This window comes from Pseudomonas sp. AL 58 (assembly GCF_036348395.1).
In the GTDB taxonomy this organism is placed as follows: domain Bacteria; phylum Pseudomonadota; class Gammaproteobacteria; order Pseudomonadales; family Pseudomonadaceae; genus Aquipseudomonas; species Aquipseudomonas defluvii.
In genome coordinates, this window is the sequence record NZ_JAZBQR010000014.1 from 57672 (window position 1) to 113064 (window position 55393).

At 61.0% G+C, this 55393-nt stretch carries 55 protein-coding genes (2 of these 55 only partly in view); 30 read left to right on the top strand and 25 right to left on the bottom strand.

All coding sequences use genetic code 11. The annotated features are described in order from the left end of the window. Nucleotides 1-46: the final stretch of a hypothetical protein gene (locus UIA24_RS16265; RefSeq protein ID WP_099775065.1), read on the top strand. It extends 257 nt beyond the left edge of the window; only the last 46 of its 303 coding nucleotides appear in the window; its start codon lies off the left edge, out of view; the stop codon is at nt 44-46. Here the strand turns inward: UIA24_RS16265 and UIA24_RS16270 are convergent. Together UIA24_RS16270 and UIA24_RS16275 are read right to left on the bottom strand one after the other, a co-directional pair. Then, a complete protein-coding gene (locus UIA24_RS16270) occupies nt 43-465 on the bottom strand; it encodes a group II truncated hemoglobin (RefSeq protein WP_330523310.1) in 423 nt (140 codons plus the stop codon). The genes UIA24_RS16265 and UIA24_RS16270 overlap by 4 nt on opposite strands. 107 nt (nt 466-572) lie before the next feature. Then, nucleotides 573-902 (bottom strand): hypothetical protein, encoded by a 330-nt coding sequence (locus tag UIA24_RS16275; RefSeq protein ID WP_065757698.1) that lies wholly within the window; start codon nt 900-902, stop codon nt 573-575. 370 nt (nt 903-1272) lie between these two features. Between UIA24_RS16275 and UIA24_RS16280 the strand changes: the two genes are divergently transcribed. After that, nucleotides 1273-2763 (top strand): DASS family sodium-coupled anion symporter, encoded by a 1491-nt coding sequence (locus UIA24_RS16280; protein ID WP_099775063.1) that lies wholly within the window; start codon nt 1273-1275, stop codon nt 2761-2763. A gap of 132 nt (nt 2764-2895) precedes the next feature. Here the strand turns inward: UIA24_RS16280 and UIA24_RS16285 are convergent, their stop codons facing one another. The 3 genes from UIA24_RS16285 to UIA24_RS16295 form a co-directional block, all read right to left on the bottom strand. Next, on the bottom strand, nt 2896-3444 hold the full coding sequence (locus UIA24_RS16285) for a cupin domain-containing protein (RefSeq protein ID WP_065757648.1): 549 nt from the start codon (nt 3442-3444) through the stop codon (nt 2896-2898). A gap of 67 nt (nt 3445-3511) precedes the next feature. Beyond that, nucleotides 3512-4033 carry a cytochrome b gene (locus UIA24_RS16290; protein ID WP_330523311.1) on the bottom strand — a complete coding sequence of 174 codons (522 nt, stop codon included), beginning with the start codon at nt 4031-4033 and terminating at the stop codon, nt 3512-3514. Further along, a complete protein-coding gene (locus UIA24_RS16295) occupies nt 4030-5076 on the bottom strand; it encodes a catalase family peroxidase (protein WP_330523312.1) in 1047 nt (348 codons plus the stop codon). Before UIA24_RS16295 ends, UIA24_RS16290 begins: the two co-directional genes overlap by 4 nt. Before the next feature lie 130 nt (nt 5077-5206). Here UIA24_RS16295 and UIA24_RS16300 point away from each other — a divergent pair, with 130 nt between their 5' ends. The 5 genes from UIA24_RS16300 to UIA24_RS16320 all read left to right on the top strand — a co-directional run bounded on the left by UIA24_RS16300 (nt 5207) and on the right by UIA24_RS16320 (nt 8807). After that, nucleotides 5207-5716, top strand: a complete 510-nt coding sequence (locus UIA24_RS16300; protein ID WP_102051570.1) for a sigma-70 family RNA polymerase sigma factor — start codon at nt 5207-5209, stop codon at nt 5714-5716. Continuing rightward, nucleotides 5713-6465 (top strand): anti-sigma factor family protein, encoded by a 753-nt coding sequence (locus UIA24_RS16305; protein WP_330523313.1) that lies wholly within the window; start codon nt 5713-5715, stop codon nt 6463-6465. The genes UIA24_RS16300 and UIA24_RS16305 overlap by 4 nt, the downstream gene beginning before the upstream one ends. A 132-nt stretch (nt 6466-6597) precedes the next feature. Beyond that, nucleotides 6598-7272, top strand: coding sequence for a type 1 glutamine amidotransferase domain-containing protein (locus tag UIA24_RS16310; protein ID WP_065757643.1), 675 nt, complete (start codon nt 6598-6600; stop codon nt 7270-7272). Nucleotides 7273-7352: 80 nt separating this feature from the next. Next, nucleotides 7353-8453: an NADH:flavin oxidoreductase/NADH oxidase gene (locus UIA24_RS16315; RefSeq protein ID WP_330523314.1), complete on the top strand. Its 1101-nt coding sequence runs from the start codon at nt 7353-7355 to the stop codon at nt 8451-8453. 45 nt (nt 8454-8498) lie between these two features. Next, a complete protein-coding gene (locus tag UIA24_RS16320; RefSeq protein ID WP_102051572.1) occupies nt 8499-8807 on the top strand; it encodes a putative quinol monooxygenase in 309 nt (102 codons plus the stop codon). 66 nt (nt 8808-8873) lie between these two features. On the opposite strand, the gene dmeF is transcribed toward UIA24_RS16320, so the two are convergent. Continuing rightward, entirely contained in the window at nt 8874-9827 is a 954-nt protein-coding gene (dmeF, locus tag UIA24_RS16325; RefSeq protein ID WP_330523318.1) for a CDF family Co(II)/Ni(II) efflux transporter DmeF, read from the bottom strand. 68 nt (nt 9828-9895) lie between these two features. Between dmeF and UIA24_RS16330 the strand changes: the two genes are divergently transcribed. Beyond that, nucleotides 9896-10171, top strand: a complete 276-nt coding sequence (locus UIA24_RS16330) for a metal/formaldehyde-sensitive transcriptional repressor (RefSeq protein ID WP_065757639.1) — start codon at nt 9896-9898, stop codon at nt 10169-10171. A gap of 15 nt (nt 10172-10186) precedes the next feature. Here the strand turns inward: UIA24_RS16330 and mnmH are convergent, their stop codons facing one another. Together mnmH and selD are read right to left on the bottom strand one after the other, a co-directional pair. After that, complete coding sequence (mnmH, locus tag UIA24_RS16335; protein ID WP_330523319.1) at nt 10187-11290, bottom strand: tRNA 2-selenouridine(34) synthase MnmH; 1104 nt, start codon at nt 11288-11290, stop codon at nt 10187-10189. Further along, nucleotides 11290-12324 carry a selenide, water dikinase SelD gene (gene selD / locus UIA24_RS16340; RefSeq protein ID WP_099775056.1) on the bottom strand — a complete coding sequence of 345 codons (1035 nt, stop codon included), beginning with the start codon at nt 12322-12324 and terminating at the stop codon, nt 11290-11292. The genes mnmH and selD overlap by 1 nt, the downstream gene beginning before the upstream one ends. A 118-nt stretch (nt 12325-12442) precedes the next feature. Between selD and UIA24_RS16345 the strand changes: the two genes are divergently transcribed. The 5 genes from UIA24_RS16345 to UIA24_RS16365 all read left to right on the top strand — a co-directional run bounded on the left by UIA24_RS16345 (nt 12443) and on the right by UIA24_RS16365 (nt 16098). After that, nucleotides 12443-13294, top strand: coding sequence for a putative selenate ABC transporter substrate-binding protein (locus tag UIA24_RS16345; RefSeq protein ID WP_065757636.1), 852 nt, complete (start codon nt 12443-12445; stop codon nt 13292-13294). Next, the gene (locus UIA24_RS16350; RefSeq protein WP_330523321.1) at nt 13291-14085 is read left to right on the top strand and encodes a phosphonate ABC transporter ATP-binding protein; all 795 of its coding nucleotides are present in this window, start codon (nt 13291-13293) and stop codon (nt 14083-14085) included. The genes UIA24_RS16345 and UIA24_RS16350 overlap by 4 nt, the downstream gene beginning before the upstream one ends. After that, nucleotides 14079-14906, top strand: coding sequence for a PhnE/PtxC family ABC transporter permease (locus tag UIA24_RS16355; protein WP_330523322.1), 828 nt, complete (start codon nt 14079-14081; stop codon nt 14904-14906). Before UIA24_RS16350 ends, UIA24_RS16355 begins: the two co-directional genes overlap by 7 nt. Beyond that, nucleotides 14903-15670, top strand: a complete 768-nt coding sequence (phnE, locus tag UIA24_RS16360) for a phosphonate ABC transporter, permease protein PhnE (protein ID WP_099775052.1) — start codon at nt 14903-14905, stop codon at nt 15668-15670. Before UIA24_RS16355 ends, phnE begins: the two co-directional genes overlap by 4 nt. A gap of 140 nt (nt 15671-15810) precedes the next feature. Further along, a complete protein-coding gene (locus tag UIA24_RS16365; protein WP_065757632.1) occupies nt 15811-16098 on the top strand; it encodes a hypothetical protein in 288 nt (95 codons plus the stop codon). A gap of 52 nt (nt 16099-16150) precedes the next feature. On the opposite strand, the gene UIA24_RS16370 is transcribed toward UIA24_RS16365, so the two are convergent. Next, entirely contained in the window at nt 16151-17323 is a 1173-nt protein-coding gene (locus UIA24_RS16370) for a DUF1624 domain-containing protein (protein WP_330523323.1), read from the bottom strand. Nucleotides 17324-17581: 258 nt separating this feature from the next. Here UIA24_RS16370 and UIA24_RS16375 point away from each other — a divergent pair, with 258 nt between their 5' ends. Together UIA24_RS16375 and UIA24_RS16380 are read left to right on the top strand one after the other, a co-directional pair. Next, the gene (locus UIA24_RS16375; RefSeq protein ID WP_102051578.1) at nt 17582-19759 is read left to right on the top strand and encodes a putative bifunctional diguanylate cyclase/phosphodiesterase; all 2178 of its coding nucleotides are present in this window, start codon (nt 17582-17584) and stop codon (nt 19757-19759) included. Between the two features lie 138 nt (nt 19760-19897). Continuing rightward, on the top strand, nt 19898-20584 hold the full coding sequence (locus tag UIA24_RS16380) for a GNAT family N-acetyltransferase (protein ID WP_065757629.1): 687 nt from the start codon (nt 19898-19900) through the stop codon (nt 20582-20584). Between the two features lie 10 nt (nt 20585-20594). Here the strand turns inward: UIA24_RS16380 and UIA24_RS16385 are convergent, their stop codons facing one another. Further along, nucleotides 20595-23495 (bottom strand): HD domain-containing phosphohydrolase, encoded by a 2901-nt coding sequence (locus UIA24_RS16385; RefSeq protein ID WP_102051580.1) that lies wholly within the window; start codon nt 23493-23495, stop codon nt 20595-20597. A 188-nt stretch (nt 23496-23683) separates the two neighbouring features. On the opposite strand from UIA24_RS16385, the gene UIA24_RS16390 reads away from it, so the two are divergent. Then, nucleotides 23684-24871, top strand: a complete 1188-nt coding sequence (locus UIA24_RS16390; protein ID WP_330523324.1) for an NnrS family protein — start codon at nt 23684-23686, stop codon at nt 24869-24871. Between the two features lie 10 nt (nt 24872-24881). Next, nucleotides 24882-25322, top strand: coding sequence for a CopD family copper resistance protein (locus UIA24_RS16395; RefSeq protein WP_102051582.1), 441 nt, complete (start codon nt 24882-24884; stop codon nt 25320-25322). Nucleotides 25323-25354: 32 nt separating this feature from the next. Here the strand turns inward: UIA24_RS16395 and UIA24_RS16400 are convergent, their stop codons facing one another. The 5 genes from UIA24_RS16400 to UIA24_RS16420 form a co-directional block, all read right to left on the bottom strand. Next, on the bottom strand, nt 25355-26491 hold the full coding sequence (locus UIA24_RS16400) for a cytochrome-c peroxidase (protein ID WP_330523326.1): 1137 nt from the start codon (nt 26489-26491) through the stop codon (nt 25355-25357). Between the two features lie 29 nt (nt 26492-26520). Next, a complete protein-coding gene (locus UIA24_RS16405) occupies nt 26521-29280 on the bottom strand; it encodes a TonB-dependent receptor plug domain-containing protein (RefSeq protein ID WP_330523327.1) in 2760 nt (919 codons plus the stop codon). A gap of 230 nt (nt 29281-29510) precedes the next feature. Beyond that, nucleotides 29511-30512 (bottom strand): FecR family protein, encoded by a 1002-nt coding sequence (locus tag UIA24_RS16410; protein ID WP_330523328.1) that lies wholly within the window; start codon nt 30510-30512, stop codon nt 29511-29513. Between the two features lie 65 nt (nt 30513-30577). Continuing rightward, the gene (locus tag UIA24_RS16415; protein ID WP_330523329.1) at nt 30578-31084 is read right to left on the bottom strand and encodes a sigma-70 family RNA polymerase sigma factor; all 507 of its coding nucleotides are present in this window, start codon (nt 31082-31084) and stop codon (nt 30578-30580) included. Between the two features lie 250 nt (nt 31085-31334). After that, the gene (locus UIA24_RS16420) at nt 31335-31619 is read right to left on the bottom strand and encodes a hypothetical protein (RefSeq protein ID WP_099775041.1); all 285 of its coding nucleotides are present in this window, start codon (nt 31617-31619) and stop codon (nt 31335-31337) included. Between the two features lie 249 nt (nt 31620-31868). Here UIA24_RS16420 and UIA24_RS16425 point away from each other — a divergent pair, with 249 nt between their 5' ends. The 3 genes from UIA24_RS16425 (at nt 31869) to UIA24_RS16435 (ending at nt 33164) form a co-directional block, all read left to right on the top strand. After that, nucleotides 31869-32081, top strand: coding sequence for a glycine zipper 2TM domain-containing protein (locus UIA24_RS16425; protein WP_102051584.1), 213 nt, complete (start codon nt 31869-31871; stop codon nt 32079-32081). Nucleotides 32082-32124: 43 nt separating this feature from the next. After that, nucleotides 32125-32574: a hypothetical protein gene (locus UIA24_RS16430; RefSeq protein ID WP_099775038.1), complete on the top strand. Its 450-nt coding sequence runs from the start codon at nt 32125-32127 to the stop codon at nt 32572-32574. Between the two features lie 128 nt (nt 32575-32702). Further along, nucleotides 32703-33164 (top strand): hypothetical protein, encoded by a 462-nt coding sequence (locus UIA24_RS16435; RefSeq protein WP_102051585.1) that lies wholly within the window; start codon nt 32703-32705, stop codon nt 33162-33164. 72 nt (nt 33165-33236) lie between these two features. On the opposite strand, the gene UIA24_RS16440 is transcribed toward UIA24_RS16435, so the two are convergent. From UIA24_RS16440 to UIA24_RS16455, 3 genes are all read right to left on the bottom strand, one after another. Then, nucleotides 33237-34214: a DMT family transporter gene (locus UIA24_RS16440; protein WP_065757619.1), complete on the bottom strand. Its 978-nt coding sequence runs from the start codon at nt 34212-34214 to the stop codon at nt 33237-33239. Next, nucleotides 34211-34786, bottom strand: a complete 576-nt coding sequence (locus UIA24_RS16445; protein ID WP_083199713.1) for a TetR/AcrR family transcriptional regulator — start codon at nt 34784-34786, stop codon at nt 34211-34213. The genes UIA24_RS16440 and UIA24_RS16445 overlap by 4 nt, the downstream gene beginning before the upstream one ends. 419 nt (nt 34787-35205) lie before the next feature. Continuing rightward, nucleotides 35206-36558, bottom strand: coding sequence for a hypothetical protein (locus tag UIA24_RS16455; RefSeq protein ID WP_330523331.1), 1353 nt, complete (start codon nt 36556-36558; stop codon nt 35206-35208). A gap of 359 nt (nt 36559-36917) precedes the next feature. Here UIA24_RS16455 and UIA24_RS16460 point away from each other — a divergent pair, with 359 nt between their 5' ends. Next, the gene (locus UIA24_RS16460; protein WP_330523332.1) at nt 36918-37199 is read left to right on the top strand and encodes a DUF3303 domain-containing protein; all 282 of its coding nucleotides are present in this window, start codon (nt 36918-36920) and stop codon (nt 37197-37199) included. Between the two features lie 107 nt (nt 37200-37306). Here the strand turns inward: UIA24_RS16460 and UIA24_RS16465 are convergent, their stop codons facing one another. The 3 genes from UIA24_RS16465 to galB are packed head-to-tail and all read right to left on the bottom strand — an operon-like array spanning nt 37307 to nt 39833. After that, on the bottom strand, nt 37307-38383 hold the full coding sequence (locus tag UIA24_RS16465; protein WP_330523333.1) for a 4-oxalomesaconate tautomerase: 1077 nt from the start codon (nt 38381-38383) through the stop codon (nt 37307-37309). A 2-nt stretch (nt 38384-38385) separates the two neighbouring features. Continuing rightward, nucleotides 38386-39102, bottom strand: coding sequence for a 4-carboxy-4-hydroxy-2-oxoadipate aldolase/oxaloacetate decarboxylase (locus UIA24_RS16470; RefSeq protein WP_102051587.1), 717 nt, complete (start codon nt 39100-39102; stop codon nt 38386-38388). Further along, nucleotides 39099-39833, bottom strand: a complete 735-nt coding sequence (gene galB / locus UIA24_RS16475) for a 4-oxalmesaconate hydratase (protein WP_330523334.1) — start codon at nt 39831-39833, stop codon at nt 39099-39101. The genes UIA24_RS16470 and galB overlap by 4 nt, the downstream gene beginning before the upstream one ends. Before the next feature lie 157 nt (nt 39834-39990). On the opposite strand from galB, the gene UIA24_RS16480 reads away from it, so the two are divergent. Further along, nucleotides 39991-41199: a LysR family transcriptional regulator gene (locus tag UIA24_RS16480; RefSeq protein ID WP_099775025.1), complete on the top strand. Its 1209-nt coding sequence runs from the start codon at nt 39991-39993 to the stop codon at nt 41197-41199. 39 nt (nt 41200-41238) lie between these two features. Here the strand turns inward: UIA24_RS16480 and UIA24_RS16485 are convergent, their stop codons facing one another. From UIA24_RS16485 to UIA24_RS16495, 3 genes are all read right to left on the bottom strand, one after another. Further along, nucleotides 41239-42486, bottom strand: coding sequence for an OprD family porin (locus tag UIA24_RS16485; protein ID WP_330523336.1), 1248 nt, complete (start codon nt 42484-42486; stop codon nt 41239-41241). 152 nt (nt 42487-42638) lie between these two features. Further along, on the bottom strand, nt 42639-43901 hold the full coding sequence (locus UIA24_RS16490) for a gallate dioxygenase (RefSeq protein ID WP_099775021.1): 1263 nt from the start codon (nt 43899-43901) through the stop codon (nt 42639-42641). Nucleotides 43902-43926: 25 nt separating this feature from the next. Further along, a complete protein-coding gene (locus tag UIA24_RS16495) occupies nt 43927-45264 on the bottom strand; it encodes an MFS transporter (RefSeq protein ID WP_099776685.1) in 1338 nt (445 codons plus the stop codon). A gap of 383 nt (nt 45265-45647) precedes the next feature. On the opposite strand from UIA24_RS16495, the gene UIA24_RS16500 reads away from it, so the two are divergent. The 4 genes from UIA24_RS16500 to UIA24_RS16515 all read left to right on the top strand — a co-directional run bounded on the left by UIA24_RS16500 (nt 45648) and on the right by UIA24_RS16515 (nt 49598). Further along, the gene (locus UIA24_RS16500) at nt 45648-46871 is read left to right on the top strand and encodes an SfnB family sulfur acquisition oxidoreductase (protein WP_330523338.1); all 1224 of its coding nucleotides are present in this window, start codon (nt 45648-45650) and stop codon (nt 46869-46871) included. Nucleotides 46872-46897: 26 nt separating this feature from the next. Beyond that, the gene (locus UIA24_RS16505; protein ID WP_099775017.1) at nt 46898-47563 is read left to right on the top strand and encodes a methionine ABC transporter permease; all 666 of its coding nucleotides are present in this window, start codon (nt 46898-46900) and stop codon (nt 47561-47563) included. Nucleotides 47564-47661: 98 nt separating this feature from the next. Continuing rightward, on the top strand, nt 47662-48432 hold the full coding sequence (locus tag UIA24_RS16510) for a MetQ/NlpA family ABC transporter substrate-binding protein (protein ID WP_330523340.1): 771 nt from the start codon (nt 47662-47664) through the stop codon (nt 48430-48432). Between the two features lie 38 nt (nt 48433-48470). Next, entirely contained in the window at nt 48471-49598 is a 1128-nt protein-coding gene (locus UIA24_RS16515) for a methionine ABC transporter ATP-binding protein (protein WP_330523342.1), read from the top strand. An 81-nt stretch (nt 49599-49679) separates the two neighbouring features. Here UIA24_RS16515 and UIA24_RS16520 read toward each other — a convergent pair whose 3' ends face one another. Beyond that, complete coding sequence (locus UIA24_RS16520; protein ID WP_330523343.1) at nt 49680-50777, bottom strand: sigma-54 interaction domain-containing protein; 1098 nt, start codon at nt 50775-50777, stop codon at nt 49680-49682. A 550-nt stretch (nt 50778-51327) separates the two neighbouring features. Between UIA24_RS16520 and ssuD the strand changes: the two genes are divergently transcribed. The 4 genes from ssuD to UIA24_RS16540 form a co-directional block, all read left to right on the top strand. Then, entirely contained in the window at nt 51328-52482 is a 1155-nt protein-coding gene (gene ssuD, locus UIA24_RS16525) for an FMNH2-dependent alkanesulfonate monooxygenase (RefSeq protein ID WP_330523344.1), read from the top strand. A 117-nt stretch (nt 52483-52599) separates the two neighbouring features. Then, a complete protein-coding gene (locus UIA24_RS16530) occupies nt 52600-53790 on the top strand; it encodes an MFS transporter (RefSeq protein WP_330523346.1) in 1191 nt (396 codons plus the stop codon). A gap of 134 nt (nt 53791-53924) precedes the next feature. Continuing rightward, complete coding sequence (locus UIA24_RS16535; protein ID WP_065757613.1) at nt 53925-54395, top strand: DUF2271 domain-containing protein; 471 nt, start codon at nt 53925-53927, stop codon at nt 54393-54395. A gap of 20 nt (nt 54396-54415) precedes the next feature. Next, nucleotides 54416-55393, top strand: partial view of a PepSY-associated TM helix domain-containing protein gene (locus UIA24_RS16540; RefSeq protein ID WP_330523348.1) — the beginning only. Its footprint extends 1242 nt past the window's final position; the window shows 978 of its 2220 coding nt (coding positions 1-978); it begins with the start codon at nt 54416-54418; the stop codon falls past the right edge of the window.

The following is a 55393-nucleotide window of genomic DNA, read 5'->3' on the forward strand; positions in this document are numbered from 1 at the left end:
GGGCGCAATAGCGATTGAAACCCAAACGTTACGGCGCCAGGCCTAGGGCGTGCCGTGGCGATTGCGGCTGGCCTGGACAATGCGTTGGGCTGGCACGCGTAACTGCGTTAGCAGGTATTCGGCAAAGTCTGCGTCGTAGGGTTGCAAGGCAATGGCCTGTGCCATGCACTCAAGCCACTGGGCGCTATGGGTTTCATCGATCGGCCACTGGGCATGGAATGCCGGGATCGAGATGGGCCCATAACGCTCACTGAACAGCCGTGGGCCACCCAGCCAACCGCTGAGAAAACAGGCCAGTTTGTCCCGGGCCATGCTCAAATCTTGCGGGTGCATGCGTCTAATGAGTGCAGCTTCCGGGCGTTCGTCCATCAACCGATAGAAATCGTCGACCAGTCGGCGCAGGCCATCAATGCCGCCAGCGGCTTGGTAGGATGCATCGCCAGTACCGAATGCAGGTTTGTTCATCCGCAGGACTCATGAGCTCAAAGGGTCATTGTAGCCAGAGCTGGCGCCGCCTTGAACGAAAAAAGCCCGACCTTTTCAGGCCGGGCTTTCTCGTTGCAATGGCGTGATCAGCTGTAACGGTCGATCAAGCGTACGCCAGGCTGGTTTTGTACGGCGGCCCATTCATGTTGCAGGGTCTGCAGTACGTTACCGATGAAGTGGGTATCGGCAGCGGCCTTCTTGCCGACGTAGCCATGGCCACGGCGGTACATCTTGAAGCGGGCACGCATGTTCGGGTTGCGTTGCTCGAACTCTTCTTCACCAGCCAGCGGCGAGACCTTGTCGATGCGAACTTCGCCCGAGTCGCAGACCCAGAGAATGTGGCTGTCGAGACTGTCCTTGCGTGCTGCGAACAGCCGGGCCAATTCGTCGATAGTAGGTTGATTGTTCAAGTTCATCATTAAAGCCCCCTTAACCACCATTAATTGTTGAGTTATTGCTTGGCGCCAATCATGTAGCGTTGACAGAAAGCTGCTACAGCAGCGTCACAACAGGGGGCTTCTACTTTCTGCCTTTTGGGCAGTACCCATCCAGCGACAGCTCTTGGATCCGTTGAGCCGTCTGGAACACCCTTGCCAGCGCTCCCGATCGGGGAGACGTCTGCATCATGCAAGCGGCGATGAACGGCGTCAATAGGGTTTGTAGTGTTTTTTTATCTTCACTACATATTGTCCGACAATACCGGGCCTGGGCTTATTGATCCGCATCAGCGCAGGTGTCATCGGGATGGCGGATCATGGCTGGCACATGCCTTTCAGGGAGATCCTCATGCATTCACCGGCCTCCACGCCTTCCTCAGAAACCGCCAAGGCTTCGCTGCCGTTGGGCCTTATGGTCGGTATTGCGGCCTTGATTGCGGTGCTGTTGCTGCCATTGCCGGCTGACTTGCCTGTGGCGGGGCAGCGGGTCTTGGCGATCCTCGCATTTGCCGTGGTCATCTGGATCACTGAAGCGGTGTCGTACGAAGCCAGCGCCATCATGATCACTTCGCTTATGGCGTTCTTGCTTGGCACGGCACCGACCCTGGCCGATCCCTCGGTGACGTACGGTTCGTCCGCCGGGATCACCATGGCCTTGACCGGGTTCTCCAACGCAGCGCTGGCGCTGGTGGTTGGCGCCTTGTTCATTGCGGCGGCGATGACTCACACCGGGCTGGACCGGCGTATCGCTCTGGTGACCTTGTCCAGTGTTGGTGTCAGCACCCGGCGCATCCTCTTGGGCGCCGTCGCGGTCACGGTATTGCTTAGCCTGGTAGTGCCCAGCGCGACGGCGCGCAGTGCCTGTGTGGTGCCGATCATGATGGGGGTGATTGCGGCCTTTGGCGTCGACAAGCGCTCAAACATCGCCGCCGGGATCATGATTATCGTTGCGCAGGGCACCAGTATCTGGAACATCGGTATCCAGACCGCAGCGGCACAGAACCTGCTGACAGTGGGCTTCATGGACAAAATGCTCGGCGGGCGGGTGTCTTGGATTGACTGGCTGATCGCCGGTGCGCCCTGGGCGGTGCTCATGTCGTTGGTGCTGATCGTCGTGGTACTGAAAATGCTTCCGCCAGAGAGCGACAGCATTCCCGGTGGCAAGGCGGCGGTGGCGGATCAGTTGGCCGCATTGGGGCCGATGACGTCTGCGCAGAAACGCTTGTTAGGCGTTTCGGTCCTGTTGCTGCTGGCCTGGGCCACCGAAGGCAAGTTGCATCGCTTTGACACGACCTCGACCACCTACGCCGGGCTGGTCTTGCTGTTGCTGCCGCGCTTTGGCGTGATGACCTGGAAAGATGTGCAGTCGCGCATTCCGTGGGGCACGGTGATTGTCTTCGGTGTCGGGATCAGCCTGGGCACTACCTTGCTCACGACGCAGGCCGGGCAGTGGCTGGGGCAGCAGGTCGTGGCCCATACCGGCCTGGACCAACTCGGTACATTGGGGGTGTTCTCGATTCTTGCGGCGTTCCTGATCCTTATCCACCTCGGTTTCGCCAGTGCCACCGCACTGACCTCGGCGCTGCTGCCCATTTTGATTGCCGTGCTGCAGACGTTGCCGGGCGACTTCAGTCGCCTGGGGATGACCATGGCGTTGGGGTTTGTCGTCAGTTATGGCTTCATCTTGCCGATCAACGCGCCGCAGAACATGGTCTGCCTGGGTACCGAAACCTTCAATGCCAGGCAGTTTGCGCGGGTCGGTGTGGTGATTACCCTGATCGGCTACCTGCTGATGCTGGTATTCGCGGCGACTTGGTGGCACTGGCTGGGCTGGATGTGAAAACAGGGTGAGACTTCGCGGTGGCGTCGCCACCGTGTGGGAACTGGCGTGCCAGTGATGCACACACCGCGAACTCACTGACACCCAGTCAACACCTTTGCAGGCAGGCTCACGCTCGCAGGCGCTTGCCCGTCAGAAGTTCGCCGGGGTGTTGGCGCTGATGATTTCGGCTTCATCCGGGCCGATGTTCTTGAAGCTGTGGGGCAGGGTGGTGGGGAAGTAGTAACCGTCACCGGAATTGAGCACGCTGACCTGGCCATCGACGCGCAATTCGATGGTGCCACGGGTAACCAGGCCGCATTCCTCGCCCTCGGTATGCACGATCGGCTCTTCACCGGAGTCTGCGCCGGGTGCATACAGTTCGCGCAGCATACGCATTTGCCGACCTTCCACGCTGGCGCCGACCAGCAACAGGCGCAGGCCGCTATTGCCCAGGTCGGGTTGTTCGTTGGAGCGGAACACGAAGCGTTCCTGGCGCGGCGGTTCATCGAAGCTGAAAAACTCTGCCAGAGACATCGGGATGCCTTCGAGCAGTTTCTTCAGGGAACTGACCGACGGGCTGACGCGGTTTTGCTCGATCTGCGAGATCGTCGAGTTGGTCAATCCGCTGCGTCTGGCCAGTTCCCGTTGCGAGAGCTTGTTGCGTTCACGCACCAGTCTGAGTCGTGTCCCCGTATCCATAGCTGCCTTAGTGTCAAAAATAAATGGCGACGCATTAAAGCACACTCGGGCCCTCAGTAGCGCACGCTCAATTGACACGTCCCGACCACATGCTGCGTAACACGCCGTCGCGGCGGATCAAGCCGTGAACCAACGCCGCCGCCAAGTGCAACAACACGGTCGCGAAGAGCAGGTAGGCGAGCCAGCCATGCGCCTGGCGAAGGACGGCGTAGACGCGGATATCCTGAGGCAGCAGTGCGGGTAACTGCAGGGGTAATGGATAACCTCCCGCCGAAAGCATGCCCCAGCCGAGCAGCGGCATGGCCAGCATCATCCCGTAGAGCACCAGGTGCGATGCCTTGGCTGCCCAGCGTTGCGCCGGTGGCAGGTCGCTCGGCAACGCGGGGCTGCCAACGCACATGCGTACGCCGATACGGATCAATACCAAGACCAGAAGGGCCAGCCCCACCAGCTTGTGTACGCTGACCAACAGGGTGTGCCGGGGTGACAGGTCACTGATCATGCCTACACCGATGAACAGCATGCTCAGGATCAGCAGAGCCATCAGCCAGTGCAGCCCGCGCAGCAGGGGATGGAAGGAGGGGTTCATGGTTGTACTCCTGAATGGGCCGCTTCGCGGCTGCGGCGGTTGAAGGATTCCGAGTAGGCGGCCGAGCGGGCGGCGAGAATCGGATCAGCAGACGGTTCAATGCCGGTTGGCAGAATCAGTGGGTCGAAGTTCAGGTCACGGCAGGCGCCTTGCTCGGCCGCATCGACCTGCTCAATGACCACGGTGCCCGCGTTGACTTGCCGCCGTTGCTCAGGCCAGGGTTGAGCGGGATCGTCGACTGCATCGCCCGGCTCGGCCAGGGTCAACAGCAGGTTCCAGCGTAAGGGGCCTTCGGTCAGGCGTTTGCGCAGGTCATTCTGCAGGTAATTCGGGTCTTCCACCTGGGCCGGTAATGCACTGAACGGGGTCAGTGGCTGTAGTTTCCAGCGTACGTAATGCGGGGTGCCCTTGGCGTCGATCAGGCGAAAGGCGTTGATGCTGTGGTAAGCCGAACTGGCAAAGCTGTCGGAGGGCTTATAGTCCTTGACCCACTGGCGAAAGGCCGCGCTTTCCGGGTGTGCGGCAAAGAAGGCCTGCAACCTTGCCGGGTCGGGTTTACCGGTGGCGGGTACCGGCGTCATTGCTAGCACCTGTTCGTAGAAACCCTCGATGGTGTTCACTGCCAGTACCGGCGGGGTATTCATGCCACTGCGCCAGCGTTGTCCATCATCGCTGGTGAATTCCACGGCCAGGCTGCGAGTGGCGACGCTGGCATCGGCGCTATGCGGGTTGGCGCCGCCGATGGCGAAGCGGCCAATAACCGGTACCCTTGGCTGGGCAAACACCCGAGCGCTTGAGAGTTCGGCGGCCTGGCCGCTGCTTTCAAAGTAGCCGCTGACGCACAGGCCTTTGGCGTGGTTTTTCCGGTAGCCAGGGTAGTGCCCGGCCTGAGCTTCGAAGGTGTCGACGATACGTTTCGGTGTCAACCGGTCCGGGCCGATCCAGCCGGCGGTGAAGGCAAAGCCTGCGCCCAGTGCAGCGACGCCTAGGCCGATGGCAGCCAGGCGCAGTGTACGGGCGCGACCGTTTAGCGGAGTGCTCATGGTGCTATCCAGGTCAGTAAATGAGCGGGTAGGACGCACCCGCTGAAGTTTTATTCCATTGGCCTGGAATAAAATTCGCGGTCGGCCGTCTGCCTCGTACACTGACTGCACGACGATCACGGATCACTCGATGAACGAACTGGATGACGACCAACTACGCGAGATGCTTCAGCGGCTGCGCCGTTTCGCCTTGTGGTTGACCCGCGAGGGCACGAGCGCCGACGACCTGGTGCAGGCAACGGTGGAGCGAGCATTGAGCCGGGGCGCGCAGCAGCGTGATCCTGCGAGCTTGCGTGCCTGGCTGTTCTCGATCCTTTACCGGCAGTTTCTCGACAGCAAGCGTCGAGAGCGCCGCCATATGCGCTGGCTGAGCTGGTTCGGGCGGGCCGAAGAGGCCGGGAACAATACCGAGGACATTGTCGAGGCTCAGTCTGGCCTGGCTGCCTTTGCCAGGCTTTCGGCGGAGCAGCGCGCCTTGTTGATGATGGTGAGTGTTGAAGGCATGAGCTACAAGGAGGCCGCGCAGGCCCTGGATGTACCGATTGGCACGGTGATGTCGCGTTTGTCGCGGGCCCGTGCAGCACTGCGAGAACTGACCGAGGGCACGCCGTTGCCCCCTGGGTTGCGGAGGTTGAAATGAGTCGGTTGATCCCATCCGAAGAGGAATTACAGGCTTACGTCGATGATCGGTTGCTGCCCGAACGCCGACGTGAGGTAGACAGGTACCTGGCGGCACATCCGCAGCGGGCCGCCGAGCTTGATGCCTGGCGTGCCGATGCCCGGCGTTTGCGTGCTGCCCTGGCGGGGCAAATCGAACAAGCGCCTAACCCGCGTCTCGACCCGGCCTGGGTTCGCCGCGACCTGCGTCAGCGTCGCCAGCGCCGCTGGGCCAGTGCTGCGATGCTGCTGGTCGCGTTGGGCGTAGGGGGGCTGGGTGGCTGGCAGGCGCGGGAGGTCAACCTGATGGCTGGCAACCCGCCGATGGCCGACGCCGTGCAGGCGCACCGGTTGTTCGCCTATGCATCCTCCCTGGACTTGTCCGTAAACACCCCAGAGCAACTGCAGGCCTGGTTGGGCCAGCACTTCAGGCATGCCGGTAATCTGCCGGACCTCTCGGCCTATGGGTTTACCCCGGTAGGGGCACGGTTGCTCAGCAATGAGCAGGGCCCGGCCGCGCTGCTGCTGTTCCAGGACCGAAACGGTGAGCGTGTCAGCCTGTTCCTGCGTTCTCCCAGTGAGCGTTATGTGCGGATGCCCAGTGGTGAGCGCACCGAGGGCGAACTGCAGGCGCGCTACTGGTCTCGCGGCGACTATAACTATGCGTTGATCAGTGACGTTGCCGATGTGCGTGGCGCGCAGTTGCGCCAGGTACTGGGCACCGCCCTGTAGCCCGGGTGCTGCCTGCTATTCATTAATCGAATACCGTAAATCACTGCGTTCGATTTATCGAATCCCGAGTCCCGCTCTAAGATCCTCGGCACTGACTCATCACTGGCCCCGCGGCCATAGCAGGAGAACCCGATGAACATTTTGATGGTGCTCACGTCCCACGACACCCTGGGTAATACAGGCCACAAGACCGGCTTCTGGCTGGAAGAGTTCGCAGCCCCTTACTACGCATTTCTCGATGCAGGGGCGCAGGTCACCCTGGCCTCGCCCAAGGGCGGCCAGCCGCCGATCGACCCCAAGAGCGACGATCCCGGCGCGCAGACTGCCGCCACTGAACGCTTCCAGGCCGATGAGGCTGCACGCAAGGCCCTGGCCAGCACCCTGACTTTGGCTCAGGTCAACGCTGATGATTTCGATGCACTGTTCTACCCCGGTGGTCATGGTCCGCTCTGGGACCTTGCTGAAGACCCGCGCTCGATCGCTTTGATTGAGCGTTTCCAGGCACTGGGCAAGCCCGTTGGTGCGGTCTGCCACGCTCCGGCGGTGCTGCGCCACACTGTGGACGCCAACGGCGCGCCTTTGGTCAAGGGCAAGCAGGTGACGGGTTTCAGTAACACCGAAGAAGCGGCTGTCAACTTGACGGACGTGGTGCCTTTTCTGGTTGAAGACATGCTCAAAGGCCATGGTGGGGTGTACAGCCGTGCCGAGGACTGGCACAGCCATGTGGTCGTCGATGGCTTGCTTGTAACCGGGCAGAACCCGGCGTCCTCCGATGCCACCGCCCACGCCTTGCTCAAGCTGCTCTAAGGCTTGAGAGCTGGCTGCCGCTGAGGCAGGCGCTGTTCAGCCTGCCTTCTCTTCGTTTCAGCATCAGACGAGTTGATTACATGTCCGCACTCTTTACCCCGTTCCAGCTCAAGGGCGTGACCTTGCGCAACCGCATTGCCGTCCCACCGATGTGCCAATACACCGCCACTGACGGCTTGATCAATGACTGGCACCTGGCGCACTACACCAGCCTTGCGCGTGGTGGTGCCGGCCTGGTCATTGTCGAGGCCACCGCTGTTTCACCGGAAGGGCGCATTACCCCGGGTTGTGCCGGCATCTGGAACGATGCCCAGGCCGACGCGTTGGCTGAAGTCGCCTCTTCGATCAAGCGCGCCGGTGCCGTACCGGGTATTCAGATCGCTCATGCCGGTCGCAAGGCCAGTGCCAACCGTCCGTGGGAAGGCGACGATCACATTGGCGCAGAGGATGCCCGTGGTTGGGACACCCTCGCACCCTCGGCGATTCCTTTCGGTACTCATCTGCCGAAAACCCCAAAGGCCATGACCCTCGAAGACATCGCCCGTGTTCGCGCTGACTTCGTGGCGGCGGCACGCCGTGCCCTGGCGGCCGGTTTTGAGTGGCTGGAGCTGCATTTTGCTCATGGTTACCTGGGCCAGAGCTTCTTTTCCAGCCATAGCAACCAGCGCGATGATGCCTACGGTGGCAGCTTTGAAAACCGTAGCCGCTTCCTGCTTGAAACCCTGGCGCAGGTGCGTGAGGTCTGGCCGGAGCACCTGCCGCTGACCGCGCGTTTCGGTGTCATTGAATATGACGGTCGCGACGAGGCGACGCTGGAAGAGTCCATCGAGCTGGCCAAGGCATTTCGCCGGGGTGGGCTGGACCTGCTCAGTGTCAGCGTGGGTTTCACTGTGCCGGACGTCTCTATTCCATGGGGGCCAGCGTTCCTTGCGCCGATTGCCGAGCGCGTGCGTCGTGAAGCGGAACTGCCGGTGGCTGCTGCGTGGGGCATCGACAATCCGGCAATCGCGCAAGCTACCCTGGCCGAGGGGCAGATGGATCTGGTGATGGTGGGTCGCGCTCACCTGGCCAACCCCAATTGGCCTTACCAGGCGGCACTGCAACTGCAGGTAGAACGCCCTTCCTGGGTGCTGCCCACGCCCTACGCCCACTGGCTGGAACGCTATCAGGTCAGCCAGTAGACTGGCCGACCTTCAGCACTGAATATCGCAGAGAGGACTGTATTGATGATTCACGTCATTGCCCGTGTAGTCGCGTTGCCGGAGCACCAGGCACAGGTTGAGGCGGAGCTGCGCACGATGGTCGCGGCTACCCGCCAAGAGCCGGGCAACCTGTGCTATGACCTGTTTGCGGACCTTGACGGTGGCGCCGGGTTCTCGTTGTTCGAGACCTACGCCGACCAGGCAGCACTGGAGGCTCACCGTGACAGCGCGCATTTTCAGGCCTACCGCAGTCGCATCAGCGGCTGGCTGGCGACACCTCCGGAAGTGCAGGTGCTACGCGCCCTGGATCAGGCGCAGAAGCCCCGCGCCTGAAGCTCGCCTTGATACCCGACACCGCTAGCGGGTAATACGCAGGGCAGTCGTTGTCGTAGAGGTGGATCACGCCGCGCGGGGCTGATTCACCTCTACCGTAATGTGTACCAGTTCTTCGTGAATACTCAACCGCTGGCGCACGGCATCGGCGTTGAATGAGCCGTGGCTGACGAGGGAGAGGATACAGGCGTACTTTCCTTTACCAACACGCCAGACATGCAGGTCGGCGATTTCCGCCTGGATCGGGAACTGCTCGATCACCTCGCGGATTTCCTCGACGACTGGCGCGTCCATCTCGGCATCCAGCAGCACGCGCCCGGTTTCACGTAGCAGGCCTACGGCCCAGATCGCAACCATTGCCGCGCCGACAATCCCGATCAATGGGTCCAGCCATGCCGCGCCCCAGAGTTTGCCGCCGATCAGGGCGATGATTGCCAGCACCGAAGTCGCCGCATCGGCAATGACGTGCAGGTAGGCTGAGCGCAGGTTCAGGTCGTGATGGTGGTGGTCATGCCCATGTCCATGCCCTTCATGAGCGTGCCCGTGGTGGTGATCGTGATGATGCGAGTGATCGTCCTTGAGCAGCCAGGCGCAGGCAAGGTTCACCGCCAACCCGACAATGGCAATCGCGATGGCTTCGTCATAATGGATCGGGCTGGGGCTGAACAGTCGCTCGACGGACTGGAACAGCATCAAGCCCGCGATACCCAGCAGCACGATAGCGCTCGAGTAGCCACCCAGTATCTCGATTTTCCAGGTGCCAAAGGCGAAGCGCCCGTCATTGGCCAATTGCCGGGCCGCGCGATAGGCAAACACCGACAAGCCCAGCGCCAGAGCGTGTGAGCTCATGTGCCAGCCGTCGGCAAGCAGTGCCATCGAGTTGGACAACCAGCCGCCGCAGATCTCTGCGACCATCATCACCAGGGTCAAACCCAGGGCCCAGCGGGTCTTTTTTTCCGCCAGCGGATTCCCTTCGTCGAAGACATGGGAATGCCGGTACTCGGAGGCCAGTGAATTCATGGGTATCATGCTCGGGATAACAGGGGGTTCGCATACTATACCCCAGTATACTAATTGGCGAGAATGCAATGGCACACACAACCAAAGGCAAGAAGCAACTGCTGACCCGGGTTCGCCGGATCAAAGGGCAGGCAACGGCACTGGAAACGGCACTGGAGCAGGACACTGACTGCATCGCGATCCTGCAGCAGATCGCGGCCATTCGCGGCGCCGTCAATGGCTTGATGACCGAGGTGATGGAGGGTCACATTCGTGAGCACCTCGGAGCAGAGGATTTGACTGCGCAGCAGCGGCAAGCCGAAGTCGACCAGATTGCCGCTCTGCTCAGGTCTTATCTGAAGTAGGGCGATTGATAGCGCTTAGTGGCGTGCCGTGCGCTGTTGCAGGTACTCGATGACGGCCTGTTGTTCGCCAACGAACTCAACCCGTTCGCCCTTGCTGGCGCGCTGGAAGGCGTACATCGGGTCGTAATACTCGTTCAGCAGGCCAGCGATCCAACCGCGGTGCAAGTCGACCTGAGCACTGCGTTGCTGCTCATCGAGCGCGTCCTGCAGCAGGGTCGAGAAACGCTTGTAGCGCTCGCCACCCAGGCGTTTCTGGATGTTCGCCATGCTGTTTTGCAAGCGCTGGGCATACTGTGCGAACCCCGTTTCCTCGCCGTGGACAGCGATGAACTCGGCACACAGGCCCGTGACGTAGTCCTGAAGAATGCGTTCGATACGGTGTTCCAGGCTGTCTTCGAGCCAGACCATGGGGTACTGCTGCATGCCCTGGTAGAGCTCCAGGGGCAGGTTGCAGCTGCCGACCAGGCGGCTCTCGTCCTCGAGTACGAACTGTTCGATACCGGCATCACGCTTTTTCAGCAGGTCGATGGCCAGGCGGTTTTCAAAGTCAATCTGTGCCGGCTGGCCGGTAGCGCGCTTGCCGAAGCTGGAACCACGGTGGTTGGCCAGCCCCTCCAGGTCGATGGCGTTGCGCAAGGCATGGATCACATCGGTCTTGCCGGTGCCGGTGAGGCCGCCGACCAGCACGAAATCGCACTGCGCCACGGCCTGCTGGGTGGTCTCAAGGAGGAAGGTGCGCATTGCCTTGTAGCCACCGACTACACGCGGGTAGTCGATACCGGCCTCGTCCTTGAGCCACTTCTGGGTGATCTGTGAGCGCAGCCCGCCGCGAAAGCAGTACAGGTATCCGTTTGGATTGGCCCGGGCAAAGGCAGCCCAGGCGGCAATGCGCTCGTCCTTGGTAGCACCGCAGACGAGTTGGTGGCCCAGTTCAATGGCCGCCTGCTGGCCGCGTTGCTTGTAGCAGGTGCCGACTCGCTGACGTTCCTGATCATTCATCAACGGCAGGTTGACTACACCGGGAAAGGCACCTTTGTTGAATTCAACGGGGGCGCGAACGTCCATCAGTGGCACATCATCGATAAACAGTGAGCGGTAGTCGTGGGTGTTGTCAGCCATTACACCACCTCTACCGCGTGCCGCTGTCGCTCGACCAGTTCACCGATCGGAGCCAGTGTCAGGCCCAGTTCGGTGGCTACAGACAGAAATTCGGCTTCACCCTCGGGGCTTACCGCAACCAACAGGCCGCCGCTGGTCTGCGGATCGCAGAGCAGGTTTTTCTGTTCATCACTCAGGGCTGCGATCTTCTCGCCGTAACTGTCGAAGTTGCGTTGCGTGCCGCCAGGCACACAGCCTTCGGCCAGGTAGTAATCGACGCCGGGCAGGCGCGGTACGGCGCTGTAGGTGATGCGTGCGGTCAGGTTGCTGCCGTCGGCCATTTCCACAAGGTGGCCGAGCAGGCCGAAACCGGTAACGTCGGTCATTGCCTGAACACCTGACAACTTGCCGAAACGGCTGCCGGGTGTATTCAGTGTGCACATCCAGTCGCGGGCCAGGTGTTTGTCCTCCTCGCGCAACCGGGCTTTCTTTTCCGCCGTGGTGAGGATGCCAATCCCCAGTGGCTTGCTCAGGTAGAGGCGGCAGCCCTGTGTGGCGGTGTCGTTGCGTTTCATGTGGCGTTTTTCGACCACGCCGGTGACGGCCAGGCCGAAAATCGGCTCGGGTGCATCAATGGAGTGGCCACCGGCCAAGGGAATGCCTGCGGCATCGCATACGGCGCGGCCACCACGAATCACTTCGCGGGCCACTTCTGCGGGCAGCAGGTTCACTGGCCAGCCGAGAATCGCGATGGCCATCAGTGGGTCGCCACCCATCGCGTAGATATCGCTGATGGCGTTGGTGGCGGCAATGCGGCCGAAATCATAGGGGTCATCGACAATCGGCATAAAGAAATCGGTGGTCGAGACTACGCCGCGCTCGTCATCGAGTGCGTAGACGGCGGCGTCATCGCGTGAGGCATTGCCGACCCAGAGTTTCGGGTCCAGATGCTGGGCGCCGCTACCGGCCAGGATCACGTCCAGCACCTTGGGGGAAATCTTGCAACCGCAGCCGGCACCGTGGCTGTACTGGGTCAGGCGAATGGGTTCGCTCATGTCACACCTCAAGGAGTTATAGCGCCGGATTCTAGCAAAGCTGGTCTTTGTGCTGCTAACTCCTATAATTCGGCACCTGTAAGCCCTACCTATTGCGCTGTCGAACCGGAGAACTCCCATGCTCAAAAACACCCTGGCACTGCTTGCCGGCCTGGTACTGAGTGGTTCCGCTTTTCTGGCTCAGGCCACTGAAACCTTGCGCGTCAGCGCGATTCCCGATGAAGCCCCAACCGAGCTGCTGCGCAAGTTCAAGCCGCTGGGCGCTTATCTTGAGCAGCAATTGGGCATGAAGGTGGAGTTTGTGCCGGTGGCCGACTACCCGGCGGTCGTCGAGGCTTTGGCCAGTGACCGTCTGGACCTCGCCTGGCTTGGCGGTTTCACCTTCGTCCAGGTTCACCTGAAAAGCCCTGGTGCCACGCCGCTGGTACAGCGCGAGCAGGATGCCCGGTTCACCAGCAAATTCATCACGGCCGACCCTCAGGTCAAACAGTTGTCTGACCTCAAGGGCAAGACCTTTGCCTTTGGCTCGGTATCGTCCACCTCCGGTAGCCTGATGCCGCGTTACTTCATGCTCAAGGACGGCATCAAGCCAGAAACCTTCTTCAGTCGCGTAGCGTATTCCGGTGCCCATGACGCCACGGCTGCCTGGGTGCAGGCGGGCAAGGTCGACGGCGGTGTGCTCAACGCCAGTGTGTGGGACAAACTGGTGGCCGCTGGCAAGGTCGATACCAGCAAGGTACACGTGTTCGCCACGACGCCTACGTACTTCGACTACAACTGGACCGTGCGTGGCAGCCTTGACCCGGCGCTGGCGCAGAAGATCAAGGCGGCGTTCCTGGCCCTTGATCCGGCCAACCCCGAGCACAAGGCCATTCTTGATTTGCAGGCGGCTACCCGTTTCATCGAAACGCGCCCGGAGAACTATGCGGGTATTGAAGAGGCCGCTCGGGCTGCTGAACTGCTGAAATGACGATCCGACTGACCGGGGCCTGCCTCAACCATGGTGCGCTGCAAGCACTGCGTGACCTGAACCTGACCATCGAGGCCGGCGAGCAGGTGGCGATTATTGGCCCCTCGGGTGCTGGCAAGTCGAGCTTGCTGCACCTGATCGCCACCGCCACCAAACCAGGCAGCGGCGAGCTGGAGGTGCTCGGCCAGCGGCCCTGGCACCTCTCGGCGCGGCTGAGGCAAAAGCTGCGTACACGCCTGGGGCTGATTCATCAGGTGCCACCCTTGCCGCCGCGTCAGCGGGTGGTCACCACCGTACTGGCCGGCCGGCTGGGGCAGTGGGGGACCCTGCGTGGGCTGCTCAGCCTGTTGCGGCCCGTCGATGTGGCCGGCGCGCGCGCCGTGCTGTCGAGCCTGGACCTGGCGGACAAACTGTTCGTGCAGTGCCAACAACTCTCCGGCGGGCAATTGCAGCGAGTTGGCATCGCCCGGGTGCTGTACCAGCAGCCGGACCTGCTGCTGGCCGATGAGCCGGTCTCGGCGATGGACCCGGTGCTCGCTGCGCATAGCCTGGCGACCCTGTGCAGCTACGCCAGCGTACGGGGTATTACCCTGGTCGCCAGCCTGCATGCGGTAGACCTGGCATTGGCCCACTTCGCGCGAGTGATCGGCATTCGTGAAGGCCGTCTGGTGTTTGACAAGCCGGCGACTGAAGTGACCGAGGACTTGCTTGATGCTTTGTACGCCAATGAGCAACTGACCTCGCCGGTTCAGCCCGTTGCGCCGCTGACCCTGCAGATTCCCCGATGCTGAGTCGTGACCTGCGCGACCCGGCAACCGCGCCACGGCTGTTGCTGACCCTGCTGGCGCTGGCACTGCTCTGGCCGGGGCTGCACCTGAGCGAACTCGACCTCGGTGTGTTGTTTCAGGCCGACAGCCGTCGTCAGATCGGCAGCTTCGTCAGCGCTTTCTGGCCGCCGGCTCATGACCAGGCGTTCCTTGAGTTGCTATGGGACGCCACGCTGCAAACCCTCGCCGTTGCCACGGCGGGCATGACCCTGGCCTTGCTCCTGGCGGTCCCGGCCAGCCTGCTGGCCAGCCGCGCGTTGTCGTTGTCCGCAGCCTCCCGGGGCGGGCGCCCCAGTGCACTGGCTGTGGCACTGCGCTGGCCGGTGCGTGCGCTCATGGTGTTTCTGCGCAGTGTGCCGGAAATTGTCTGGGCGTTGCTGTTCGTAAGGGCCGTGGGCCTGGGGCCGACTGCGGGCGTGCTGGCTATCGCCATTACTTACAGCGGCATGTTGGGCAAAGTCTATGCGGAGATTTTCGAGTCGGTCGATCAGCGGCCTGCCCATGCGTTGCTGCAAGCTGGCAGCACGCGTCTTGGGGCCTTTTTCTACGGTATTTTGCCCTGTGCGGGTACAGAGCTGGTGTCGTACACCATCTACCGCTGGGAGTGCGCGATTCGGGCTTCGGTGGTGATGGGGTTTGTCGGTGCTGGCGGGCTGGGCCAGCAGATCGATTTGTCGATGCGCATGTTTGCTGGCGCGGAAGTGGCCAGTATGTTGCTGACGTTCCTGGTGCTGGTCTGGCTGGCCGATCAACTCAGTGGCTTGCTGCGCAGGAGGCTGGCATGAGGCGCCTGATCAACCTGCTGGTGCTGTTTGCGGTATTGGCCGCGATCGTGTCGTCGTTTGCTTACTTGAGCCTGGATCTGTGGGCGCTGGTGGGTGAGGGCGGGGCGGGCAAGATGGGGGAGTACGCGGCGCGTTTCCTCGCTCCTGATACCAGTCGCGAGCACCTGCAGGCCGTTGCGCGAGGTGCGCTGGAAACACTGGCCATTTCGGGTGTAGGCACGTTGTTGGCGGCGGCACTGGGCCTGCTTCTGGCACTGCCTGCGGCCGGATTGTTCGGCGGGGCCCTGCGTGGGCTCGCACGGCTGCTGCTCAATGCCTTGCGGGCGATACCCGAACTGGTCTGGGCAGTGTTGATGGTATTGGCCGCAGGGCTTGGGCCAAATGCCGGTACCCTGGCGCTGGCCTTGCACACGGCGGGTGTGCTGGGCCGGCTGTATGCTGAAGCCTTCGAGAACACACCCACTGCAGCGGCCCAGGCCATTCGCTTGCAGGGCGGCAGCCAGGTTTCGGCGTTCTGCTACGGCATGCTGCCCAACCTTTGGCCGCAACTGTTGGCCTACACCCTGTACCGCTGGGAAAACAACATCCGCATGGCTGCGGTACTGGGTTTCGTTGGTGCCGGAGGGCTGGGCCAGATGCTGTACATGACGCTCAGCCTGTTCCAGGAGTCGCGGGCCAGCACCGTGATCATCGCCATGCTGGCGCTGGTGTTGATCGTCGACGCGGTGAGTGACCGCATTCGCCAGCGTTGGGTGCTCAACTGATGTAGGGTGTTCTCCGTCGCCTTGGCCGTGTCGCGGCTAAATGTTTTCGCGTAGGCGCTTCAGCTAATGCCGTCACTGGCTTACCCTAGTGTCTTTTTGGCGCGGCACTGTGCCGAATGCCCTGCCGATGGAGTTCAAGCATGTACCAAGACACAGCCACCGTGACCGTCAGCGCTGAGCAAAGCGCGGGAGAGGTCGAGGCGGTCGACAATGAAAACGTAGCCATTGGCCTGGAAGCAGTGACGGACAACCTGAAGAAGGTGCATTTCACCGGCCAGTTGGCGGCGCCGGATGCACCGACGCATGTGTGCATTACCCTTAAGAACGGGCTGTCCTACTACGGCCCGATTGTTAACGGCCATGCCGAACCGAATGGCGGCTGGCTGGCCTTTGAGTGCGACATGATCGATCCGCAATTGCTGGTTTAATACCGCCTCGGCATCGCCGTGGGCCGACCATGGCGATGCTGTGCAATGGCCGCTAGAAATACTTGAGCCAGGCAATATCGCGGCGTTGAGCCTTCAAGGTCGCAAACCAGCGTACGGCAGGGTATAGCACCACCGCCAGCACCCCGGCGGTCAACCAGATGGCCCAGATGCCATCGAACCCGAAATAGTCCCCCTGGTTCAGCCCAAACAGCGCCACGGCGAGCACATACAGCCCTTTCAGCGCGTACAGATGCAGCAGGTAGAAGAACATTGGCGCCGACCCGAGCACGCTCAAAGGGCCGATGGCCTTGTGTTTCTGGAGGCGCTCGAACGTTAGCAGCAGCAACAGGCCAAGGCTCAGGGTCAGGGCAAGGAAGAGCAGGGATGGCGGGTACTTGGTGATGTTGAAGAAGCTCATCAACGTATGCAACGGAGCCTCGCCGGCCGTCCAGGGGCGTTCGCCGTAGCCATTGAGCAGGCGCAAGACAACAAAGCCAATTAAACCGAGGCTTGCCCAGCCTAGCAGTTTGCGTTGGCGTGCAGCCGGCGTTGCACTGCGTGCGAACCAGGGGCCGATGGCATAGCCCAGGCCGATGACGCCAATCCACGGCAGCACGGGATAAGAGGTGCGCAACCGCAGGGTATCCGACAGCTCGATCCAGCCGCGATCATGCAAAATCGCCCACGGCACGTGCAGCGCCGTCCCATCCGGGAAGTGCAGCGGGTCGAGCAGGTTGTGGCCGACAATGATCAGCAGGCTCAAACCCAGCAGTATCTGCCGCGGCAGCCAGACCAGGGCTGACAAGGCGATCATGCTCAGGCCAATCGCCCAGATGACCTGCAGGTAGATAACCGTGGGTGGCAACTGGAACGTCCAGGCGAAGTTGACCAGGGTGAACTCCAGTACCAGCAGAAACAGCCCACGCTTGAACAGAAAACCGCTCACATCGCCTTTACCGGCGTACTTTTCACCGAACAGGTAAGCCGACAGCCCGGTCAGCAAGACAAACACAGGCGCACACAGGTGGGCCAGGGTCCGGCTGACGAACAGCGCAGGCTCTGTCACCGTTATGTCCATCGGGTCGGACACTTGTCGATGGAGCAGGAAGGTCTCCCGGACGTGGTCCAGCAACATGAAGAGCATGACCAGCCCCCTCAAGGCATCAATCGAGAGCAACCGGTTGGCAGTGGCAGTGGTCGTGGTGTGAGCAGGAGCAGGGGTCATGGGTCGTTCGCAATGCGGGGTTGTTAGGCATTTATCTGGTTACTCTATAACATTGCCTATGAGAATAAAAATCTTTACCTCGCCGGGTTTTCGCACTATTGGGACGTACGTGCCTTGATTTACGCGGCTTCAGGGCCTTGAAGGGCGCCAGTAAACCCATTTTAAATATGGTTTTAGCTCAGGCCGCCTTATACAATGTCGACCGCCCGCAGCTGACGGTATCCATGCTGCTATCGGAAACACAGCCTGATTGTGCCTATGACCTATCCGAGCAGTTCTTCTCCGACACTCCCTGCTACAGACCGTCAGCCTCGTGACAGCAACCACCTGACCATGGTCGTTGTCCTCGGCGTTGCGCTGCTCGCCATATGGTTTGCGCCGCCGGCCGTGCATGGCAGTGCCGACTGGTTCCCGGTGGCGGTGCACGCGATTTGTGAGATCTTTGCGATCACGGTCGCGGTACTGGTGTTCGCGGTTACCTGGCATAGCTACCGGGCAGGGCAGCCCAGTAACCTGTTGCTGCTCGGTTGTGCGTTTCTCTCTATTGCGCTGCTTGATCTCGCCCATGTGCTGTCCTACAAGGGCATGCCCATGTTCGTTACCCCGGCGTCCCCTGAAAAAGCGATTGATTTCTGGTTGGTGTCGCGTCTACTGATCGCAGCGACATTATTGCTGATCTCGATTCGCCCATGGCGTCCGTTGACCAGCCGTACTCCGCGCTTGCCAATGCTGCTTGCGGCATTGACGATGGTGGCGATGGTTTATGTCCTCGGTCTGTTTTTTCCCGAAGTCTGGCCGAGTACCTTCATTGAGGGCAGCGGTCTCACACCGTTCAAGATCGCCATGGAGTGGGCCATCATCGGCTTGCTGGCCATTGCAGCAGCGCGCTTTTGGCAGGCGCGGTATAACCATTCCTTCGACGCTAATGGCCTGCTGGCCGCCGCGCTGATCTCCATTCTTGCGGAGCTGTGCTTCACCGCCTATCACAACGTCAACGGGCTCTACAGCCTGACCGGGCACCTGTACAAGGTCCTCTCGTACTGCCTGATCTACCGCATTGTGTTTGTTTCAAGCGTGCGCGAACCCTACGAGCGTCTTGCTGTAGAAATCGCCGACCGCCAGGCTGCCGAGAAGCGCATCGAGGTCATGTCGTTCTACGATACGCTGACCGGCCTGCCTAATCTGGCATTGCTGCAAGACCGGACGCTGCAGGCGCTGGTCAGTATGCGGGGTGACGACCACCCGGTCGTCTTGCTCTTTCTGGATGTCGATGCGTTCAAGCTGGTCAACGATTCCCTGGGCCACGCCCACGGCGATGATTTGCTGCGGGCAATAGGTGAGCGCTTGCGTGAAGGGTTGCCAGCGACGGCTACCGTGTGTCGCTATGGTGGTGATGAGTTTGCTGTACTGCTGACTGGCCCGGTGAATGCCGATGACATTGCCAAGGTACCGCAAACCATTCTCGACCTGCTGGCTGCGCCCTTCCGGATTGCCGGGCAGGCAATCTCAACCTCAGTGTCTATCGGCGTCGCCCTGGCCCCTCACGATGGCGAAGCACCGGCTGAATTGCTGCGTAATGCTGAAACAGCCATGTACAAGGCCAAGCAGGCCGGCCGCAAGACCTGGCGCTTCTACAGCGCTGCCATGAACCTGGAGGTCAGTGAGCGCCTGCAACTGCTCAACAGCCTGCGCCAGGCCATCGACCAGCATGAGTTGACGCTGCATTACCAGTTGCAGTTCGAACTCGGCAGCGGTCGTATTGTCGGTGCCGAAGCGCTGGTACGCTGGGAGCATCCAACCCAAGGGCTGATTTCGCCAGACCGTTTCATTACCGCGGCTGAAGAAAGCGGGTTGATCGTGCCAATGGGCGACTGGATTATCCAGCAGGCCTGTCGGCAGGCCGCACAATGGCGGGCCAGTGGGCTGGATATTCCAAGGGTCGCGGTCAACCTGTCGCCCGTGCAACTGCACCACCATTCGCTGGAAGCGGTAATCAAGCAGGCGCTGAGCGATGCCGGCTTGCCAGCGTCGGCACTGGAACTGGAGCTGACGGAGTCGAGCCTGATCGAAGACACCGAGCAGGTACTGGCGACGCTGATCAGCCTTAAATCCTATGGCATCAAGCTGTCTATCGACGATTTCGGCACCGGCTATTCCTCGCTGGCGTACTTGCGTCGGCTGCCGGTAGACACGCTCAAGATCGACCAGTCCTTTGTGCGCGGTATGACCAGCGCCGCCGATGGCCACGCCATCGTCGAAGCGATCATCCAGATGGCGCGCTCGCTGGGGCTGGAAACCCTGGCCGAAGGTATCGAAGATCAATGCACCGCCGACGAACTGCTACGGCTGGGCTGCGAGCTGGGCCAGGGGTACCTGTTGGCACGCCCGGTGCCAGCGATAGTGATACCGGCACTGGCAGGGCGCCTGCGCGGTTGAGCGTGGGTTTGCTCTGGTTCCCCTCATCATCGGTGAGCCGTGCAGCAGGTCAGCGGCGTAAAGACGGGTTATCATGTCGGCGCCCAGCGCCAACGTCTCAGGCCATGGGCATGCCTTAGTCCCGGAGTTCGAAACGCAATGTTCACTGTCACCCGCCTTGAAAGCCCACCCCCCGAGGCGATCAGAAGCCAGATCATGCAGATGGTCGTCGATTACGTCACGGACATCAGCGCGGTGGCCATTGCGCCGAGCAACCCGCTCTACCGGCTTTACCAATACGGCGTTGGCTACGAGGTTCATCTTTATCTAGAGGCGATGGACGGTTCCAGGGGAATGCCTGTCGAGCTGATCGTGGCCCTGGATGCCGACGACCCGGCAACGGTTGTCGGCTTTCTGCTGTACCTGCCCGCGACGGGTGATCCCGAGGCGTGCTCGGTCGCCTATATGGCCGTGCCGCTCAGCCACCGGCGTCAGGGGATTGCCCGGGCGATGGTGCAGGCCATGCTGAGTCGCTACCCACATGCCGAGTTGGCGTGCTTTACCGCTAAAGTGCCGTGCTTTGAGTCGATGGGGTTTCAGGTCATCGGCGTGCGTGGCCCGCAAGTACTGATGAACACCCGTGACCACAGCACCCACGGGCATGTGGCGGTGCTGGATGTAGCGCCGATTTACCGTTCCGTGGAGGTACGCCAGATACACACCTATCTGCTTCAGCAACAGGGCAAGAAAGCGATGGTGGAAGCGGAAAAGCAGCGTGACCGGCACCTCGATCAACTGACCCGCCAGGCGCGTGCCTTTGTGCAGCAGGCCGGGATATCCGTATAAACGCAAGCGGCTACAGGTAGGCGGCAATATCCACCTCGTCGATCAGCGCCGGGGGCATGTAGCGTTCGGCGTATTGACGATAGATACCCGAGCGCAGGAACAGCGCGAACAGCTCCGCGTCGATGTGCTGATCCTTGCGCATGAAGCCCATGATCCTGATCGCCTCGGACAGGGTCTTGCCCTGTTTGTAGGGGCGGTCGACGGCGGTGAGCGCCTCAAAGATATCGGCAATCGCCATCATCCTGGCAGGCACACTCATCTGCTCGCGTGTCAGGCCCTTGGGGTAGCCGGTACCGTCCATTTTCTCGTGATGGCCACCGGCGATCTCCGGCACGCGCCGCAGGTGCCGTGGGAACGGCAGCTTCTCCAGCATGATCAGGGTCTGGATGATGTGTTCGTTGATCTTGTAGCGTTCTTCCTCGACAAGGGTGCCTCGGCCAATGCTGAGGTTGTAGAGCTCGCCGCGGTTGTACAGATGTTCGGGCACCTTGACCTTGAAGCCCCAAGGGTTGTCGGCAGGCATCTGTTCGCGCGGCCCGCGAGGGAAAATGTGTTCGGGTTTGTCGGCCAGTAGCGGCTCGTCGACGGGCAGTGCCGGCTCCGGGTTGAGGTTCTTGCGCGCTTTCTCCTCATGGGAAATCCCAAGGCGATCGGACAGGGTACGCCGCCAGGTGCGCGCGGCGATGCGCTGTAGCCGCTCGACCCGCTCCGGGGCCATGAACTCGCCGCCTTCATTGCACTGGGCAACGAAGGCGAATTCCTCGTCCAGCTCATGCAACTGCTCAGCCAGTGCGGCCTGCAGCAAATCGCTATCGCCACCCGCCGCGATTGCCTGCCAGCAGGCCAGTTCTGCGTCGCGCTTGAGCACTTCAAAGCGCATGCGTATTTCATGGATACGATCGTGCAGGGTTTCCAGTTTGGTTGCCTTGTCCACCACGTACTCCGGCGTCGTGACTTTGCCGCAGTCGTGCAGCCAGGCGGCAATGTGCAGTTCCTCCCACTGTTCTTCAGTCAGGTTGAAGGTAGCGAAAGGCCCGCTGCGTTCGGCACAGGCGGCGCGTGCGAGCATCTTGGTCAGCTCAGGCACACGTTGGCAGTGCCCGCCGGTGTAGGGGCTCTTGGCATCAATGGCCCCGGCGATCAACTGAATGAAGGCTTCCAGCAGAACCTTCTGCTCATCGATCAGGCGCTGGGTGTTCAGCGCCACCGCCGAGGTTGTGGACAGTGCCTCGACAAAGGCCATCAATTCCGGGCTCAGCGGGTGATGCTGCTCGTTGACCAGCAGCGCCAGTGCGCCAAGCAGATCGCCTGCCCGGCTCTTCAGCGGTAGTACCCACAATGACAAGGGCTGATCGATGTTGCTGAACGGCGGAAAGTTGCGCTGCAACTCATCAGCCGACACTGCGCAGGGTGTGGCCGTGCGCATGGCCCGTACCACGGGATGATCATGGGCCACGGCAAGCTCGATATCACTGCCAGGCGCTGCGTCGAACGGGCCGTTTCGGCAGTGAACACGGGCCAGTTGCAGACGAGTGGCATCAGCATCTGCCAGGTAGATCAGGCTGACCTCGGCGCTGGTGATCTCCTGCATTTCACGTACCAGATGGGCCAGCAGCCGCTGGAAGTTGGTCTCGCTGGAGAGGGCAATCGATAACTCAAGGAAGCGGTGAATGGTGTTTTTCATGCTGCCCATGGCGCGAGACAGGTCGACCACCTCGGCAATCTGCGACTCTACCTCGATGGGCTCGTCGAAGTTGAAGTGCTCGATTTTTTCTGCTTCGGCGGTCAAGGCTTGCAGGGGTTTGGACGCCAGGCGCGCCATGGCCAGGGCCATCAGTACACCAAGGACCAGCAAGGCCAAGGCAATCAGCATGCCGCGGTTGCGCAGTGCGATGGCGTCTGCCAGCAGCTCACGGTAGGGCGCCGCCATCAACAGTGTCAGGGTCTGTCCGCCGACCGTGGGCAGGGCAATGCGGATACCTTGCCAGTCGTCGCCAGCAGCCTGAAAGCTCAGGCCGTCTTCTGTGCGCTCGTTCAGTGTGCTGACCAAGCGTTGCAGTATCGGCGCCTGCAACTCATCCAGGCGGGGTAAACGCAGTTTGCCAGCGCCGTCATCAAGCATCTGCGGTGCACCTTTTTGCCAGCTGAGCACTTCGCCCATGGCGTTGAGCAGGGCGATGCGGCTGTCCGGGGTGGCTTTAAGCTCCAGCATCAGTGCGTTCAGCGAGCTTAGGGTGATGTCTGCCCCCGCAACGCCGCTGCCATTCTCGGTGGGATGGGCAAAGGACACGCCGGGCTGTCCAGTGGAGAAAAACACGTACGGATCGGTGACGTAGAGATCACCGTGCTGTTTAGCGGCGATAAACCACTGACGGCCGCGCGGGTCGTAGCGGTAGTCCGGCCGTGCTCGTCGCTCTATCACCTGAAAGTCCTGACCGATGAACAGATGCTCACCCAATGGCTGACCGTCGATCACCTGAATACTCTGCACGATCCAGCGTGTCCCGGCGGGAGGGTTGAACAGCGGAACCAATGCGGCTTCATTGCGCCACGGACGAATCATGAAAAAATCACCGGTGTCGTAGCCCATGTACAAGGAAGTCAATGCGGGCTGACTATCCAGGGCGGCGGCCAGAAACTGCAGGCTATCCAAGCGTGCCTCGAGCGTCTGCGCACGCATCAGGCGCTGATGGGCCAGTAATGACACCGTACTCACCGTGGGCCGGTAGAGGGCGTCCAGTTCGGAAATGGCGAGCTGACGGACCAGTTCAAAGTGTTTTTTCGCGCCACTGACCATCTGTTCGCGGTTCTGCAGAAACTGATAGCCGTTGCTGAGAATGGCGAAGGTCAGCAGCAGGCCAACGAACAGGTAGGCAATGTGGACATAAAGTGGAATTCGACGCGATGGCATCGCACGCTTCCCTGTCAGCGATAGGAGATTGGACTATAGGCGCTGATGATCAAGGTTGCCGCCATGTCGCATAGAACAAGGTGAGCAGGTGGCGAAATCTGTGGCCCAATGCTTGATGTCTGTCATGGCGACATGGGCATAGAGCTGCGAGACTGAGGTGGATGAACGGCCTGCCTCCCGGAGAAACCATGCAGATTCTCGATAAACGCCAGGCCATGAGCACGTGGCCATTATTGCACCTGGGTTTTCGGCCCTTTTTTCTGCTTGGCAGTACCTTGGCCGCCCTGGCCGTGCCCCTCTGGGTTTTCGCCTTGCTGGGGGATGGCATTACAGCGCAGCCCCTGGGCGGTTGGCTGGCCTGGCATCGACATGAACTGGTCTTCGGTTTTGCCGGAGCGATCATTGCCGGTTTTCTGCTGACTGCGGTACAGACCTGGACGGGGCGCCCCGGCCTGTCTGGCAAGTCCTTGGGCGTGCTGGTGGTGATCTGGTTGGCGGCTCGGCTGGCATGGTGGACGGGGTCGCCACCGTTGCTGATGACGGCCAACCTGATGTTCTTTGCCTGTGTGGCCCTGGTCATGGCGTATCAGTTGTGGGCGGTACGGCAAACCCGTAACTATCCGATTGTTGCGGTCCTGGTGTTGCTGTTGGGGGCCGACCTGTTGACGCAGCTCGGGCTGCAGCAGGCAAACGACGGTTGGCAGCGCCAAGGCGTCTGGGCGGCAGTGTGGCTGGTCGCCGCCATGATGGGGTTGATCGGCGGGCGGGTGATTCCATTCTTCACCCAACGGGGGCTCGGGCGTGCGGCTGCCGTTCAGCCTTGGGCCTGGCTGGACTGGGCGTTGCTGATTGTCACGGTTTCGCTGGCGATCCTGTATGCGTCGGGGCTTGCGCTGCAGGTGCACGCCTGGCTGGGGTTGGTCTTTATTGCCTTGGCCGCGGGGCATGGTATTCGTCTGTTGCGCTGGTTTGATCGTGGCCTGCTGAAGGAGCCGTTGTTGTGGTCACTGCATGTGGCGTATGCCTGGTTGGCAATGGCCTGCTTTGGCATGGCGCTCTGGCATTTCGGCCTGCTCGGCAGTGTAAGCCTGGCGTTGCATGCGTTCACGGTCGGCGCCTTGGGCGGGTTGATCCTGGCCATGTTGGCGCGTGTCTCGCTGGGGCATACCGGGCGTCCTCTGGTGCTGCCACAGGGGTTTGCCTGGGCATTCGTATTGCTCAACCTGGGCAGCCTGTTTCGCGTATTGGCGGTCAGTTTCTGGCACCAGCCGGCACTTTGGCTGGCGGCTGCCTGCTGGGCGGGGGCGTTTGCCCAGTACCTTTTCTGCTATGCGCCCATGCTCTGGCGCACGCGTGCTGATGGTCACCCAGGCTGATGGAGACGCTATGAGTTACCTGTTGTTGAAGTTTATCCACCTGACGGCGGCAGCCTTTTTCATTGGCGGTGTTTTTTTTGAGGTGATGATCCTCAGTCGGGTGACCCGACAACTTGAGCAGGCCCCGCGCGAGCAGTTGTCCAAAGCCTTGGGCCTGCGTGCGCGCAGTGTCATGCGCTGGGTGATACCGGTGCTTTACGGTGCAGGCCTGGGGTTGGCCTGGCAGTATCGCGCGGTGCTGCACAATCCCTTGGGCAGCAGCCTCGGGACCATGATGGCGCTGAAAATCGGCCTGGCCCTGAGTATCCTCGTGCAGTTCATCGGCGTGGTGTACCTGATGCGCACCGGCCGCATGACCGCATCACGATCACGGCGGCTCCATCTTAGTGTGCTGTTGCACATGCTCGGCATCCTGTTTCTGGCCAAGGCCATGTTCCTGCTGAACGTGTGATGCCTGGCCTCAGATCTGCTCAAACGCTGGTTTTACAGCGTTTCGAGAAAACGTATCAGTGCCCGGCGTTCATCCATGTCCAGCCCCAGCGGCTTCAGGCGATCACTGGTCTTGGGAAACAGCGGATCGTTTTTCTGTTGCTCGGCCGGTCGTGGTCGAGGCATGCCGCTGTTGTACAGGGCGATGGTGCCCTCCAGGTTGACGAACAGACCATTGTGCATCCACGGTGCGGTCTTGCTGAGCAGGCGCAGTGACGGTGTGCGGAAGGCACCGACATCGTCCACGTTGCCAGTCACTTCGTAGCGTCCGAGGTCTTGATACTTGCGGCCGTAATAGGTCAGCCCCAGGTTGTGGAACTGATCGTCGCTCAGGCTCGGGCCGAAGTGGCAGTTCATGCAGCGAGCCTGGGTACGGAACAGGTGCAGGCCATGCAGTTGCTCGTCGCTCATGCGTTGTGGTCGACCGCGCAGGAGTTGCTCGAACGCGGTGTTGCGGGTAGCGGTCACCAGTGTGCGCTGGTAGGTGGCGAGTGCCTGCGCAATGCGTTCAGCCGTGACCGTGCCTTTACTGGCGAAGGCCTGATCAAAGAGGCCGGGGTACTCGGCGTCAGCGTTCAGGCGTGAGAGCAGTTCGTCGGTGGTGAACGCCATCTCGACGTGGTCGTTGATGGGGCGTAGTGCCTGGGCCTCAAGGCTGCTGCTGCGACCGTCCCAGAACAAGTGCCGGGTAAAGCCGCTCATCACCACGCTGGGGGCGTTGCGCCGACCGCTTTGACGGTCGTGGCCGAAGGAAACCCGGCGTCCGTCTGCAAACGCCTCGTCGGGTTCGTGGCAGGAGGCGCAGGCGATCTGGCCGGAGCGGGACAGTTTCGGGTCGTTGAACAGACGCTCACCCAAGGCCGCTTTGGCTTGGGTGAAGGGGTTCTCGGGCGGGGAGGAGGCCCGTTCAGGCAAGGGGCCCATTTCTTCCCAGGACACGTCCGGGTCAATCTGCGGTGCGGGCCATTGCGCGACAGGTTGACGGTACAGCTGGCCGATACAGGCTTGATAGGCGCGCAGTGTTCCTGCTACGGCTTCGCAGGGTTCGGCGGCATCGGCTGGGTCGGCAGCCAGCGGCAAGGCCATGAGCCAGGCCGCAGTCAGGAAGGTGCGCCTGAGCGGTCGCTTCATGTCAAACGGGCGTCCATCTGCAGGTGCGTTCAAAACCGGTACCCCACTTCAACCATGAACTGGCGGCCCACCTCGTAAGTGGCAATGTCGTCACTGTCTGTGTTGCTGACAATGGCTTTATCCAGCAGGTTGCTCACGTCCAGATTGACGAACAGTGCCTGATCCTTGGCAGTAGGCAGTTCCCAGGCCAGTCGGGTGTCCCAGGTCAGTGCGGCGGCATAATCGGTTTCTTCCCAGACGCGTACCTGCTGGCCGTTGTAAGCGACCGTTTCACCGGTGCCGGCAATGCGCCGGTAGCCATCGCGGTAACGCAGGAAGTTGCCCCATTTCAGGTTAAGTTGGGGGATCTCAGTGAGGGTAGTCAGGCGTACGGTCCAGGGCCGGTTGTAGTTCTCGGCAGGGCGGTCCGAATAGTTCATGAAGGTGCCCTGGTACTGAATGATGGGATCGTCGACATACAGCAGGCCAATGCTGGTGGTGTAATCGGACAACCCTGAGCTTTGCACTTCGGTCCAGTCGAGCGCCAGCTGGCCACTGCTGCGTGTGCCCCACAAGGCGAAGTTGCGCAGCGGGGTGATGGTCAGAGTGTAGATATCGGACTCGCTCTCACCGCCGTTGTAATAGGTGAAGTAGTTGCTGGCCAGTACCTGGGTATCGGTACTGGGTTGACCAATCTGGGCGCCCCAGGCCCGTGAAATCTGATCATGGCCTTTGCGGTTGACGTACTTCAGCGCGAACTCGGTGTTCCACTGGATGTGTGTCAGGCCCAGGGTCAGCTCATCGTCGTAGGGTACATCCAGTTCGTTGAATTTGGCGCCGTTGGCCACGCGGGACGTGTAGACCCAGTCCGACGTCTGGCTGGCACGTGTGTAGTTGCTCTGCAGGGCCGCAACGCCGTCGCGCAGTCTATAGGCGGAGAGGTTGCGCCCGTAATAACGGTTGGCACCACCGGTGAGTCGGGTCTGGCCGTCGCCAAATACGTCCAGCTCCACCGCCAGGCGAGGGGCAACCGTGGTCGCATTCATGTAGTCATCGGCGTCGACACGTACGCCAGGCCTGACTTTCAAGCGCCCCCAGCGCATGTCGTCCTGAAGGAAGACTGCCCAGGCGCGGGTATCGAAGTCAATTTTGCCTTGGGTGACGGTTTTGGTTTTTGCGTACTGCCCATCCCAGCCGTTGACGGTCTTGCCGATCGAGCACAGCGGGTCGTCGCCAACACAGGTCGAGGTCTTGGTCATCCCTGAAACGGCGTAGCTGGTATAGGGCGAAGAGCGGTCATAGGCTGTTGAACTGTGTGACAGCTCCAGGCCGGTTTGCAGCGTGTGCTCAAGGCTAAAGGTGCGGAAGCTGTTCCAGTCGGCCTTGAGCTTGTAGCTCAGGTTTTTCTGTTCCTGCTCGATGTCACCCAGGCCACCTTCACTGGCTGTGGTCGAGTTGCTCCAGTTCTTGGTGGTCGAAGAGCGCCAGGCGATGAGGTAGTCAGACTCGGACGAGCGGGAGTTTTCCAGTTGGCTCCAGCTCAGGTTCTGCTCGACCCTGGCCAGAGGGGCGTTCCATACCAAGCGTGCTGCGATGCTTTCGCCGCCTGCCGTGGTGTCCCTGGCCGAATACAAGGCATTGTTGCCATAGGTATGCGCTGTTTCCGGCGCGTGGGTCAGGCTGACGTCCAGGCCCCAGTCATCGTTGATCTGCCAGACCGACTTCAAGAAGTAGTTGTCGATGCGGCGCGTCTGCTCTTGCTCCTCACTGGCTTGAGCCGAGTCGTGGCTCAAGGCAAAGGTGCGGGTCGGGATGGTGGAGTCCTTGCGCGAAAAACTGCCCATCAAGCCAAACGTGTCGGTCAGGTGACCTTCCAGGGTGGCGCGGGTGATGACTTTGTCGAACTCCGGCTGATTGCCTGTGCCATATCCTGCCTCGAACTCATCCAGGTCCGGGTCGTCCTTGTCCAGGTGATAACGGGTCCAGGACGAGCGGGTCATTTGAGTCGACACTTTGCCGTGCAGTTCCTTGCTGGGGTTACGGGTATTGGCCTCAATCACCCCGCCATTGAAACCGCCATAGGCGGCCGGCACGTTGCTGTCATAAACCTTGATCTCATCCAGCAGATCAGTGTCCAGTGCCAGCCCCTGGCTGCGGCCTTCAACCTGGTCATAACTGTTGGTTGTCGAACCAGGGTCGATATCGTTGTTTATGCTCATGCCATCGACCACAAACAGGTTCTGCCAGTAACGGGCGCCGTTGATACTGACGTTGGCCGGGCTGATCTCTCCGGGGCTTTTGCCCGAGAGCTGGCCGTCGTCGAACTGCACGCTGGGATTGGTTCGTAGCAGGCTGGTGATGTCGCCGTTACCGCTGGGCAGTGATTCGATGGTTCGTCGGTCGATGGTCCTGTCCGCCTGATACTCAGCGGCCTGGCCATTGACGCGGGTGCTGTCCAACTGCAGCACATCGACCGCATCGCGCCTATGGATCGAGACGGCGTTGTCTGCGCTGTGTTGCCAGGCAAGGTTACTGTCGGTGAGCAGTTGCGCCAGTGCCTGTTCGAGGCTGATTTGGCCCTTGACTCTCCCTGAGGATAGCCCTTGCAGCAGTGCGCTTTCGACGCTGACCTGCACGCCCGATTGTTGGGCAAACAGCATCAGCGCGTTGCCCAGTGAGCCGGCAGGTATGTCGAACGAATAGGTGCGGTATGCCGAGGGTGCCAGCAGCTCCGTGGTGGCCGCTGTGGGCGCGCTGTGCGCCAGGTATGGCAGCGCCATCAGCAGGGCGAGCACACTGGATTTGGGCAAGAAAGACTGCGGCGTAGAGGAGACAGAGCGCTTCGAGCGGGACATTCGTGTACCTGTGACGTGAAATTCAGGTTCGCTAATGCGAATAGTTTTCAGTAGCCTTCAGGTTAATGACGCTCGACCTTTCGTAATTTCCAGAAATAAATAAAAAAATCGCCGATTCGATGAAACGGCGATTGTCAGGCTCAGGCTCAGGCTCAGGCTTGGCGCAGCGAGGGGAGTGCACCGACTCAGTCGGCGCCGGACACCATCAGTACGTAGGGGCTCAACGTTGTCACATGGCCGCCCAAGGGGGCGATGGCTGCCTGCAACGCTTGCCGTGGCGAGCGCAGGTCGAGCGCGGCGGTGATCCGGCGTTTGCCCAGCGCCTCGTCGTTGAGGACGATCAGCCCAGGTTGGTAAGGACGCAAGCGTGCAACGACGTCGCTCACTGGCTGATCGATCACCAACATCTGCCAGTGGCGCCAGGCCGCAATCTGCTCCACGGGGATGGAGGCGCGTTGAATACTCTGGTCCTGACGCAAGAAGCTGATGCGCTGGCCTGGCTTGAGCGGTTCCAGTGTGGCGCCATGACCACGTTGGTCTTCGACATTGACCGAGCCGTTTGCCACGCTCACATCAATGGTGTCGGGCGACACCTCGACGGCAAAGGCGGTGCCAGTGACAGTGACGGTTATCGCCTCGGCGGATACCTGGAACACGCGCTGAGGCTGGGACTTGACGGAAAAGAACGCTTGCCCGCGCAGTAAGGTTACCTGGCGTTTATCGGCGCTGAACTGGACATCGATAGCGCTGCCGCTGTCCAGTTCCACCACGCTGCCATCGCTCAGGATGACCTGGCGGTGCTCGCCGACAGGACTGCTGTAGTCGGCAGTGTTGCCTTGCCAGTCGGGGAGCACCAACAACATCGCACAGGCGGCCACGGCGCCACTGACGACCATGCGGCGCAGCCAGCGACGTCGTGCGCCTGGTGGGGTGATCGGCGCAGGCAAAGGGCAATCGAGCAGGGGGCTGCTCATCAATTGCCCGCTTATCCGCCAGACTTTCTCGGCTTTGCGATAGGCTCGCAAATGCGCAGGGGACGCCTCAAGCCAGGCCTGCAGCTCATCGTGCAAGGCTTGGTCTGCAGGGTTTTCCTGCACGCGCAGGAACCAGTCCAGCGCCGTTTCCCAGACTGGATCCCCAGGACGACTGTTCACCGCCGCGGGTGTTTCGGCGCGAGGCTCAAGCACGGGCGTTGCAGGTCGTGAGGGCAACAGCTGCTGCTATGGCATGCAGGCGTACCGCTGGCGTGTTGTCAGTCATCGCTCAATTGCTCCGCGCAGTAGGTGAGGGCGTCCCGAACGAGTTGATGGGCCAGGCTCAAGGAAATCCCCAGGCGTTGTGCGATGTCCTTGAAGGTCATGCCATGCAACCGGTGCATGACAAACGCCTGGCGAGATCGCTCGGGTAATTGGGCCAAGGCATTTTGAAGCCGCTGCAACTCATCGCTGTAGAGGGCTTCGCATTCTGGCGAAGGATTTTCAGAAGGCAACCCTTCGAGCTCGTCCTCGCTGGCCGGGTGACGGTTTTCCCGGGAGAGGCGCCGATTCAGGTCAAGGGCGAGGTTACGCACAATACGGTAGAGGTAACCCACGGGCTGAGCCAAGGGTGTTCGATCGGCGTTGATGTCATTGAAGCGCAGCCAGGCCTCTTGAACCACGTCTTCAGCCTTGGACCGACAGCCCACGATTGGCGACGCATACTCCACCAGCGCCTTGCGGTGTGAGAGGTAAAGTTCAAGTTTTTGACGGTGTTCTGACACAACGACCACGCTCGTTAAACACAATGACTGCCCGATCAGGCGTGGCGATAGTAGTCGTGTTGATAATCATTATCAAATATGATTTTGACGGATGATGTCTACAGGCTTCGCGGTCGAGCGTACGGGGCAGCGAGTGCCTGAGCCTTGCTGCCACCGTTGTTGCAGGAACGTCACAGTCTGGCTCGACACCCGTGTGAGCCGGATACCCTGACGAAACGAGGCATCCGGCCAACGGTTGCCGCCTGCACTGCTAGGCGAACGATTGACCGTGGAAACCTCTTGGAAGTCGCTGACGACCGGGCATCGCGGCGAGTTTTGCCCGCCAGTCCGCGCGCCAGTCATTGATGGCGTGAGCCCCCTTTGCGTGCCGTGCGGAACGGCGCGTGGCGTTACGCAGGTCTCTGCGGGCTGCCTTGAAGGCATCGGTGTTGCGGCAACTGCGGCATTTCACCTTTGAAAGCTCAAGTGTGGTGCTGAGGTTGTCGCCGTGATGGCCGCAGGCGAGATGCCCGGCGACCTTGAAATGAATGACCATGGTGTACGTCCTTTGTCGTGAGTGCAGGGCAGCGCAGGGCGTTTGCTCGCGCTACGCCTCGGAGCCAATCGGAACGCGGTGTCGAACCGGCACCGTGTCGTTCCGTTTCCTGAGTCTGAGGGATTGGCGACACAGGGTCTGTTCGCTGAAACACATAGGCCTACGTGTACTAGCGCACAGACGCTGGCGGACGGGCACGCGCATGCTGGGTCATAGGTAGATCCCTGCCAGTACTCCTCGGAGAACAGTATGAGCACCTTGCACAGATTCACGTATAGCGCCTTGATGGTGGCTTTGCTCGCCAGCCTGAGTGGCTGTCCGAGCATGTCGACACAGGGGCGTAACACGGCCATTGGCGCGGGCGTTGGCGCTGTCGGTGGTGCCGTTTTGACCGGGGGCAGCACCATGGGCACTGTCGGCGGCGCCGCGATTGGCGGAATCATCGGCCACGAAGCCAAGTAGTTGTCACCCCTATGCGCGCTAGCGCATCAAGGAGCACGTCATCATGATATTCACTCATAAACTGACACGTTCAAGGCTTGCCTTGGCGTTGCTGCTCGGGCTGTCTTCAGCGATGCTGTACGCGACGACTGAAGAAACAGTCGATAGCTCGGCGGTACAACTGGAACCTCAGGAGCAGAACGGAATCCGCTACCTCAGCGGAGGCATTGGCCTGGACGAGTCGACGGCCCTTCAGCAGACGAAGGGCTATAACCTGCACCTGACCTTTTCAACGGGGCCCGCTAACCAGTACGTCAGCAATGTCGATCTGGTGATTCAGACTGAAAGTGGCAAGCCTGTACTGTCGCTGAGTCAGGTAGGGCCGCTGGTGTATGTACAGTTGCCGGCAGACAAATACCTTGTGATTGCCCGCACTGATGGCCGTGAACAGCGGCGCAGCATTGCGCTCGCCGGCACGTCAACCGGCACGGTTAACTTCCACTGGAGTGAGTAGCGCAGGGGCAGCTATCGCGAAGCGTCCGCGCGGTGCCCTTGAGACCGTAGGTCCAGCCGTAGGGGTATGGTCGAGCTGTCGCGCTAGACTTCAATCCTCAGACCACGCTAAATGACAGTGGAGCCCTTATGAGAACCGCCCTTGTTCCCTGCGTAGCAACGCTCCTCTCGCTATTTTGCCTTGGCGCCACGGCCGAGACCGTTACACCGCTCAAGGGCCAGTCCCCGGAGACTGTCCAGCAGGACATCAGCGCCTGCCAGGCACAGGCTGGCAGCGTCAGCAGCACCAACACTACGCAATCGGGTGGTCGTGCCCGTGGTGCCGCTACCGGCGCGGTCGCGGGGGCGGCGGTTGCCGGGGCGCGTATGCGTCAGCATGACGAGGTGTATGACCGGGTCGACGATGATGTAAAGCAAGACTACCGGCAGAACCAGGCCAAGAATGCCGCGGTGGCCGGGATGGCGGTCGGTGGATCGCGGCAGCGCCAGGACCGGCGCCAAGACCGGCGCAATGCGGATCAGAACAGCGCCAGTACATCCTCTGCCTACAGCACGTGCATGCAGCAGCGCGGCTATCAAGTGACACCGTAAGCCTGAAGCGTCAGTGCCCCGCCAAATCAAACCAAAGTGGACACATGCAATGCCCATATCGGCACGGTCGCATTAGTTTTGGCCAAGATCAGTTATCCCGCCATGCGTCGCGAGGCGTGTTTGCCTGCGATAAAAGGCGTGAATAGCCCACACCACCCCTACGAATAACAATCCTGTCCCAACTGCTTCCATAGGAGAGGGCCATCGTTGGTCAATGAGAAGGCCCATCGTAGTTGCATAAATGGTTCCGCTGGCGATCAATTGCCCGCTTAGAGCTAGAGGTAGGCGCCGCGTTGCGATTGACCACGCCCAGGCACCTGCAAGGGTGGCACCTACTCCCTGAATTAACCCACATACGATTAGCGCCTGAGTACCTGCTAACCCGTTCGGATGGCTAGCGAAGTGGGAGAGTTTCAAGTACAGCCCAACTGGGATGAAGGCCAGCATTTCGACGCTGCACATGAAGATCAGCATGGCTGACCACAACATGGGCGACATGCGTGGGCGTTGAGCCAAAGCACTTTCATTCAGCAGGCCAAAACCTGTCCAAAATCCAATGGCCATTAACGATGCGAGCAGCCCGAGCAGTATCGAATTGGTCGGGAGCGCCACCTTTGCGGCGCTGAAATCAAACACGCTCAAGTTGACCAAACTGATGCCCAAAGCCGCGACCAGCAGCGGCCCGGCAATGGCGCGCCAGGGCACGCTGGAACTTCGCATGTTGCCGGCAATCGCGAGCACGATCGGTACTGACCCCATCATTACCGGAGGGATCACCGGCCCAGCTGCCAAGACCGCAGTGGTGATCAGAAAGAAGTAGCCGATGTAGCCCAAGAAGCCCAGCAATGCGGCAATGGCCCAGTCGCTCAGTTGCAATTGCCGCACTTCGCTACGGTAAACAAACAGCACGAGCAGGCTACCTAAACCGGCAAAGGCATAGCTCACCACGGCCAGATCAAAAAGGCTGTAATCGCCGACCAAACTCGGAAAGATATAGAGCAGCGACCATGAAAAAGTAGCGGCAATGGCTGCTAACAAGCCTAGGATCATACGCTCTGCTCCTGCTGGCCCTGCTGCTTCCGGATCCAGCAATGAGCTACGTGCCGGGCAGTGTCGAATACCCGCACGTCCTGGCCCATGGCGCCGCTGACAAAACTGCCCTCCAGCAAGACAAACAGCCCCTCAGCAACTACGTCAGGGTCGCTTATACCGGCGCTCATGGCCAAGGCAGTAAGATTTTCGCGTATCCCTTGCTTGTGTCTACTCACTGCCAAATGCACAGGGTGGCTAAACTGCGGGAATTCAGCCGCACTGTTGACGAACAGGCACCCACGCTCGCTATCTTGCAAAAGAAAGCGTTGATACAAATCGAAAAACGCGAGCATGCCACTGACCGGCTCAGGATGCCCTGCCAAGGTGCGCGCTACCTCTTCGCGCCAGCGTCGGTCACGTTCTTCAAGGCAAGCCACTATCAGCGCATCCTTGGAAGGGAAATGGCTGTAGAGCGTCATCTTGGTAACACCCGCCATCGCGGCAATGGCCATCACCCCCGTCATGTATATGCCTTGTGACAGAAACAGCTTCATCGCCGCGTCAATCAAGCGCTCACGGGTATTGTCCAATTTAAGGTGCTCCGGCATAGGGATGGCGTTGACTATACTGACCGGTAAGATCGAGGCGCATCCAAATACGACCTGAATCACGGCCGTTACGACACTGGCCGCAGCATGCCTGCGCAGCGGTAAATCGCAGGATTGGCCAATCAGAAAATTCGCTACGCGAGTTCCTTGCTTTGCAACCAGCAAAATCGTCGCACTCTAGCTTGGCGCTCCACTGACCAAGGAAGTTGCGGGAATGTTCGTCCGCGCTTCTCGGACTGAAGTCGTAAACCACTGCCGTGATCGTTGAATATGGCGTAGTGCATCGACTGAGGGTTGGACTTGCACGCCGGTTTGGCCGACCCAATGCCCTGGGCTGACCGCTTGGTACTTTGCTGTCCCGCCGTATTTATCAGCGTATGAGCTGCAGGACTGCCTATGCGTCAACCCGCTGTTTGTGGGCCTGGATACACAGGAGCAAATCCGCCGCCCAATGTACGGAAGTTGGTTGTCTGGCCTTGGTATAGCCGTGCGGCCACTGACAGTACCTCGCCAGCATAGGCGTAGTTACGAACGTCGAACTTCAGCACTGAGACTGTCGTTTCGGCTGATAGGGTTCTTTGGCCTGGCAGGATCAAGGCTTGGGCTACATAACTACCTGCAATAATCTCCTGCCAGACCCGCTGGGTGAGCTTGTCACCACGGTAGGCTGCCCGGCTGCCAAATCCGGTGCAAGGTTTGAAGAACAGCCCCCGGCGCTCCTGCCAAAGGCGCTCAGCATTTTCTGCCGTAATGACTTCGGTATGCGGAATGCTGGTCAGTAATAGATCTTGGGTCGCTTGTGGAACCTTCCATGCGTTCAATCGTTGGGCATCACAGAGTAAGGCCAAGTTGCGTTTGTCTGCGTATAAAGCATGGGCTTGCGGGTGTGGTGTGAGTAGCGTGGCTCGTTCAAGGTAGGCTTGGCGCAGTGTGGCATTGCCAACGGCCTCGAGGGAAAAGTCGGTTAAACGGTTGTAGACCATGTCGATGGCCAACTGTTCATGCCAAAGCTGTCCATCCCTCAGGCTCAGTTCAGAGGGGTCGACGATCACTGCTTCTATACCGTTGCGTTGGAACAACTGCTGGAACAGCAGGAACTCTGGGTACAGGTATTGTTGCTTGGGCGTCTCATCGACAATGGCAATACTGCGCAACGGTTTGTCCCGCCCATACTGTGACCACTCCTGACGAAACATTGCACTAATGCTGCTCTCAATTACCTCAGCTCTTCTTGATGGTGGCAGCAACTGCTCTATAGCCGGGCAGCAGGCGTGCTGCGCTCTTGATAACACTGCATTGAGCATCGCCCCACCCGCATTGGTGTTGATCTCGATCAGGCCGAAATTGTTCTGGGTGACATGGAAGTCATACCCAAAGAACACTCCCTTGGCCCCACCTGGGTCATGTCGTGCGATAGCAGGAGAGTGAGCCAGCACTTCCTCTCGGTAAGCCGGGAGTGCAACGACTGATTCGACCGCGCGCACGACCTGCGCCATTCGATCCAAGTGGGCTGGTGCGATAAAGACCGGATGGGCGGCAAATAGGTGGGGGCAGCGTTGCTGCACAAGCTCAAACAAGCCAGGCTGACCGAGAGTCGACTCCAGGGTCTCGCGCAGGGCGTCTTTATCCAGGCTGATGCAAAAACACTGATTGTTTAGGGTTTCGATAGGCACACCTGCAAGAGCCGCCGCAGCGGCGGCCGTCGAAAGAAACGCTGCGTCATTGTCGGGCAAGGGTATAACCAACTTAGGCATCGCTGTTTCCCCAAGGGCTGGTCAATGACACGCCCCACCTGTCGCGCTGATTGCAACCTTGGTATCCCAATACTTGTCGTCAGAGTGTACTCGCAAGCCATGCGCTGTACGCTCCACAAGCATTCAGCGCTCGGGTGGCAGAAGTAAAGCACACTGGAGCTGCCAGCGCTGCGGCGTGGAAAGAGGATCAGTGGTCGTACGGTCAATGCTCGCGGCTGCTATGCCTTCACAAGGGAGCAGTGTTTCAGTTCACTCAGGAGCCATGTACAAACGGTACAAACCGCAGCGTATCTGGGTTGTTATGCAGGCTCGGTGCGCGAACCGAAAAACAGGTGCCAATCCCTGGCAGGAGGTGGCCGATGTTGTTCATTGTCAGTTGGTCAATTTCGTCGGAACGTCGTAACGCGGCAATCGAGCGGTTTCTCAAGACGGGAGGCGCTCCACCCGCAGGTGTGACCCTGCTGGGGCGCTGGCATGCCATCGGGCGCATGACCGGTATGGGCATCGCAGAAGCCAGCGATGCCGCGTTGATGCAAAAGTGGGCACTTGAATGGACCGATCTCATGAGCATGGAGATTCACCCTGCACTGACCGATGAGCAGGCGGCGCCGTTACTCGCCGCAGTGATCGCCAACAAATAGCCCGTGACGGGCACGATGCCGCTGGCAAAGGTACCGTCGGGTCGCTGAAGCCCAGCGCTCCCTTTGCTGGCTGGCATGCAACCACAGTGCGGCCCCATCGTTCATGCTCACTGCTGCGACAGCGATTCCGGTACACAGACCCTTCCCTCGAACAACAGCCTGGCGGTACGGATCAGGCCGCAGCCGGCGATCTGGCCGTTGTGCAGGCGGATCTCGACGCTGAACTCGCCGGTTGGATGCTCCACCGATATTCGCTTTACCTCACCGCCCGGTAGGTGCGCGATGGAGTGTGCGACAGAACCTTCGATCAGGCAGGCGGTGGCCGCACTCACGGCCCCGAACACGCCGATAGCGGTATGGCAGCGGTGGGGGATGAACGAGCGGGTGCTGATGGCACCCCCCGACTGCGCCGGCGCGACCAGGCACATTTTCGGCACATTGCGCGCGCTGACGTCACCCAGGTTCATGCGCGGTCCTGCCTGCAGGCGGATCGACTCAAGGCGGGCCTTCAGCAGTGAGTTTGCCTCCAGTTGCTCGGGGCTTTCCTCACCACTGCAGCCCAGGTCTGCGGCGCGCACCAGCACGACCGGCATGCCGTTGTCGATGCAGGTCACTTCGACGCCGTCGAAGACATCCCGCGCATTGCCGGTTGGCAGCAGCGCGCCGCAACTGGAACCGGCGACATCCGCGAACTCGATGAGTATGGGCGCGGCCTGACCGGGTACGCCGTCGATCCGGGTTTCGCCGGCGTAGCAGATGGCGCCGTTCGGTGTCGGCACCTTCGCGACCGCGACTTGCCCGGTGTTTTCCATGAAGATCCGTACCGGGGTGATGGCTGCGTGAATCGCGACCAGCCCCTTTTCGATGGCGAACGGGCCGACACCCGCAAGAATGTTGCCGCAGTTCTGGCCGTAATCCACCCGTGGTTCATCCACCAGTACCTGAGCGAACAGGTAGTCAACGTCGGCATCGGGTCGGTCAGACGGCTTGATGATCGCGACCTTGCTGGTGAGCGGGTCGCTGCCTCCGATGCCATCGATCTGGCGTTTGTCCGGTGAGCCCATGACCGCGAGCAACAGGCGGTCGCGCTGTGTCGGTTGGCTGGGCAGGTCGCTGGCCAGGAAGTAGGCGCCCTTGGAGGTGCCACCGCGCATCAGCAGGCAAGGTATACGTACCTGGCTCATGCTCAGCCCTCCAGTTCATCCAGGCTATCGACGTAGCGCAGGCCCTTTTCGGCCAGGCGCTGGCGCATGTTGTAGAGGTCCAGACCGAGTTCGCCATTGGCCAGGCGTACACGCTTTTGTTCCTCCAGGTCGGCGCGTTTGCGCGTGGCCTCTACGACCTGATGCACCTCGTTGTGGCGTACGACCACGACGCCATCGTCGTCGCCCACTAGAACATCCCCGGGGTTGATCAATTGGCCGGCGCAGACCAGCGGCAGGTTGACCGAGCCCAGCACTTCTTTCACCGTGCCCTGGGCGTTGATGGCGCTGGACCAGACCGGGAAGCCCATCTGACGCAGTGTGTGGCTATCACGGATGCCGGCGTCGATCACCAGTGCGCGTACACCGCGTGCCTTGAGCGAGGTGGCGAGCAAGTCGCCGAAATAGCCGTCGGTGCAGGGTGAACTGGGTGCCACGACCAGGACATCGCCTGGCCGGCACTGTTCGACGGCGACATGAAACATCCAGTTGTCGCCCGGCGCCACCAGTACCGTGACGGCTGAGCCGCTGATCGACACCCCTTGCTGGATGGGCCGCAGCGACGCGCCGAGCAGCCCCTTGCGCCCTTGTGCTTCATGCACCGTGGCTACGCCGAAGCGCCCCAGTTCGTCGATCAGCGCGGCGTCGGCACGGGGGGCGTTGCGTACGACAATCCCGGTTTTTCCGATCAGTGCGCTCATGCCAGGTGCTCCGTAACCCGTGGAAAGAGGCTCTGGTAACCCTCGGCGTAGACAATGTTGCGACTAGAGGTGATGCCGACATTGCGTTTGGCCTGTACGCCCCGCTGCAGTGCCACGCGGGTGTAGTACTCCCAGAGGTGTTCCTGACCGGCCATGCACTGGATCGCAGCGTACTTCTTGTCCCAGACCTCCGTAATGTCGAGGAACACGTCCGGGCGCCACTCGCACTGCTCTGGTTGGTGCGGCTCGAAGCTGTAGACCGGCGGTGCCCCGAGGATTTTCTCGCCAGGGTTGTAGCCTTCGGCCTGGGCGATGATGCGCGCCTCCTGGGTCAGGTTCATGGCCAAGGGGTGGTCATAGTTGTAGGGGTCCTTCAGCGAATGGCTGAGGACAAAGGCCGGTTGCACGCGACGGAACACATCGGCCAGGCGAAACAGGGTGTCTGTATCGGCACGCATCGGGTAATCGCCGATGTCGAAAAACTCGACGCTGGCTCCCAACACCTCTGCTGCTGCCAGGGCTTCGTCATGGCGCACGGCCTTGACCCGCTCCTCGCTCATGTCGCCCTTGCGCCACAGCTTGGCGGACTCACCGCGTTCACCCATCGACAGGCAGACGATATGCACGGCATAGCCTTGTGCGGCATGCAGGGCGATGGCGCCGCCTGCGCGCCAGACGAAATCGGCGGAATGTGCGCTGACGACCAGTGCGGTTTTCTGTACATCGATCATGGCGAGGTGTCCTCCTGCTTTTTGAAAAGCATGTCACTCACCGCCACTGGCGAATAATGCGTTCAGTTGTTCGAGGTATGCGTTTTTCTTATTGATGTCCTCAAGGTGCAGGGGCATAGTTCCGCCAGCATGAGACTTCCAGAAGGTATGAGCACGAATGTTGGCTGATGAGCTTCCAAACCTGATGCAGGTGCGAGCGTTCGTTCGGGTGGCTGAACTGGGCAGCGTGTCGAAGGCCTCCGAGGCTGTTTACCGGGCACAGTCGGTGGTCACGCGGGCAATCGCCGAGCTGGAGGCGCGCCTGGAGGTGCCGCTGTTTGAGCGGCATGTCAACGGCATGCGCCTGACCGACTATGGCGCCCGGGTGCTGCCCCGAGCACGGCGTGTTCTGGCGGAGCTGGAGACGGTGCCACGGCTGCTGGAGGGGGCAGCGGGCAAAGCGGTCGAGCCGCTCTACCTGTTCCAGGCCCGGCGCTTGCAGGTGTTCGTCAAACTCTGCGAGACCTGCCACATGCAGACGGTGGCGCGCCATTTTGGCTTGAGCCAACCTGCCGTCAGTGCGGCGCTGAAGGTGCTGGAGGGTGGTTGTGGGCAATCGCTGTTCGAGCGAACACCACGGGGCTTGCAACCGACGCGGGCCAGCCACGAGATTGTCTTTCCGATCCGTCGTGCGCTGAACGAACTGCGGCATATTCAGGCCGATATCACCGCAATGCGCGGCACATTGCAGGGTGTGGTGCATGTCGGCGCGCTGCCGTTGGGGCGTACCCGCATACTGCCGGACGCCATCGTTCGGCTCACGGCCGCGCACCCCGGCATTCGCGTGATCACCAACGAGAGCCCGTTCGACCTGCTGGCTACCGAACTGCGGGCCGGCGATGTCGATTTCATTTTGGGGGCCTTGCGTTCGGCCGACTATGCCTCGGACCTGGTCGGCGAGGCTTTGCTGACGGAGGAAATGGTCATACTGGCGCGCCGTGACCACCCGCTGTGCAGCGTGCCGGTTGGGCGCGAAGCGCTCAGTGAGGCGCACTGGGTGTTGCCACGGGCCGGTTCGCCGGCGCGGCAATTACTGGACGCGTGGTTCACCGACTCGGGCCTGGCCGTGCCCTGGCCGGTGGTCGAAAGTGGCGACTTGGCGATCATTCGCGGGCTGTTGCTGCGCTCGGACATGCTGGCCATTGTGTCCGCCCACCAACTGGAGCAGGACATTGCCTCGGGGGCGCTGTGCATCCTGCCGGTGCAGCTGAAGCAGACCACCCGTGCCATTGGCCTGACTTACCGCAGTGGTTGCCTGCATTCGCCCGCCGCGCAGGTCATGATGACGATCATTCGCCAGGCGATTCGCGAGCAGGTGGATGGCTAACAGGCCGGCCGAACGTTCGGCCAGCCTGTTGCGGGTGGATCAGAGCAGGCTGAGCGGATAACTGATGATCAGACGGTTCTCGTCGAAGCTGTTGGTGCTGCCCCAGTCACGGCGGATGCTGGAGTTGCGCCATTTGACGTTGAGGGCCTTGAAGCTGCCACTTTGCACGGTGTAGGTCAGTTCGCTCTCGCGGCCCCATTCGGTGCCATCCGTGGTGCTGCTGTTATGCACGTCGGTGCCGTGAATGTAGCGGGTCATGAAGGTCAGGCCCGGTACGCCGAAACCGGCGAAATCGTGGTCGTAGCGCAGTTGCCAGGAGCGCTCCCTGGCGTTTTCGTAGCTGGAGTTGAAGCTGTCGTTGGCCAGCACGCCGCCACTGGTGCCGTTGACGCGGAACCACTCGTCTTTACCCATGACTTTCTGCAGCCCGACATAGAAGGTGCTGGCGCCGTACTTGGCGGAGAACAACCCGGAAGCGGTGCGGTTGTCCAGTTCGCCAGCCCGCGCGCTGCCGTCTTCCTTGCCCCAGAAATAGCCGAGGTTGGCGCCCAATACCCAGCGCCCCAGCGGTTGTGAGTGCTGCAGTTGCAAGTATTGTTGCTGGTAGATGTCCTTGAGTTCGGCGTTCCACAGGCCAATCAACGTGCGGTCCTGATTCAGCCGGTATTCGCCGCCTGCAAAGTTGAACCGGTCAGTGGTGTACGCGGTACGGGTGAACAGCGACAGGTCTTCCATGCTGGCATCGTTGCGCGGGCTGTTGCCGCGGATTTGCCCGCCGTAGAGGGTCAGGTGGTCGATTTCCCGCGAGCTGATCTGGGCGCCCTGGAAGGTCTGCGGCAGTGACCGTGCATCATCGGCGCGCAGGATCGGCAGCACAGGCATCCACTCGCCGACTTTCAGTTCGGTTTTCGATACGCGGGCCTTCGCCGCAAGGGCCAGGCGTCCATAGTCGTCAGCGGGTCGACCGTCGTCATGTACCGGCAGTAGCTGGGTGTTGGTGGTGCCTTTGCCGCCATCGAGCTTGAGGCTGTACAGGCCGAGTACATCCAGGCCAAAGCCGACGGTGCCTTGGGTGAAGCCAGACTTGGCGTCGAGAATGAAGCTCTGCGTCCATTCTTCGGCCTTGCCCTGTCTGGTCTGATCGACGAAGTTTCGATTCAGATAGAAATTTCGAAGAGTCAGTGTCGCACTGGCGTCATCGCTGAAACCTTCTGCGAACCCCTCCAGTGGCAGTGCAGATGCAATCGCCAGGGTGCAGAGCAAGCGAGGGGTGACGGTTGTTTTCATTGTTGTTGTTCTCCGTTTTTTGAGCAAAGCGTGGCCCGCCGCCCCGTTGCAGGGCAGGTCGAATGGGGCTGTTGCAGGGTGGCCTGGGCGGGCGCTGGTGCAGCGGGTGGGGGTAGGGGCCTTCGCCTTTTCGCGCGGGCCCCGCCCATGGATCAGCGTGCGGTTTTACCTGCTACCGAGTACAGCACTTGCTGGTTGCGGGTTTTCATGAAGTCTTCCAGGCTTTGCCCGCGCATGGCTGCATAGACGTGCAGGTTGGGGATGCCGAGGACGGCGGCGAGCTTCTCCAGGACGAAGAAGATCGCGCCGTAGTGAATCAATCCCCGCCAATCACGTCGGCGCAGCAGGTCGCGTTCTTCTTCGCTCAGCCCGGCTTCCTCGAACAGGGTTTCGGGTGCGTCCAGAAAGCGCTGGCGCCAGTTCGGTTCGATCATGCGGTGCAGGAACTTGTTCAGGCGATAACCCTTGGCACTGCGTTCCAGTGTGAACGGGTAGGTGCCTTCCAGCTTCTCGATACCGGCCAGTTGACGGCCCATGTGTTGCAGATGACGTGCGTTGAGTTCGGCCGGCACTGGGCGCGCCTGGTTTTCCAACAGCAGCGTGGCGATGCCGGTCATGGAGGGCAGGTAGTAGTCGTAGTGCAGTTGCTTCACCGTCGATGACAGCGCGCCGCGCATGATCAGCCAGGTGATCACTTCTGCACCCTCCATGCCGCCGAGTGTGGCGTATTCGGCCAGGGTCATTTCACTCAGGCGCACCGGGTCGTTGACGAACAGGTCAATGAACTGGGCATCCCACTGCGGGTTATTGAAGCCGCAGCGCTCACCATGCACCTGATGCGACACACCGCCGGTTGCCACGATCGCAACCTTGAGGTCTTGCGGGTAGCTCTCGATGGCGCGGCGCAGGGCCTGGCCCAGTTTGTAGCAACGCGCTGCGCTGGGAACCGGGAACTGCAGGACGCCGACCTGAAGGGGGACGATTTCCACTGGCCAGTCGGGTTCACAGGGTAGCAGGGCCGACATGGGCGAGAAGAAACCGTGATCCAGCGGTTTGTCGCGGAAAAAGCCCATGTCGAACTCGTCGCTCATCAGGCTTTCGCCGATGTGCCGTGACAGTGCCGCATGGCCCCTGATGGGCGGCAGCGCACGTGGGTTGCCACCTTCATCAGCCACGTCGTAGCGCTCGTCCACACCCAGGGTGAAGGCGCCGTAATGGTCAAAGAAGAACGATGTGACATGGTCGTTGAAGATGTAGAACAGCACATCGGGTTGCTGTTCCTTCAGCCAGGCCTTGATCGGCTCGAAGCCTTGGAAAATCGGCGCCCAGGCTGCCTCGTCCTGTTTATCGTGATCGACTGCGAAGCCGATGGTTGGGGTGTGCGAGACCGCAAGACCACCAATAATACGTGCCATGTGAGTTTCCTTTAAACGAAGCGGATCATTGCGCGATCAACGTCTGGTTGGCGCGGCGCCTTGCCTGACCGTTGGCCAGAATCGCCAGGGCCGCGATGAAGGCCGGCAAGCCAAGGAGGGTGAACAGGGTGGGCAGGCCCAGCCCCAAGCTTAGAATCACGCCACCGATCAGCGAGCCGAAAATCGCCCCGAAGCGACCGATGCCGAGCATCCAGCTGACGCCAGTGGCGCGAAAATCCGTTGGGTAGTAGTTGGGCGCAAAGGCATTCAGGCCAGTTTGCGCACCGCTCATGAAGAAGCCCGCGGCAATCACGCCCACGGCCAGCAAGTTCGACTCCAGGCTCAAGGCCCCAAGCAAGAGGATGAAGGTGCCTCCCAGGGCATAGGATGTGGCGATGACGCCGTTCGGGTTGCGGCGGTCCATGATCCAGCCGACGACGATGGCGCCGACGGTGCCGCCGATCTGGAACAGGCCGGTCAGGGTGGCTGCCCGCTCGATGCTCAGGCCGCTGTCACGCAGCAGTGTTGGCAGCCAGCCCATAGTCAGGTAGATCACCAGCAGGCCCATGAAGTAGGTCATCCAGAGTGCCAGGGTACCGAGGCGATAGCGCTCACTGAACAGCATGCGTACAGGTGCTTTATGCTGGGCCTTGGGTTCGGCAACGGTAAAGCAGGTGTTCGCATCGAAGGTGCCGCCCAGCCGGTTCAAGACCTTGGCGATCTGGCTCGCGGGTGCATTGCGCGCCGCCAGGAAACGCGCCGACTCAGGCAGCAGGAACCAAAGAGCGGGCAGGAGCAGCAAGGGCAGAATACCGCCGGCCATCAGTACCGATTGCCAGCCATGCAGAGGGATCAGCCAGGCGGCCAGCAGCCCACCGGCACCCGAGCCCAGGTTGAACCCGGTGAACATGAGGGTGATCAGCAGTGAACGATTGCGCTCGGGGAGGTATTCCGAGAGCAGGGTCGTGGTGTTTGGCAATGCCGCGCCCAGCGCGATACCGATCAGCAGGCGCAAGGCCGCCAGCTCATAAGGGTTGCGGGCAAATGCACAGCCCAGGCTGAGGAGGCTGAAGCCGGTCACGGCGAAAACCAGTACCCGCTTGCGCCCGAAGCGGTCGGCGTAGGGGCCGGCGGTCAGGGCACCTATTGCCAGGCCCACCATGCCGGCACTCATCACTGGGCCGAAGGCCGCACGGGACAACCCCCATTCCTGCATCAGCGAAGGGGCGATGAAGCCCATGACCGCGACGTCGAAGCCGTCGAACAGGACAATGAGGAAGCACAAACCGAGAATAAGCCACTGGTAGCCTGTCATGGGCCGGTTGTCGATCCACGCTTTCACATCGACAGTTTGATTGAGCATGCGCATTCACCTTTTGTTTTTGTAGTGGTGAAAATTCCGCCGGGCATTCGAAAACACTGATGACCGGCAGGAATCACCTGACCGCATCGCGGAGTGGGGTGAGTCTACGGCTGCAGGCCGTGGGGCGGCCTCTTGGAAATCTTTAAGCGGGTATCGCTTTTGTTTATCGCGGGGTTTTCTGCTTAGCAGCACGCGGATCCCTGGCGAACTGTTTGCCAGGCAACAGGCACCCAACACTTTGTTGCTTTTTACACTGCGTGGATTTCAGCGCTAACCATAAGTTACTGAAATATAAGGATAAAAATACTGGCATGGCTCCTGCACTGCCTCATCAAAAGGCCGCCGAAGGTGGTGGCCGACGATGAGTAAGCCGTGAGGAACCTATGCCGAACACCCTGACCAGCGCGCACTACCCACTTTCTGAACCGGATGCGCATGTCATCCGCAGCGATGCCGAAGCCATTGCCGTTGCGCACAAGGTTGCAGCTTTCCTGCTGGAGGGCGACGCTGAGCGTGATCGCCAGCGCCAGGTGCCCGCCGAGGTGGTGGATGTGTTCTCCAACAGCGGCCTGTGGGGTATTACCGTGCCCAAGGCCTTCGGTGGCGCTGAGGTGTCCTACGCCACCCTGGCCGAAGTGATTGCCATTATTTCCGCGGCCGATGCGTCGCTGGGGCAGATTCCACAAAACCACTATTGCTTGCTCGAAGACATCCGCCTGCAGGGCAGTGACGCACAAAAGCGCTTTTTCTTCGGCCTGGCGCTCAAGGGCAATCGTTTCGCCAACGCACTGTCCGAGACGGGCGGCAAGACGGTACAGGACATCCAGACGCGCTTTACCCACGATGGCGAGTCCATCGTCATCAATGGGCGCAAGGGTTACTGCACCGGTTCGCTCTACGCTCACTGGCTGGGCGTTTTGGCGCTGGATGCCGAGGGCAGGGCGCACCTGGCGTTTGTGCCACGCCACACCGATGGGCTGACCGTGGTCGATGATTGGGCCAGTATCGGGCAGCGCAATACCGCCAGCGGTACGGTACTGGCGCAGAACCTGCGGGTACCGGCGTTCAATGTGTTCCAGACTTATCGCTCTTACGAGAACCCGACCCTGGCCGGGCCGTTTGCACAGATCACCACCGCCGCCATCGATGCCGGTATTGCCCAGGCCGCGCTGCGCGACACCGTGCGCTTTGTGCGTGAGCATGCGCGGCCCTGGATCGACGCCGGGCTGGCCAAGGCCAGTGAAGACCCGCTGACTATCGTCCAGGTCGGCAACCTGAGCATCCGCCTGGAGGCTGCAGAAGCATTGCTGGAGCGCGCCGGCAAGGTCATGGACAGCGTGCGGGCGGCGCCGGACGAAGACGGGGTGGCACGGGCTTCGGTGGCCGTCGCCAAGGCCAAGGTGCTGACCACGGAAATCGCCCTGGAAGCCAGTAACCGCCTGTTCGAACTGGGCGGCACGCGTTCCTCGCTGGCCCTGCACAACCATGACCGGCATTGGCGCAACGCCCGCGTGCATACCCTGCACGACCCGGTGCGCTGGAAGTACCACGTGGTGGGCAACTGGTTGCTCAATGGGGTTAAACCGCCACGCCATGACTGGTCGTAGGGCGTACTGCACTGAGGAGTGAAGGGATGAACGAACTGTTCGCCAATCTCAATGGAGGGGAAATCGCTCAGGCCTGCCTCGATACCCTGACCATGCTCGGCGCTGCGCTGAGCTTTACCGTGCTGTTGGGCTTGCCGTTGGGGGTGTGGCTGTACCTCACCGGCAAACAGCAGTTGCACGAAACCCCGGGTGTGTACCGCGGCCTGTCGGTGCTGGTGAACACCCTGCGTTCGTTGCCGTTCATTATTCTGCTGATTGTTCTGGTACCGGTAACCACGCTGTTGACCGGTACTTCGCTGGGCGTGGCAGGCGCCATTCCGCCGCTGGTGGTGGGCTGCACGCCGTTCTTCGCCCGGCTGGTGGAAACCGCCCTGCGCGAGGTCGACCGTGGCCTGGTCGAGGCGACGCAATCCATGGGCGGCAGCACCTGGCAGATCATCTGGCACACCTTGCTGCCTGAAGCACGCACCGGGCTGATCGCTGCCGTGACCGTCACCGCCATTGTCCTGGTGGATTACACCGCGATGGCCGGGGTGATCGGTGGCGGTGGCTTGGGCGATCTGGCCATTCGCTTTGGTTATCAGCGTTTCCAGACCGATGTGATGGTGGTCACCGTGCTCTTGCTGATTGTTCTGGTGCAGGCCCTGCAGGTCAGCGGTGACCGGTTGGTGGTGCGTTACAGCCGACGCTGAAAAATATCCTCCCGAGTGGCAGCCGGGTAGTGCTGCCAACTGTGGCCCCACGTCCACCCCACGACGGCCAATCCTCTAGTGTTCAAGGAGTCACTGTAATGAAAAAGGCTATTGCCATTCTGGCTGCCGTGGTCGCGTTCAGCGTGCAGGCGGGTGAAAAACTGGTCGTGGGTGCTACCCCGGTTCCCCATGCGGAAATTCTCGAATTCGTGAAACCGGCACTGGCCAAGGAGGGCGTCGATCTGGACATCAAGGTGTTCTCCGACTTCATCCAGCCCAACCTGCAACTGGCAGAAAAGAACCTCGACGCCAACTACTACCAGTACCGGCCGTTCCTCGACGAGTTCAACAAGACCCGCCACACCAACCTGGTGCCGGTGGTCGGCGTGCATATCGAGCCCTTTGGCGCCTATTCAACCAAGATCAAGGACTTGTCGGAACTCAAGGACGGCGCCTCGGTGGCGATTCCCAACGACCCGGTCAACACGGGCCGGGCATTGGTACTGCTGCATGAAGCTGGCCTGATCAAACTGAAAGACCCAAGCAACACCTTGGCGACCCAGCGCGATATCGCCGAGAACCCGAAGAAACTGAAGATTCGTGAGCTGGAAGGCGCACTGTTGGCGCGCTCGGTAAGCCAGGTCGACCTGGCTTTCGTGTTTGCCAACTACGCCCTTGAAGCCGGTATCGACACCAGTAGTGCGCTGATTGTCGAGAAGGGCAAGGACCTCTACGTCGAGTACCTGGTCGCCCGTCCGGACAACCTGCAGAGCCCGGCCGTGCAGAAACTGGCCAAAGCGCTGAACTCGCCACAGGTGCGTGAATTCATCCTTGCCCGTTACAAAGGCCAGATTGCCCCGGGGTTCTAAGCCCTGTCGGCATCGTGGCTGCCAGGAAGCCCATTCAGATGACCCAGTACACTGCACTCAAGGTTGCACCTGATGATCTGGCGCCGGCGCCCTCCGCCCGTCGCGAGGCACAGGTGAGCACCCTGCATGAACCGGCGCATATCCGCCTGCAAGGGGTAGGCAAGCACTACCCGGGCAATCCCCAGCCAGCGTTGAGCAACCTGAACCTGGCAATTCGTCACGGTGAGGTATTTGGCATCATTGGCCGTAGCGGTGCTGGCAAGTCATCGCTGATTCGCACCCTCAATCGCCTTGAGCAGCCGAGCAGCGGTCGGGTGCTGATCGACGATCAGGATATCGGCCTGTACAACGCCGCGCAGCTGGTGCAGTTGCGGCGGCGAGTGGGCATGATTTTTCAGCACTTCAACCTGATGTCGGCGAAAACCGTCTGGGACAACGTGGCACTGCCCTTGCGCATGGCCGGGGTGGACAAGACGCAGATTGCCAGCAAGGTCAGCGAACTGCTGGCTCTGGTGGGGTTGCAGGACAAGCATCAGGCCTACCCGGCGCAACTGTCCGGAGGGCAGAAGCAGCGCGTCGGCATTGCCCGTGCCCTGGTGCACCAGCCGCAGATCCTGCTTTGTGACGAAGCTACCTCAGCCCTTGACCCGGAAAGTACTCAGGCAATCCTGGCCCTGCTGCGCGATATCAACCGCCGTCTGGGCCTGACCATTGTATTGATCACTCACGAAATGGAAGTCATCCGGGCGATCTGCGACCGGGTGGTCGTGCTGGAGCGCGGAGAGGTGGTGGAGCAGGGCGAGGTCTGGCAACTGTTCGGTGACCCACAGCATGAGGTCACCCGCACCCTGCTGGGCCATCAGCTCAGTGACGTACCTGCCGATCTGCAGCAGCGGTTGCACGCCGGGCCGGGGGCCGTGACGGATGAACGGTTGTTGAGCCTGCAGTTCAGCGGCCACCGGCACGAGGTGGACCTGCTAGCGATTGCCCGGGCTCTGGGGCCCCAGAGCCGTTTGCTGCACGGTGGTGTCGAGCGTATTCAGGGGCGCGCCCAAGGGCGCTTGCTGGTCGGCGTGCCGGTTCAGGGCGATGCCGAGGCGCTGATCGCAAAAGCGGCGACGTTGGCCGACCGGGTGCAGTTGCTGGGGTACCTCGCGCCACGCTGAAGGGGCTTGCACTGTTGAAGCTGAAAAGCCCGGGGCTATCGATGGGATAGCCCCGGGCTTCTTTGTATTGATCACGGGTGTTCAGATTGACAGGTTGAATGCCCGGGTACCGGTCTCGCGTGGTGCGGGTTGGCGTTTATTGACCACCAGCTCGCCGCTTTTGATCAGCATTGCCCGGGTGATGTTGCGGCTCAGGCCGAGCAGGTTGGCGGTATGCACCTGGTTGTAGTGGGAGAAACGGTAGGCGGCGCGCAGCAGCAGCGCCTCGACCCGTTCATGCAGGGCACCGCTTTCCTCTTCGAACAGTTTCTGGAAGGCCTGCTCCAGCAGGGCTTCGGCGCTGTCGTTGTGGTTGCTGCTCTCCTGGCGTTCTATGCGCAAATTGGACAGGTGCAGGTCATGTGCGCGTATCAGGTTGTCACGGCAGATCAGCAACGTGTGGTGAATGACGTTTTCCAGCTCGCGAATGTTGCCCGGCCAGGAATAGCTCACCAGTTTCTGCTGGGCCTCGGCATCCAGCACAATCTCGCCATAGCCCAGGCGTCGGCTGTACTCGGCAATGAAGTGGCGAATCAGCGGCAGGATATCGCCTGGTCGTTCACGCAGAGGGTTGAGTTCCAGGCTGACGACGTTCAGGCGGTAGTAGAGGTCCTCGCGGAAATGCCCGGCATTGATCGCCTTTTCCAGTTGCACGTTGGTGGCGGCCAGCACCCGTACATTGATCGGGATGCTCTTGCGTGAGCCCAGGCGCACCACTTCCCGCTCCTGCAGTACGCGCAACAGTTTGACCTGGATCGGCATTGGCAAATCGCCGATCTCGTCAAGGAACAGCGTGCCGCCGTTGGCCTCTTCAAACCAGCCGGCCTTGGCGCTCAGGGCGCCGGTGAAGGCGCCTTTCTCGTGACCGAACAACTCGGCCTCCACCAGCGTTTCAGAGAAGGCGCCGCAGTTCACCGCGATAAACGGCTTGTTGCGCCGGGCACTGAGGTTGTGCAAGTGACGCGCCACCAACTCCTTGCCGGTACCGGTTTCACCAATGATCAACACGCTGGCGTCACTGGGAGCGATCTGTTGCAGGTGCGCCAGCAGCGCTTGCGATTTAGGGTCTTCGAAAACCTGCGCAGTGGCGCGGATCGACGTGGCCAGTGCGGGTGAGGGCGGCAGCGTGAGTAGTTGCATGGTCGGGCCTATGAGTAAAAAGACGGTGTTTGTAGCGCCCCGTTTGGCGCCCAGCCGTTCAGTCGTAGACGGGCTGTTGGGCTGGCAACACTGCTGAGCTGCGTAAGGCACAACAGTATCGGTGTGTGCGGTGTTGAATGTAATTGATCTAACAACCTTTAAATAAAGACATTTTAGTTATTAGCTTAAGGCGTTGCCGTGACGTGCCGGGGGGCTCTGGATCGCGGCCTGTGGATTTTTCTGCGGGTTCCCGGTGCAGGTGTTTTCCTGGCAACAGCCAATCAACAGTGTTGTTGGCTGGGCAATAGTTGCCACGCCGTCAGCGGGCTATGGGCGCTGGTCGCCCTGCTGGTTTTCTCTGGCCCGAGAGGCTTTGAGCCAGGCCTGGCAGCAACTGGTACAGCTCTTGCTCACCGCTGTCCCATACAGCCACGTTGCTGCTCAGCGCGCCGCAGAGCGCGCGCAACATACCGACGGCACGGATGCCGCGCGCCTTGCGCCAGAACGGGTTGCCCTGTCAGCCGCGCATTTATTATTGAGGCCTGTACCTATGAGCTTGGAGATTTTCTGGTTTCTACCCACCTCTGGTGACACCCGCTACCTGGGCAAGTCGTCGTCCGGTCGCCCGGCGACCAACGCCTACATGCGCCAGATTGCAGTGACCGCTGAAAGCCTGGGCTACGACGGTTTGTTGATTCCAACCGGCAGCAGTTGCCTGGACCCGTGGGTCACCGCTGCGAGCCTGGTGCCGGTGACCCAGCGGATCAAACTGCTGGTCGCATTGCGCACCTCGGTGAGCGGCCCGACGGTGGCGGCGCGGCAAGCCGCCACCCTCGACCAGGCGCTGAACGGCCGCCTGCTGCTCAATGTCGTACCCGGTGGCGATGCCACTGAGCTGGCGGCAGAGGGCGTCTACCTCGATCACGACCAGCGCTACGAAGCAGCAGACGAATTCCTCACCGTGTGGCGCCAACTGCTGGCCGGCAAGACCCTGGATTTCCAAGGCAAACACGTCAACGTCAAACAGGCTTCGAACGTCTTCCCGCCAGTACAGACACCCTATCCACCGTTGTACTTCGGTGGCTCCTCGGCAGCCGCCCATGAGCTGGCGGCCAAGCACGTGGATGCTTACCTGACCTGGGGCGAGCCGCCGGCTGCGGTGGCCGAAAAAATTGCTGATGTGCGTGAACGTGCGGCGAAATACGGGCGTACAGTGCGTTTTGGCGTGCGTCTGCATGTGATCGTGCGCGAGACCACCGAACAAGCCTGGGCTGCCGCCGAACGGCTGATCAGCCACCTGGACGACGACACCATTGCCAGCGCCCAGGCCAACTACGCCCGCATGGACTCCGAAGGCCAGCGACGCATGGCCGCCTTGCACGGCGGGCGGCGCGACAAACTGGAAGTCAGCCCGAACCTGTGGGCCGGGGTCGGCTTGGTGCGTGGCGGCGCGGGTACGGCATTGGTCGGCGACCCACAAACGGTTGCGGCGCGCTTGCAGGAGTACGCCGAACTGGGTGTCGACAGTTTCGTACTGTCGGGTTACCCGCATTTGGAAGAGTCGATTCGCTTTGCCGAGCTGGTGTTCCCGCTGTTGCCTGGGAAAAAGCCGGTGACGCTAGCAGACCAAGTACTGACGGGTGGCGCTTTCGACGCCCGTGCGACGGTAAAACCCGCGGTGAACGAGCCTGAGGTCCTGGCGTAATCCCAAACATGACGAGGGCCAAGGCGCAGGAGGCGGGCGGGGCGATCGACTATGCTCTGGTTGCATCCGCGGCGGGTGTGTTCCCGCCGGCCAAGGTCATCGTCAGGGGGCTACTCGATGAACAGGGGGGCCGATCGTTCGCTTCCACGTATCCCGCGAACGGTCTGGACGCTGGGTTTTGTCAGCCTGTTCATGGACCTGTCGTCCGAGCTGGTGCATAGCCTGTTACCACTGTATCTGGTAGGAGAGCTCGGCATCAGCATCCTGGCGGTAGGTATCATCGAAGGGGTGGCAGAAGCCACCGCCCTGATCGTGAAAGTGTTTTCCGGGGCGTTCAGCGACTTCATCGGGCGGCGCAAGGAATTGTTGTTGCTTGGCTATGGCCTCGCGGCCCTGACCAAGCCACTGTTCCCGCTGGCCAGTTCGGCAGGTGTGGTATTTACCGCACGTATTCTGGACCGGATCGGCAAAGGTATACGGGGGGCGCCACGCGACGCACTGGTCGCCGATGTGGCGCCCGCCGCCATTCGCGGTGCCTGCTTTGGCTTGCGCCAGGCGATGGACACCGTGGGTGCTTTTCTCGGGCCGCTGCTGGCCATTCTGCTGATGACCGTCTTTGCCGGTGCGATTTCGTCGGTACTGTGGTTTGCCGTGATTCCTGCAGCACTGGCCGTTGGGTTGTTACTGGTGGGGATCCGCGAGCCTGTCCATGAGGCGGGCGAGCGGCACTTCCGTGCGCCGTTGCGAATGGCCTCGTTGAAGCAGTTTTCCGCTGAGTACTGGTGGGTCGTAGCCATTGGTGCGGCGTTTTCACTGGCACGTTTCAGTGAGGCGTTTCTGATCCTGCGTGCGCAGCAGGCAGGTTTCGCGGCCACCTGGGTGCCTGTGGTCATGGTGGTGATGGCGGGTTTCTACATGGTGTCGGCATACCCGGTCGGTAAGTGGTCGGACCGAATGAGCCGCACGTCGCTGTTGTCCATGAGCCTGGTGTTGCTGATACTGGCGGACGTTGTTCTGGCGTACGCCCAAAGCGCCTGGGCGATGATGGTCGGCGTTGCGCTGTGGGGGCTGCACATGGGCTTTAGCCAGGGCACGCTGGCCACACTGGTCGCCGATACCACGCCCGCCGCTCTGAAAGGCACGGCATTCGGGGTGTTCAACCTGGTCAGTGGGCTGGCCTTGCTGCTGGCGAGTGTGATTGCCGGCTGGCTTTGGCAAGCCTATGGTGCGGCGATGGCGTTCTACGCCGGTGCCGTGTTTTCGGCGCTGTCATTGCTCCTGCTGTTGGGTAAAACGCGCGCTGACTGACCTGGCCCGTACCCGCGCTGTTGGTGCACAAGCACCTTAAGGAACCCTTAAGCACCGCTGAAAGCCTGTTCAGCTTCCATTAAGTAATGGCCGTTATCGTGAAGCCATCTTTTCCTCTGCCTGAGGGCTTCTCGATGAAAAAGGCTGTCTTTTCCCTTGCACTCGCGGGTGTCGCCGCTGCCCCAGCATTTGCTCACGCTCGGGAAGTCACCCTCACCAGCACCCTGCAATCCTATCGGGGCAACGGTGCCTATGTTGCCATTTACCTGACCGATGCCCAGGGCAAGTACGAACGGACCCTGTGGGTGGCCGGCAAGAAGGCCAAGTACTACAAGCACCTGCGTGACTGGGCCCGTGGTAGCGGCCTGAATGCTGCCGAATTCGACGGCGTCAGTGGCGCCAGCGTCGGCAGTGGTGAAACGCTGAAAGTGTCGGTGGACATTGCTGATGCATTGATCGACGCCGGCTATCAAATCCGCATCGATACCGCGGTGGAAGACAAGCGCGAAAACAGCGCCGAAGTCCAGGTGCCGCTGACCCGCGAAGGTTCAGGCAAGGCCACGTCGGGCAACGGTTACGTCGATAGCTTCCGTTACGATCTCTGATACCGGTGAGGTACAGGCTAATGCTGCGCAAACTTCATTCATGGCCAGGTGTGGCGCTGAGTGTGCTGGTCATGGTCGTCGCCCTGAGTGGTGTGACCCTGGCACTGCAACCGACACTCACGCGTCTGGATGTCGGCAGCCCGCTGCAGGGGGTCAGCGCCGCCGTCGTCGCCTCGCGGATCACCCAGCAGGTTGCCGGTGTCGAACTGATCGAGCGCGCGCCGTCAGGCGAAGTTCGGGTGACCGTCGATTCGAAGCACGGCGGCGACACCTTGCGTGTCGATCCGCGCACAGGAGCAGCGCTTGGCTCCTATGAGCCGGGTGCCTTCATGGCCTGGATGCGGGACTTGCACCGTTCGTTTTTCTCGGGCGATGTGGGGCGCGGCGTCAGTGGTGTCGTCGCCCTGGCGATGGCGCTGCTGTCACTGTCTGGTGTGGTGCTGTTGGCCCGAAAAATGGGCGGATGGCGCATGCTGCTGTCCCGATCAACGGGCGACCGTTCTCAGCGCTGGCACTCGGCCGCTGGCCGCCTGAGCCTGCCGGGGCTGATACTGCTGTCGGTGACAGGCCTGTACATGTCCGGTGTCACCTTTGGCCTGATCGACGATGGCATGGCGCTTGAGCCGGCCTATCCCAGCCAGGTTGCACAAGGCCCGCATGCGGCCGTTGCTGACCTCAAGGCACTCAAGGCGGTTGATATCGCTGACCTGCGTGAGCTGGAGTTTCCCAAGCCCAATGACAGCAACGGGGTCATCACCCTGAGAACTGCGTCTGGCGATGGCTACGTCGACCCGGCATCAGGCGAACTGCTGAATTATCGGGCCCACACGCTGACGCGTCAGGTGTATGAGACGGTCTATCAATTGCACACCGGCGAAGGCTACTGGTGGTTGAGCCTGCTGTGTGGTCTGTGTGTGTCGGCAGTGCCGTTGTTGGCCATTACCGGCACACTGATCTGGTGGCAACGGCGCAGGCTGACGCCGACACTGCGTGCCAAC

What these genes read in the sequence shown, in the direction of transcription:
- UIA24_RS16270 (WP_330523310.1), bottom strand. Translation starts at nt 465, where the DNA reads ATGAACAAACCTGCATTCGGTACTGGCGATGCATCCTACCAAGCCGCT.
- UIA24_RS16275 (WP_065757698.1), bottom strand. Translation starts at nt 902, where the DNA reads ATGAACTTGAACAATCAACCTACTATCGACGAATTGGCCCGGCTGTTC.
- UIA24_RS16280 (WP_099775063.1), top strand. Translation starts at nt 1,273, where the DNA reads ATGCATTCACCGGCCTCCACGCCTTCCTCAGAAACCGCCAAGGCTTCG.
- UIA24_RS16285 (WP_065757648.1), bottom strand. Translation starts at nt 3,444, where the DNA reads ATGGATACGGGGACACGACTCAGACTGGTGCGTGAACGCAACAAGCTC.
- UIA24_RS16290 (WP_330523311.1), bottom strand. Translation starts at nt 4,033, where the DNA reads ATGAACCCCTCCTTCCATCCCCTGCTGCGCGGGCTGCACTGGCTGATG.
- UIA24_RS16295 (WP_330523312.1), bottom strand. Translation starts at nt 5,076, where the DNA reads ATGAGCACTCCGCTAAACGGTCGCGCCCGTACACTGCGCCTGGCTGCC.
- UIA24_RS16300 (WP_102051570.1), top strand. Translation starts at nt 5,207, where the DNA reads ATGAACGAACTGGATGACGACCAACTACGCGAGATGCTTCAGCGGCTG.
- UIA24_RS16305 (WP_330523313.1), top strand. Translation starts at nt 5,713, where the DNA reads ATGAGTCGGTTGATCCCATCCGAAGAGGAATTACAGGCTTACGTCGAT.
- UIA24_RS16310 (WP_065757643.1), top strand. Translation starts at nt 6,598, where the DNA reads ATGAACATTTTGATGGTGCTCACGTCCCACGACACCCTGGGTAATACA.
- UIA24_RS16315 (WP_330523314.1), top strand. Translation starts at nt 7,353, where the DNA reads ATGTCCGCACTCTTTACCCCGTTCCAGCTCAAGGGCGTGACCTTGCGC.
- UIA24_RS16320 (WP_102051572.1), top strand. Translation starts at nt 8,499, where the DNA reads ATGATTCACGTCATTGCCCGTGTAGTCGCGTTGCCGGAGCACCAGGCA.
- dmeF (WP_330523318.1), bottom strand. Translation starts at nt 9,827, where the DNA reads ATGAATTCACTGGCCTCCGAGTACCGGCATTCCCATGTCTTCGACGAA.
- UIA24_RS16330 (WP_065757639.1), top strand. Translation starts at nt 9,896, where the DNA reads ATGGCACACACAACCAAAGGCAAGAAGCAACTGCTGACCCGGGTTCGC.
- mnmH (WP_330523319.1), bottom strand. Translation starts at nt 11,290, where the DNA reads ATGGCTGACAACACCCACGACTACCGCTCACTGTTTATCGATGATGTG.
- selD (WP_099775056.1), bottom strand. Translation starts at nt 12,324, where the DNA reads ATGAGCGAACCCATTCGCCTGACCCAGTACAGCCACGGTGCCGGCTGC.
- UIA24_RS16345 (WP_065757636.1), top strand. Translation starts at nt 12,443, where the DNA reads ATGCTCAAAAACACCCTGGCACTGCTTGCCGGCCTGGTACTGAGTGGT.
- UIA24_RS16350 (WP_330523321.1), top strand. Translation starts at nt 13,291, where the DNA reads ATGACGATCCGACTGACCGGGGCCTGCCTCAACCATGGTGCGCTGCAA.
- UIA24_RS16355 (WP_330523322.1), top strand. Translation starts at nt 14,079, where the DNA reads ATGCTGAGTCGTGACCTGCGCGACCCGGCAACCGCGCCACGGCTGTTG.
- phnE (WP_099775052.1), top strand. Translation starts at nt 14,903, where the DNA reads ATGAGGCGCCTGATCAACCTGCTGGTGCTGTTTGCGGTATTGGCCGCG.
- UIA24_RS16365 (WP_065757632.1), top strand. Translation starts at nt 15,811, where the DNA reads ATGTACCAAGACACAGCCACCGTGACCGTCAGCGCTGAGCAAAGCGCG.
- UIA24_RS16370 (WP_330523323.1), bottom strand. Translation starts at nt 17,323, where the DNA reads ATGACCCCTGCTCCTGCTCACACCACGACCACTGCCACTGCCAACCGG.
- UIA24_RS16375 (WP_102051578.1), top strand. Translation starts at nt 17,582, where the DNA reads ATGACCTATCCGAGCAGTTCTTCTCCGACACTCCCTGCTACAGACCGT.
- UIA24_RS16380 (WP_065757629.1), top strand. Translation starts at nt 19,898, where the DNA reads ATGTTCACTGTCACCCGCCTTGAAAGCCCACCCCCCGAGGCGATCAGA.
- UIA24_RS16385 (WP_102051580.1), bottom strand. Translation starts at nt 23,495, where the DNA reads ATGCCATCGCGTCGAATTCCACTTTATGTCCACATTGCCTACCTGTTC.
- UIA24_RS16390 (WP_330523324.1), top strand. Translation starts at nt 23,684, where the DNA reads ATGCAGATTCTCGATAAACGCCAGGCCATGAGCACGTGGCCATTATTG.
- UIA24_RS16395 (WP_102051582.1), top strand. Translation starts at nt 24,882, where the DNA reads ATGAGTTACCTGTTGTTGAAGTTTATCCACCTGACGGCGGCAGCCTTT.
- UIA24_RS16400 (WP_330523326.1), bottom strand. Translation starts at nt 26,491, where the DNA reads ATGAAGCGACCGCTCAGGCGCACCTTCCTGACTGCGGCCTGGCTCATG.
- UIA24_RS16420 (WP_099775041.1), bottom strand. Translation starts at nt 31,619, where the DNA reads ATGGTCATTCATTTCAAGGTCGCCGGGCATCTCGCCTGCGGCCATCAC.
- UIA24_RS16425 (WP_102051584.1), top strand. Translation starts at nt 31,869, where the DNA reads ATGAGCACCTTGCACAGATTCACGTATAGCGCCTTGATGGTGGCTTTG.
- UIA24_RS16430 (WP_099775038.1), top strand. Translation starts at nt 32,125, where the DNA reads ATGATATTCACTCATAAACTGACACGTTCAAGGCTTGCCTTGGCGTTG.
- UIA24_RS16435 (WP_102051585.1), top strand. Translation starts at nt 32,703, where the DNA reads ATGAGAACCGCCCTTGTTCCCTGCGTAGCAACGCTCCTCTCGCTATTT.
- UIA24_RS16440 (WP_065757619.1), bottom strand. Translation starts at nt 34,214, where the DNA reads ATGATCCTAGGCTTGTTAGCAGCCATTGCCGCTACTTTTTCATGGTCG.
- UIA24_RS16455 (WP_330523331.1), bottom strand. Translation starts at nt 36,558, where the DNA reads ATGCCTAAGTTGGTTATACCCTTGCCCGACAATGACGCAGCGTTTCTT.
- UIA24_RS16460 (WP_330523332.1), top strand. Translation starts at nt 36,918, where the DNA reads ATGTTGTTCATTGTCAGTTGGTCAATTTCGTCGGAACGTCGTAACGCG.
- UIA24_RS16465 (WP_330523333.1), bottom strand. Translation starts at nt 38,383, where the DNA reads ATGAGCCAGGTACGTATACCTTGCCTGCTGATGCGCGGTGGCACCTCC.
- UIA24_RS16470 (WP_102051587.1), bottom strand. Translation starts at nt 39,102, where the DNA reads ATGAGCGCACTGATCGGAAAAACCGGGATTGTCGTACGCAACGCCCCC.
- galB (WP_330523334.1), bottom strand. Translation starts at nt 39,833, where the DNA reads ATGATCGATGTACAGAAAACCGCACTGGTCGTCAGCGCACATTCCGCC.
- UIA24_RS16480 (WP_099775025.1), top strand. Translation starts at nt 39,991, where the DNA reads ATGTTGGCTGATGAGCTTCCAAACCTGATGCAGGTGCGAGCGTTCGTT.
- UIA24_RS16485 (WP_330523336.1), bottom strand. Translation starts at nt 42,486, where the DNA reads ATGAAAACAACCGTCACCCCTCGCTTGCTCTGCACCCTGGCGATTGCA.
- UIA24_RS16490 (WP_099775021.1), bottom strand. Translation starts at nt 43,901, where the DNA reads ATGGCACGTATTATTGGTGGTCTTGCGGTCTCGCACACCCCAACCATC.
- UIA24_RS16495 (WP_099776685.1), bottom strand. Translation starts at nt 45,264, where the DNA reads ATGCTCAATCAAACTGTCGATGTGAAAGCGTGGATCGACAACCGGCCC.
- UIA24_RS16500 (WP_330523338.1), top strand. Translation starts at nt 45,648, where the DNA reads ATGCCGAACACCCTGACCAGCGCGCACTACCCACTTTCTGAACCGGAT.
- UIA24_RS16505 (WP_099775017.1), top strand. Translation starts at nt 46,898, where the DNA reads ATGAACGAACTGTTCGCCAATCTCAATGGAGGGGAAATCGCTCAGGCC.
- UIA24_RS16510 (WP_330523340.1), top strand. Translation starts at nt 47,662, where the DNA reads ATGAAAAAGGCTATTGCCATTCTGGCTGCCGTGGTCGCGTTCAGCGTG.
- UIA24_RS16515 (WP_330523342.1), top strand. Translation starts at nt 48,471, where the DNA reads ATGACCCAGTACACTGCACTCAAGGTTGCACCTGATGATCTGGCGCCG.
- UIA24_RS16520 (WP_330523343.1), bottom strand. Translation starts at nt 50,777, where the DNA reads ATGCAACTACTCACGCTGCCGCCCTCACCCGCACTGGCCACGTCGATC.
- ssuD (WP_330523344.1), top strand. Translation starts at nt 51,328, where the DNA reads ATGAGCTTGGAGATTTTCTGGTTTCTACCCACCTCTGGTGACACCCGC.
- UIA24_RS16530 (WP_330523346.1), top strand. Translation starts at nt 52,600, where the DNA reads ATGAACAGGGGGGCCGATCGTTCGCTTCCACGTATCCCGCGAACGGTC.
- UIA24_RS16535 (WP_065757613.1), top strand. Translation starts at nt 53,925, where the DNA reads ATGAAAAAGGCTGTCTTTTCCCTTGCACTCGCGGGTGTCGCCGCTGCC.